Annotated in this window: 52 protein-coding genes and 1 riboswitch (1 of these 53 cut by a window edge); of the genes, 29 read left to right on the top strand and 23 right to left on the bottom strand. The window is 71.1% G+C overall.

Going from position 1 to position 56,386, the window contains the following annotated elements; translation table 11 throughout:
- On the bottom strand, nt 1-595 hold a 595-nt coding region (locus ABT324_RS16005), incomplete at its 3' end, for a dihydroxy-acid dehydratase domain-containing protein (protein ID WP_351177141.1).
- 178 nt (nt 596-773) lie between these two features.
- On the opposite strand from ABT324_RS16005, the gene ABT324_RS16010 reads away from it, so the two are divergent.
- Together ABT324_RS16010 and ABT324_RS16015 are read left to right on the top strand one after the other, a co-directional pair.
- Nucleotides 774-1,385, top strand: coding sequence for a transporter substrate-binding domain-containing protein (locus ABT324_RS16010; protein ID WP_351177144.1), 612 nt, complete (start codon nt 774-776; stop codon nt 1,383-1,385).
- 163 nt (nt 1,386-1,548) lie between these two features.
- Nucleotides 1,549-3,018 (top strand): MDR family MFS transporter, encoded by a 1,470-nt coding sequence (locus ABT324_RS16015; protein ID WP_351177147.1) that lies wholly within the window; start codon nt 1,549-1,551, stop codon nt 3,016-3,018.
- Between the two features lie 55 nt (nt 3,019-3,073).
- Here the strand turns inward: ABT324_RS16015 and ABT324_RS16020 are convergent, their stop codons facing one another.
- Nucleotides 3,074-3,793, bottom strand: coding sequence for a TetR/AcrR family transcriptional regulator C-terminal domain-containing protein (locus ABT324_RS16020; RefSeq protein ID WP_351177149.1), 720 nt, complete (start codon nt 3,791-3,793; stop codon nt 3,074-3,076).
- Nucleotides 3,794-3,829: 36 nt separating this feature from the next.
- On the opposite strand from ABT324_RS16020, the gene ABT324_RS16025 reads away from it, so the two are divergent.
- The gene (locus ABT324_RS16025; protein ID WP_351177152.1) at nt 3,830-5,305 is read left to right on the top strand and encodes an FAD-dependent oxidoreductase; all 1,476 of its coding nucleotides are present in this window, start codon (nt 3,830-3,832) and stop codon (nt 5,303-5,305) included.
- A 94-nt stretch (nt 5,306-5,399) separates the two neighbouring features.
- Here ABT324_RS16025 and ABT324_RS16030 read toward each other — a convergent pair whose 3' ends face one another.
- The 4 genes from ABT324_RS16030 to ABT324_RS16045 form a co-directional block, all read right to left on the bottom strand.
- On the bottom strand, nt 5,400-6,263 hold the full coding sequence (locus tag ABT324_RS16030; protein ID WP_351177155.1) for an amino acid ABC transporter permease: 864 nt from the start codon (nt 6,261-6,263) through the stop codon (nt 5,400-5,402).
- A complete protein-coding gene (locus ABT324_RS16035) occupies nt 6,260-6,910 on the bottom strand; it encodes an amino acid ABC transporter permease (RefSeq protein WP_351177158.1) in 651 nt (216 codons plus the stop codon). Before ABT324_RS16035 ends, ABT324_RS16030 begins: the two co-directional genes overlap by 4 nt.
- A 63-nt stretch (nt 6,911-6,973) precedes the next feature.
- On the bottom strand, nt 6,974-7,873 hold the full coding sequence (locus tag ABT324_RS16040; RefSeq protein ID WP_351177161.1) for a glutamate ABC transporter substrate-binding protein: 900 nt from the start codon (nt 7,871-7,873) through the stop codon (nt 6,974-6,976).
- Nucleotides 7,874-7,901: 28 nt separating this feature from the next.
- Nucleotides 7,902-8,630, bottom strand: a complete 729-nt coding sequence (locus ABT324_RS16045; RefSeq protein WP_351177424.1) for an amino acid ABC transporter ATP-binding protein — start codon at nt 8,628-8,630, stop codon at nt 7,902-7,904.
- 242 nt (nt 8,631-8,872) lie between these two features.
- Here ABT324_RS16045 and miaB point away from each other — a divergent pair, with 242 nt between their 5' ends.
- From miaB to ABT324_RS16060, 3 genes are read left to right on the top strand one after another with little or no spacing between them, the layout of a single operon-like run.
- Nucleotides 8,873-10,348, top strand: a complete 1,476-nt coding sequence (gene miaB / locus ABT324_RS16050) for a tRNA (N6-isopentenyl adenosine(37)-C2)-methylthiotransferase MiaB (RefSeq protein ID WP_351177164.1) — start codon at nt 8,873-8,875, stop codon at nt 10,346-10,348.
- A gap of 17 nt (nt 10,349-10,365) precedes the next feature.
- On the top strand, nt 10,366-10,809 hold the full coding sequence (locus ABT324_RS16055) for an Rv2732c family membrane protein (protein WP_351177167.1): 444 nt from the start codon (nt 10,366-10,368) through the stop codon (nt 10,807-10,809).
- Between the two features lie 52 nt (nt 10,810-10,861).
- Nucleotides 10,862-11,581, top strand: coding sequence for a tyrosine-protein phosphatase (locus ABT324_RS16060; protein WP_351177170.1), 720 nt, complete (start codon nt 10,862-10,864; stop codon nt 11,579-11,581).
- A 16-nt stretch (nt 11,582-11,597) separates the two neighbouring features.
- Here the strand turns inward: ABT324_RS16060 and ABT324_RS16065 are convergent, their stop codons facing one another.
- A complete protein-coding gene (locus ABT324_RS16065; protein WP_351177173.1) occupies nt 11,598-12,923 on the bottom strand; it encodes a DUF349 domain-containing protein in 1,326 nt (441 codons plus the stop codon).
- A gap of 344 nt (nt 12,924-13,267) precedes the next feature.
- Here ABT324_RS16065 and ABT324_RS16070 point away from each other — a divergent pair, with 344 nt between their 5' ends.
- The 5 genes from ABT324_RS16070 to ABT324_RS16090 all read left to right on the top strand — a co-directional run bounded on the left by ABT324_RS16070 (nt 13,268) and on the right by ABT324_RS16090 (nt 18,546).
- Nucleotides 13,268-13,972: a class III extradiol ring-cleavage dioxygenase family protein gene (locus ABT324_RS16070; RefSeq protein ID WP_351177176.1), complete on the top strand. Its 705-nt coding sequence runs from the start codon at nt 13,268-13,270 to the stop codon at nt 13,970-13,972.
- A 51-nt stretch (nt 13,973-14,023) separates the two neighbouring features.
- Nucleotides 14,024-14,935 carry a tRNA (adenosine(37)-N6)-dimethylallyltransferase MiaA gene (gene miaA, locus ABT324_RS16075; protein WP_351177179.1) on the top strand — a complete coding sequence of 304 codons (912 nt, stop codon included), beginning with the start codon at nt 14,024-14,026 and terminating at the stop codon, nt 14,933-14,935.
- Between the two features lie 9 nt (nt 14,936-14,944).
- Nucleotides 14,945-15,787 (top strand): diaminopimelate epimerase, encoded by an 843-nt coding sequence (gene dapF / locus ABT324_RS16080; RefSeq protein ID WP_351177182.1) that lies wholly within the window; start codon nt 14,945-14,947, stop codon nt 15,785-15,787.
- A 142-nt stretch (nt 15,788-15,929) separates the two neighbouring features.
- Entirely contained in the window at nt 15,930-17,396 is a 1,467-nt protein-coding gene (hflX, locus tag ABT324_RS16085; protein ID WP_351177185.1) for a GTPase HflX, read from the top strand.
- Nucleotides 17,397-17,439: 43 nt separating this feature from the next.
- Complete coding sequence (locus tag ABT324_RS16090) at nt 17,440-18,546, top strand: hypothetical protein (RefSeq protein ID WP_351177187.1); 1,107 nt, start codon at nt 17,440-17,442, stop codon at nt 18,544-18,546.
- Nucleotides 18,547-18,611: 65 nt separating this feature from the next.
- Here the strand turns inward: ABT324_RS16090 and lexA are convergent, their stop codons facing one another.
- Nucleotides 18,612-19,328 carry a transcriptional repressor LexA gene (gene lexA, locus ABT324_RS16095; RefSeq protein WP_351177190.1) on the bottom strand — a complete coding sequence of 239 codons (717 nt, stop codon included), beginning with the start codon at nt 19,326-19,328 and terminating at the stop codon, nt 18,612-18,614.
- A gap of 213 nt (nt 19,329-19,541) precedes the next feature.
- Between lexA and ABT324_RS16100 the strand changes: the two genes are divergently transcribed.
- The 3 genes from ABT324_RS16100 (at nt 19,542) to ABT324_RS16110 (ending at nt 23,735) form a co-directional block, all read left to right on the top strand.
- The gene (locus ABT324_RS16100; protein WP_351177193.1) at nt 19,542-19,991 is read left to right on the top strand and encodes a LysM peptidoglycan-binding domain-containing protein; all 450 of its coding nucleotides are present in this window, start codon (nt 19,542-19,544) and stop codon (nt 19,989-19,991) included.
- Between the two features lie 275 nt (nt 19,992-20,266).
- Nucleotides 20,267-20,749 (top strand): transcriptional regulator NrdR, encoded by a 483-nt coding sequence (nrdR, locus tag ABT324_RS16105; protein ID WP_351177196.1) that lies wholly within the window; start codon nt 20,267-20,269, stop codon nt 20,747-20,749.
- Nucleotides 20,750-20,912: 163 nt separating this feature from the next.
- Nucleotides 20,913-23,735: a vitamin B12-dependent ribonucleotide reductase gene (locus ABT324_RS16110; protein ID WP_351177199.1), complete on the top strand. Its 2,823-nt coding sequence runs from the start codon at nt 20,913-20,915 to the stop codon at nt 23,733-23,735.
- 141 nt (nt 23,736-23,876) lie between these two features.
- Here ABT324_RS16110 and ABT324_RS16115 read toward each other — a convergent pair whose 3' ends face one another.
- A complete protein-coding gene (locus ABT324_RS16115; RefSeq protein ID WP_351177202.1) occupies nt 23,877-24,860 on the bottom strand; it encodes a GlxA family transcriptional regulator in 984 nt (327 codons plus the stop codon).
- 51 nt (nt 24,861-24,911) lie between these two features.
- On the opposite strand from ABT324_RS16115, the gene ABT324_RS16120 reads away from it, so the two are divergent.
- Both ABT324_RS16120 and ABT324_RS16125 read left to right on the top strand, forming a co-directional pair.
- Nucleotides 24,912-25,313, top strand: coding sequence for a cupin domain-containing protein (locus ABT324_RS16120; RefSeq protein ID WP_351177205.1), 402 nt, complete (start codon nt 24,912-24,914; stop codon nt 25,311-25,313).
- 131 nt (nt 25,314-25,444) lie between these two features.
- A riboswitch (ZMP/ZTP riboswitch) is annotated at nt 25,445-25,537 on the top strand.
- Nucleotides 25,538-25,562: 25 nt separating this feature from the next.
- On the top strand, nt 25,563-26,417 hold the full coding sequence (locus ABT324_RS16125) for a bifunctional 5,10-methylenetetrahydrofolate dehydrogenase/5,10-methenyltetrahydrofolate cyclohydrolase (RefSeq protein ID WP_351177208.1): 855 nt from the start codon (nt 25,563-25,565) through the stop codon (nt 26,415-26,417).
- A gap of 78 nt (nt 26,418-26,495) precedes the next feature.
- On the opposite strand, the gene ABT324_RS16130 is transcribed toward ABT324_RS16125, so the two are convergent.
- The 4 genes from ABT324_RS16130 to ABT324_RS16145 all read right to left on the bottom strand — a co-directional run bounded on the left by ABT324_RS16130 (nt 26,496) and on the right by ABT324_RS16145 (nt 29,979).
- On the bottom strand, nt 26,496-27,776 hold the full coding sequence (locus ABT324_RS16130; protein ID WP_351177211.1) for an aspartate aminotransferase type Ic: 1,281 nt from the start codon (nt 27,774-27,776) through the stop codon (nt 26,496-26,498).
- Between the two features lie 337 nt (nt 27,777-28,113).
- Entirely contained in the window at nt 28,114-28,527 is a 414-nt protein-coding gene (locus tag ABT324_RS16135) for a hypothetical protein (protein WP_351177213.1), read from the bottom strand.
- A gap of 121 nt (nt 28,528-28,648) precedes the next feature.
- Nucleotides 28,649-29,572: an NAD-dependent epimerase/dehydratase family protein gene (locus ABT324_RS16140; RefSeq protein WP_351177216.1), complete on the bottom strand. Its 924-nt coding sequence runs from the start codon at nt 29,570-29,572 to the stop codon at nt 28,649-28,651.
- Nucleotides 29,569-29,979, bottom strand: coding sequence for a hypothetical protein (locus ABT324_RS16145; RefSeq protein WP_351177219.1), 411 nt, complete (start codon nt 29,977-29,979; stop codon nt 29,569-29,571). The genes ABT324_RS16140 and ABT324_RS16145 overlap by 4 nt, the downstream gene beginning before the upstream one ends.
- Nucleotides 29,980-30,084: 105 nt before the next feature.
- Between ABT324_RS16145 and ABT324_RS16150 the strand changes: the two genes are divergently transcribed.
- From ABT324_RS16150 to ABT324_RS16165, 4 genes are all read left to right on the top strand, one after another.
- Nucleotides 30,085-30,681, top strand: a complete 597-nt coding sequence (locus tag ABT324_RS16150) for a TetR/AcrR family transcriptional regulator (RefSeq protein ID WP_351177222.1) — start codon at nt 30,085-30,087, stop codon at nt 30,679-30,681.
- A gap of 71 nt (nt 30,682-30,752) precedes the next feature.
- Nucleotides 30,753-31,940, top strand: coding sequence for an MFS transporter (locus ABT324_RS16155; RefSeq protein WP_351177225.1), 1,188 nt, complete (start codon nt 30,753-30,755; stop codon nt 31,938-31,940).
- A gap of 220 nt (nt 31,941-32,160) precedes the next feature.
- Nucleotides 32,161-33,276 carry a methyltransferase gene (locus ABT324_RS16160; RefSeq protein WP_351177228.1) on the top strand — a complete coding sequence of 372 codons (1,116 nt, stop codon included), beginning with the start codon at nt 32,161-32,163 and terminating at the stop codon, nt 33,274-33,276.
- Between the two features lie 66 nt (nt 33,277-33,342).
- On the top strand, nt 33,343-34,104 hold the full coding sequence (locus ABT324_RS16165; RefSeq protein ID WP_351177231.1) for an SDR family oxidoreductase: 762 nt from the start codon (nt 33,343-33,345) through the stop codon (nt 34,102-34,104).
- Nucleotides 34,105-34,177: 73 nt separating this feature from the next.
- Here ABT324_RS16165 and ABT324_RS16170 read toward each other — a convergent pair whose 3' ends face one another.
- The gene (locus ABT324_RS16170) at nt 34,178-34,477 is read right to left on the bottom strand and encodes a hypothetical protein (protein WP_351177234.1); all 300 of its coding nucleotides are present in this window, start codon (nt 34,475-34,477) and stop codon (nt 34,178-34,180) included.
- A gap of 161 nt (nt 34,478-34,638) precedes the next feature.
- On the opposite strand from ABT324_RS16170, the gene ABT324_RS16175 reads away from it, so the two are divergent.
- Together ABT324_RS16175 and ABT324_RS16180 are read left to right on the top strand one after the other, a co-directional pair.
- The gene (locus tag ABT324_RS16175) at nt 34,639-36,414 is read left to right on the top strand and encodes a Xaa-Pro dipeptidyl-peptidase (protein WP_351177237.1); all 1,776 of its coding nucleotides are present in this window, start codon (nt 34,639-34,641) and stop codon (nt 36,412-36,414) included.
- A gap of 244 nt (nt 36,415-36,658) precedes the next feature.
- Nucleotides 36,659-37,768, top strand: coding sequence for a DUF4192 domain-containing protein (locus ABT324_RS16180; RefSeq protein WP_351177240.1), 1,110 nt, complete (start codon nt 36,659-36,661; stop codon nt 37,766-37,768).
- 41 nt (nt 37,769-37,809) lie between these two features.
- Here the strand turns inward: ABT324_RS16180 and galE are convergent, their stop codons facing one another.
- The 3 genes from galE to ABT324_RS16195 form a co-directional block, all read right to left on the bottom strand.
- Nucleotides 37,810-38,772 carry a UDP-glucose 4-epimerase GalE gene (gene galE / locus ABT324_RS16185; RefSeq protein WP_351177243.1) on the bottom strand — a complete coding sequence of 321 codons (963 nt, stop codon included), beginning with the start codon at nt 38,770-38,772 and terminating at the stop codon, nt 37,810-37,812.
- 72 nt (nt 38,773-38,844) lie between these two features.
- Nucleotides 38,845-40,023 (bottom strand): galactokinase, encoded by a 1,179-nt coding sequence (gene galK, locus ABT324_RS16190; RefSeq protein WP_351177246.1) that lies wholly within the window; start codon nt 40,021-40,023, stop codon nt 38,845-38,847.
- A complete protein-coding gene (locus ABT324_RS16195; RefSeq protein ID WP_351177249.1) occupies nt 40,020-40,715 on the bottom strand; it encodes an iron-dependent transcriptional repressor DtxR in 696 nt (231 codons plus the stop codon). The genes galK and ABT324_RS16195 overlap by 4 nt, the downstream gene beginning before the upstream one ends.
- A gap of 124 nt (nt 40,716-40,839) precedes the next feature.
- Here ABT324_RS16195 and ABT324_RS16200 point away from each other — a divergent pair, with 124 nt between their 5' ends.
- From ABT324_RS16200 to ABT324_RS16215, 4 genes are all read left to right on the top strand, one after another.
- On the top strand, nt 40,840-41,691 hold the full coding sequence (locus ABT324_RS16200) for a sulfurtransferase (RefSeq protein ID WP_351177252.1): 852 nt from the start codon (nt 40,840-40,842) through the stop codon (nt 41,689-41,691).
- Between the two features lie 72 nt (nt 41,692-41,763).
- Nucleotides 41,764-42,939: an acetoin utilization protein AcuC gene (locus ABT324_RS16205; protein ID WP_351177255.1), complete on the top strand. Its 1,176-nt coding sequence runs from the start codon at nt 41,764-41,766 to the stop codon at nt 42,937-42,939.
- Nucleotides 42,940-42,949: 10 nt separating this feature from the next.
- The gene (locus ABT324_RS16210; protein ID WP_351177258.1) at nt 42,950-45,622 is read left to right on the top strand and encodes a bifunctional acetate--CoA ligase family protein/GNAT family N-acetyltransferase; all 2,673 of its coding nucleotides are present in this window, start codon (nt 42,950-42,952) and stop codon (nt 45,620-45,622) included.
- A 41-nt stretch (nt 45,623-45,663) separates the two neighbouring features.
- A complete protein-coding gene (locus tag ABT324_RS16215) occupies nt 45,664-46,575 on the top strand; it encodes an alpha/beta hydrolase family protein (RefSeq protein WP_351177261.1) in 912 nt (303 codons plus the stop codon).
- Nucleotides 46,576-46,620: 45 nt separating this feature from the next.
- Here ABT324_RS16215 and ABT324_RS16220 read toward each other — a convergent pair whose 3' ends face one another.
- Complete coding sequence (locus ABT324_RS16220; protein WP_351177264.1) at nt 46,621-47,868, bottom strand: YeeE/YedE family protein; 1,248 nt, start codon at nt 47,866-47,868, stop codon at nt 46,621-46,623.
- A 151-nt stretch (nt 47,869-48,019) separates the two neighbouring features.
- Between ABT324_RS16220 and ABT324_RS16225 the strand changes: the two genes are divergently transcribed.
- On the top strand, nt 48,020-48,475 hold the full coding sequence (locus ABT324_RS16225) for a hypothetical protein (RefSeq protein WP_351177267.1): 456 nt from the start codon (nt 48,020-48,022) through the stop codon (nt 48,473-48,475).
- 475 nt (nt 48,476-48,950) lie between these two features.
- On the opposite strand, the gene ABT324_RS16230 is transcribed toward ABT324_RS16225, so the two are convergent.
- Complete coding sequence (locus ABT324_RS16230; protein WP_351177270.1) at nt 48,951-50,606, bottom strand: fumarate hydratase; 1,656 nt, start codon at nt 50,604-50,606, stop codon at nt 48,951-48,953.
- Between the two features lie 199 nt (nt 50,607-50,805).
- On the opposite strand from ABT324_RS16230, the gene ABT324_RS16235 reads away from it, so the two are divergent.
- Complete coding sequence (locus ABT324_RS16235; RefSeq protein ID WP_351177273.1) at nt 50,806-51,534, top strand: tyrosine-protein phosphatase; 729 nt, start codon at nt 50,806-50,808, stop codon at nt 51,532-51,534.
- A 624-nt stretch (nt 51,535-52,158) separates the two neighbouring features.
- Here ABT324_RS16235 and ABT324_RS16240 read toward each other — a convergent pair.
- The 3 genes from ABT324_RS16240 to ABT324_RS16250 form a co-directional block, all read right to left on the bottom strand.
- Entirely contained in the window at nt 52,159-53,130 is a 972-nt protein-coding gene (locus tag ABT324_RS16240; RefSeq protein ID WP_351177276.1) for a sigma-70 family RNA polymerase sigma factor, read from the bottom strand.
- 289 nt (nt 53,131-53,419) lie between these two features.
- Nucleotides 53,420-53,845, bottom strand: coding sequence for a D-aminoacyl-tRNA deacylase (gene dtd, locus ABT324_RS16245; protein ID WP_351177279.1), 426 nt, complete (start codon nt 53,843-53,845; stop codon nt 53,420-53,422).
- Nucleotides 53,842-55,359: a DUF7782 domain-containing protein gene (locus tag ABT324_RS16250; RefSeq protein ID WP_351177282.1), complete on the bottom strand. Its 1,518-nt coding sequence runs from the start codon at nt 55,357-55,359 to the stop codon at nt 53,842-53,844. The genes dtd and ABT324_RS16250 overlap by 4 nt, the downstream gene beginning before the upstream one ends.
- A 163-nt stretch (nt 55,360-55,522) precedes the next feature.
- Here ABT324_RS16250 and ABT324_RS16255 point away from each other — a divergent pair, with 163 nt between their 5' ends.
- A complete protein-coding gene (locus ABT324_RS16255) occupies nt 55,523-56,083 on the top strand; it encodes a GNAT family N-acetyltransferase (protein ID WP_351177285.1) in 561 nt (186 codons plus the stop codon).
- Nucleotides 56,084-56,088: 5 nt separating this feature from the next.
- Here the strand turns inward: ABT324_RS16255 and ABT324_RS16260 are convergent, their stop codons facing one another.
- On the bottom strand, nt 56,089-56,386 hold the end of the coding sequence (locus ABT324_RS16260) for an aminoglycoside phosphotransferase family protein (protein ID WP_351177427.1). It continues 593 nt past the right edge of the window; only the last 298 of its 891 coding nucleotides appear in the window; its start codon lies beyond the right edge, outside the window; its stop codon occupies nt 56,089-56,091.

The following is a 56,386-nucleotide window of genomic DNA, read 5'->3' on the forward strand; positions in this document are numbered from 1 at the left end:
GCCGGATGCGGCTCTTCTCCCGGTTCGGCAGGCCGGAGGGCATCGGCCCGGCGGGCACCAGCAGGGTGGGCAGGTGGCCGAAGGCCAGCGCGCCGATGAGCAGCCCCGGCACGATCTTGTCGCACACGCCGAGCAGCAGCGCCCCGTCGAACATCTCGTGGGACAGCGCGACGCCGGTGGCCATCGCGATGACGTCGCGGGAGAACAGCGACAGCTCCATGCCGGTGCGGCCCTGGGTGATCCCGTCGCACATCGCGGGCACCCCGCCGGCGAACTGCGCGACCCCACCGGCGTCCCGGACCGCGTCCTTGATCCACGCCGGGAACTCGGCGTAGGGCTGGTGCGCGGAGAGCATGTCGTTGTAGGCCGACACGATCGCGACGCCGGGCTTCACCGCGCCTCGCACGGCGAGCCGGTCGGGACCGCTGCACGCGGCGAAGCCGTGCGCGAGGTTGCTGCACGGCAGTTCGGTGCGCGCCGGGCCGACGGCGGCTGCCGCGCGGATGCGCTCCAGGTACGCGGAGCGGGTGGGGGCGCTGCGTTCGGCGATGCGCTCGGTGACCTGCTGGACGACGTGCTGCACTGACCGCGCCATGGATCGCCTCCGGATGAGATCTCGAAACCGGGCGACAACACTGGCGCCACATGACCGCAATCACACTAACGGGTGTGCGCTGGATTTCACAATCGATCCAGCTCTTCAGGATTCCGCCCCCGCGCTGTCGGACCGGTGCGCGATCATGGGTGCCAACGGGTGAGCGGGAGGAGTGGAGATGCGGATGCGCGCGCTGGCGCTGGTGTCGTTGACCGCCGTGCTGGCGGGCTGCGGTCAGGACGCGGAGATCACGCAGAACGTGGTGCCTCCGCAGCCGCCCGCCCCCGCCACGTCCGCCGCGCCCCCGGCGCCGTCGGCGGGCACCTCGGTGGAGCTCTCCACCTCGCCGACCCTGGTGCAGGTCCAGCAGCGCCGCCGGTTGCTGGTCGGGGTGCGCAACGACGCTCCGTCGGCCTTCCTCAGCCGCGACCCGGCAGGCGGCTACCAGGGCTTCGACGCGGAGATCGCGCGCGATCTCGCCCAGCGGATCGGCCTGCCGCCCGGAGCGGTGCAGTTCCGGCGCCTGCCGCCGACGCAGTTGCGCGACGCGGTGCTGTCCGGTGACGTCGACCTGCTGCTCGGCAGCACGGCCGAGGTCCCGCAGCTGGCCGAGGTCGGGCCGTACGTGGTCGCCGACTCCGCGCGGAACCTGGTGGTCAAGGCGGATGACCAGCTGCTGGCCGAGGAGCTGCGGCGGATGCTCGACGCCGCCGTCGCCGACGGGTCCTGGCAGCGCGCCTACGACTCGACGCTCGGCGCAGCCGGGATCGAGGCACGACCCGGTTCCTGATCCCGCGCCGACGACGTGAGCTTGCCTGCTCTCGGCGAAAAGCACGTGCCGACTGCGCGGTGGATCAGGAGACTCGAAACCGACGTCGCGTACGACGACGGTGCGGTCCCGCTCGGGCTGCGCCGGTCGGACCGATCGATGACTTGCGAGGAGCAACCTGACCATGACCGATTCCGCGACAGCGGATGTCGCCCGCGGCACCACACCACCGCGGGCGCCAGTGCTGATAGGTGTGCTGGTCGTCTCGGCGTTCGTGATGATCCTCAACGAGACGATCCTGAGCGTCGCGCTGCGCGACCTCTCCATCGACCTCGAGGTCAGCACCACGACCGTGCAGTGGCTGACCAGCGGTTTCCTGCTGACCATGGCCGTGGTCATCCCGACCACGGGGTTCCTGCTGGAGCGCTTCACCCCGCGCCAGGTCTTCCTGGCCGCCCAGACGATGTTCAGCGCGGGCACCCTGCTCAGCGCGCTGGCACCGGGTTTCGAGGTGCTGCTGGTGGGCCGCGTCGTGCAGGCGTTCGGGACGGCGGTGATGGTGCCGCTGCTGATGACCTCGGTGATGCGCCTGGTCCCGGCCGACAAGCGCGGCGCGACGATGGGCACGATCGCCATCGTGATCGCGGTGGCCCCGGCGATCGGCCCGACGATCGGCGGCGCGGTGCTGGGATCGCTGGGCTGGCGCTGGATGTTCTGGATCGTGCTGCCGCTGGCGCTGCTCGCGCTGGCCATCGGCGCGGTTTGGATGCGCCTGGACAGCGAGACGCGGGCGGTGCCGCTGGACCTGTTCTCGGTGCTGCTGTCGGCGCTGGGCTTCGGCGGGCTGCTCTACGGCCTGTCGTCGATCGGTGAGTCCGGCGGGGAGCACCAGGTCGCGCCGTGGATCCCGATCGTGGTCGGCGTGGTCTCGCTGGCTGGTTTCGCGGCGCGGCAGGTGCGCTTGCAGCGCCAGGACCGGGCCTTGCTGGACCTGCGCCCGCTGGCCAACCGGTCCTTCAGTGTCGCGCTGCTGCTGAGCGCCCTGCTGTTCATGTGCTTGCTGGGGGCGGGTGCGATCCTGCTGCCGCTGTACCTGCAGACGGTCCTGCACGAGTCGACGTTCGTCAGCGGGCTGGCGGTACTGCCGGGTGGTCTGGTGCTGGGTCTGCTGGGCCGCCCGGTGGGCCGGTTGTTCGACCGGTTCGGCGCGCGCCCGCTGGTGATCCCGGGTGCGGCGGCCATGGCGGTGTCGCTGTGCCTGTTCGCCGTCCTGGGGCCGGATTCGCCGCTGGCCGCGGTCATCGCGATCCACATCGTGCTCATGGGTGGCCTGGGCCTGATGATGACTCCGCTGATGACTGCGTCCCTGAGCGCGCTGCCCGACCAGCTCTACTCGCACGGCAGCGCGATCCTGGCGACGCTCCAGCAGGTCGCGGGCGCGTTCGGCACGGCGGTGTTCGTCACCGTCTCCGCCCTGGCCAGCAGCGGCGCCTCCGGTGCTCCGGACGTGTCCGGGCTGCGCACGGCGTTCATCGTGGCCGGTGGCATCGGTGTGCTCGCGTTCGTCACGTCCCTGTTCGTCCGGACGCCGGACCTGGCGCCGTCGGGCGAGGCGGCGGAGGAGCCGGACCGGGAGCCGACCCCGGTCCACTGATCACCGCTCCGGCGGACGGCCCGCTCACCTGCTGGGTGAGCGGGCCGCTGCCGCTTCAGCGGGCTTCGGCGAGCCGCTGCAGGCCGTCGAGCTGCCACTCGAGCTGCTGCTCGAAGGTCACCACCTCGGCCATCGGGTTCGGCTCGTTCAACCAGCGGATGTAGTGCGGGTACTCGCCGCCCGCCGCGATCCGCTCCAGGTAGGGCTGCACGGCTTCGGCCAGCGCGGCATCGGAGGCGAGCCCAGTCCGGTTGCGCATGGCGAGCTCCTCCAGCAGCGCGAGCCCGGAGCCGAAGACCTGCCCGAGCACCGTGTTGACGAAGCCGACGCGGGTGGCGGCGGGCAGACCGAGCTCGTCGACCGCGGCGAGGGCGGAGTCGTAGAGGCGCAGCGCGTTCGGGCCCAGTGGCGGGCGGCTGAACGCCAGCCGCGCGAACCACGGGTGCCGCCGCACCGCGGCCCACGCGGAGAGCCCCATCTCGCGCAGGCAGGTCCGCCAGTCACCGGGCGGCGGCACGGTGATCTCGCCGTAGACCTCGTCGACCATCAGGTCGGTCAGCCCGTCCTTGCTGCCGACGTAGCGGTACAGCGCCATCGGGCTGCGCGTGCCGAGCCGGTTCGCGATCGCCCGCATGGTGATCTCGCCCGACGGGCTCTCGTCGGCCAGTGCGACCGCGGCGGCGACGACCCGTTCGCGGCTGAGCTGTTCGGTGGCAGGTGGGGGCGGCGGCTCGTCGAACCAGACCAGGCCGCCCGGTGGTTTCGCAGCGTTCATTTGCCTCGGATGGTAGCCGCGTGTACAACGTACATCGTGAATGTACTACGTACACCAGCTTGTCCGGTCCTGGTGGTGGGCGGCGGTCTGGTCGGCCTGACCACCGCTCTCGTCCTGCGCCACCACGGTGTCGACGTGACCCTCGTGGAAAAGCGCGAGACGACCTCACCGCAACCCAAAGCGCGCCGGTTCCACGTGCGCAGCATGGAGGTCTTCCGCGAGCTCGGACTCGCCGACGCGGTCCGCGAGGCCGCGCGCGACCTCGCCGGGCACGACCACATGGCCGTCGGTCGGACCCTCGTCGAAGCCCGGCAGCTGCCGTTGCAGCTCCCCATCGGCTCGACCGGCGAGCCGGTCGAGATCAGCCCGGAACTGCCCTGCCTGGTGGCCCAGGACGTGCTGGAACCGGTCCTGCGGCAGGCGGCCGAGGACGCCGGGGCGGACGTCCGGTTCCGTACCGAGCTGACCTCGTTCGCCCAGGACGCCGACGGGGTCCGGGTCGAGCTGCACGACCACCGGACGGGGCGGGACAGCCAGCTCCGGGCGGACTTCGTGGTCGCGGCTGATGGCGCGCGCAGCCCGGTCCGCGCCGCGCTGGGCATTAACCGCTCGGGGCGCGGCGCCATCGGTGGGCCCAGCGTCACCGTCTACTTCCACGCCGACCTCTCCGAGGTGGTCCGAGGCAGGGAGTTCAACCTCTGCCAGCTGGAGCACCCGGCCGCACCGGGCGGGCTGGCCTCGGTGGACGGGCGGTGGCGCTGGGTGTTCATGGCAGGTGGTGGCGAGGTCGAGCGGGACTGGCCCGAGTTGCTGCGCACCGCGCTCGGCGTGCCCGTGCCGGACCTCGAAGTCCGCAGCGTCCTGCCCTGGCAACCGGAAGTGCTGGTCGCCGACCGCTACTCGGACGGGCGGGTGCACCTGGTGGGCGACGCCGCCCACGTGATGCCGCCGTTCGCCGCGCTCGGCGCGAACACCGGCATCGCCGACGCGCACAACCTCGGTTGGAAGCTCGCCGCGGTGCTCTCCGGCGAGGCTGCGCCCGCGCTGCTGAACAGCTACGACGCCGAGCGGCGCCCGGCCGGGTGGTTCGCCGCGGACCAGTCGAGCCGACGCCAGCCGGGCGTGGCGGCCGAGCCCGACCCGACGCTGGCCGACCCGTTCGTGCTGGGCGCGGGCGGTTACCAGTACCCGGCGGGAGCGTTCGCGGACGGCCCGGTCGATCCCGAACCGGTCACCGAGTTCGCCCCGGCCGGGCGGGTCGCCACCCGCATCCCGCACCGCTGGCTCGAGCCCGGGGTGTCCACCCTGGACATCGCTGGCCCGGGGTGGGCGCTCGCAGTGGCCGACCACCCGCAGCGCTGGGCGGCCAACGGCATCCCGGTGCACCACGTGGACGCCGACTTCCTGGCCCCCGGCGAGGGGCTCCTGCTCCGCCCAGACCACGTGGTCGCCTGGCGCGGCACCGACCCCACCGCCCCGGCAACCGTCCGGGAGGAGCTGCTGGCGGGCTGACCCCCGCGAATCGCCGGTTCAGGTGAGGAGTGAAGGGCCCCTCCCACCGAGGTGCTCGGCGGGAGGGGCTCTGCAGCAGGAGAAGTGGTGGCGCTCAGTCGCCGGCGGTGGTTTCCGCCAGCGGTTTCGCGGCCGGGGCGAGCTGCTTGGTCTTCTTCGTGCGGCGGTTGCGCCGGTCCAGGTAGGTGGCGATCCCGGTCAGCAGCAGGCACATCGAGATGTAGATCGCTGCCACCACCAGGCTCACCGGGATGATCGGCCGGTCCAGCGTCGGGATGCCGCCGAGGTAGCGCGCGTAGTACAGCAGCTCCTGGTAGGTGATCAGGAAGCCCAGCGCGCTGTCCTTGAGCAGCACCACCAGCTGGCTGACGATCGCGGGCAGCATCATGCGCACCGCCTGCGGCAGCACCACGGTTCGCATGACCTGGTTCTTGCGCATGCCGATGGAGTAGGCCGCCTCGGCCTGCCCCTTCGGCAGGGCCGCCACCCCGGCGCGGAACACCTCGGCCAGCACCGAGCCGTTGTACAGCGTCAAGCCGAGCACGACCGACCAGTACTGGCCGAAGTTCACGCCCAGCGTCGGCGCCGCGTAGTACAGGAAGAAGATCAGGATGACCAGCGGGATCGCGCGGAAGAGCTCCACGACCGCCCCGCACGGCACCCGGATCCACGAGTGGTCGGAGAGCCGGCCGAGCGCGAACACCGCGCCGAAGGCAAGCGCCAGCACCGCGCCCATCAGGAAGGCCCGCGCGGTGTTCCACAGCGCGCCGAGCAGCTCCAGCTGGATCTGCTCGTAGAGCAGCCACTCCCACTTGCTCGCGTCGAACTGCCCGGTCTGGTAGAAGCGCACCACCACGTAGCCCAGCAGGCCCAGCACCACGACCGTGCTGACGATGCTGATCAGCCGGTTGCGCGCGCGGGCCCGCGGCCCGGGGGTGTCGAACAGGACGCTGCTCATCGGGACACGCTCCACCGTTTCTCGAAGCTGCGCTGCACCAGGGTCAGCGGGATGACCAGGATCAGGAACCCGACGGCGATCCAGACGAAGGCGTTGGTCGTCGGCTCACCCTGCTCGTTGAGGAACGGGATGACCGAGCCGACCTCGTTCACGCTGAACCCGGCCGCGACCGTGGTGTTCTTCAGCAGCGCGATCAGCACGCTGACCAGCGGCGGAACCGTGGCGCGGAAGGCCTGGGGCAGGATCACGTTGGTCAGCGACTGGCCGAAGCCGAGCCCGATGGAGCGGGCCGCCTCGGCCTGCCCGACCGGGACGGTGTTGATCCCCGAGCGCAGCACCTCGCAGACGAACGCCGAGGTGTAGATCGTCAGCGCGATCACCGCCGCGGTGAAGAACGGGAACTGGACCAGCTCCAGCTTGGGGTAGGCGAAGATGAAGAAGAAGAACACCAGCGTCAGCGGGGTGTTGCGCAGCAGCGTCACGTACCCGGTGCCGACCGCCCGCAGCGCCGGAACCGGGCTGACCCGCAACGTGGCCAGGACCGTGCCCAGCACCAGCGAACCCACCGCGGAGAGCAGGAAGAGCTCGATGGTGCGCAGGAAGCCCCTGGCGAGGACGTCGCCGTACTCCACCAAGATGTCGAACAATGCGTACTCCAGGAGGAACCGGAGGCCCGGGGCGCGGTGCGGCCCCGGACCTCCGATGACGGATCAGTAGCGGTCGACCTTGGGGGGCTCGGCGGTGCTGCCCGACTTGCCGAGGGTCGCGTCGTAGACGCGCTTCCACTCGCCGTCGGCGGCCGCCTGCTCCAGGATGTCGTTGACCTTGGCGCGCAGCGCGTTGTCCTCGCGGGACAGGCCGACGCCGTAGGGCTCCTCGGAGAACGGCTTGCCGACGACCTTCAGCTTGTCCGGGTCCTGGGCCGCGTAGCCCTTCAGGATGGCGTCATCCGTGGTAACCGCGTCCACCTGGCCGTCCAGCAGCTGCTGCACGCACTCGGAGTAGCGCTGGAACTCGACGATGTTCTGCGGCTCGGTAAGCTGCTCGTTCTTGACCTTCTGGATCGGCGTGGACCCGGTCGCCGAGCAGACCTTCTTGCCCTTGATCGACTCCTTGCCGGTGATGTCGGTGTTGTCCGCGCGGACCAGCAGGTCCTGCCCGGCCAGGTAGTACGGCCCGGCGAAGCCGACCTGCTCCTTGCGCTTGTCGTTGATCGTGTAGGTGCCGACGTAGTAGTCCACCTCGCCGGTGCTGATCGCCTGCTCGCGCGCGGTGGACGGGATCGGCTTGTAGTCGATCTGGGTGTTCGGGTCGAAGCCGAGCTGCGCGGCGATCAGCCGGGCGACCTCGATGTCGAAGCCGGAGTACTGGTTGGTCACCGGGTCCTTGTAGCCCAGCCCCGGCTGGTCCTCCTTGACGCCGACGACGACCCGGTTCCGCTGCTTCATCCGGTCGAACGTCGGCGACCCCTCGACCTGCACGTTCTGCGCGACGTCCTGCTGGACCTGCTGGTCACCGCCGCCCGGGCCGCCCTCGCGGCCGCAGCCGGACAGGGCCAGCGCCAGCGAGGCGGCCAGCACGGTCACCAACCGCATCTTCTTGGCTCGCATTACCTCTGCCTTTCTCCGCAGTGGTCACTCAGTGGGTGAGGATCTTGCCGAGGAAGTCCTTGGCCCGGTCGCTCTTCGGGTGGTCGAAGAACGCGTCCGGCTCGGCGTCCTCGACCACCTCGCCGTCGGACATGAACAGCACCCGGTGCGCGGCTCGGCGCGCGAAGCCCATCTCGTGCGTGACGACCACCATGGTCATGCCCTCGGCGGCCAGGTCGGTCATCACGTCCAGCACCTCGTTGACCATCTCCGGGTCCAGCGCCGAGGTCGGCTCGTCGAACAGCATCACCTTCGGCTTCATCGCCAGCGCCCGCGCGATCGCCACGCGCTGCTGCTGGCCGCCGGAGAGCTGCGCCGGGTACTTGTCGGCCTGGTTGGCGATGCCGACCCGCTCCAGCAGCTGCAGGGCGTTGTCCCGCGCCTCGGCCTTGCCCTGCTTGCGGACCTTGACCGGCCCCAGCGTGACGTTGTCCAGGATCGTCTTGTGCGCGAACAGGTTGAACTGCTGGAACACCATGCCGACGTCGGCGCGCAGCTCGGCCAGCGCCCGGCCCTCGGCGGGCAGCGGGACTCCGTCGATCTCGATGCGACCGGAGTTGATCGGCTCCAGCCGGTTGATCGCCCGGCACAGCGTCGACTTGCCGGAACCGGAGGGGCCGAGGACGACCACGACCTGCCCGCGGGGGACCTCCAGGTCGATCTCCCGCAGCACGTGCAAGGAACCGAAGTACTTGTCGACCGCGGACATCCGGATCATCGGGGTGTCCGTGGGAGCTGCGGTCATGCGAACTCCTGAACGCATCAAAGTGGATTCGTTGGCCGAAACTTAAGCCTCAACCGGGGGATAGTCCAGACGGAACGGACAGTGCGATGTTGCAACTAGGTTACGCTCCGCAGTCGCCCTTCGTGGGTGACCACTGACGCTCGGTAGTCGATCTGTGGTCAGGCTCCGCGCCGGGCGGGTGAATCCGCGATCTGACCAGGCGCTACCGTGGAACGGTGAGCACGAGGACGTACGAGATCCGCACCTTCGGCTGCCAGATGAACGTGCACGATTCGGAGCGGCTCGCGGGCATGCTGGAGGACGCCGGGTACGTGCGCGCCAGTTCGGGCGACGCCGACGTGGTCGTGTTCAACACCTGCGCGGTGCGGGAGAACGCGGACAACCGCCTCTACGGCACGCTCGGCCACATGCGCCCGGCCAAGGACCGCAACCCTGGCATGCAGATCGCGGTGGGCGGCTGCCTGGCGCAGAAGGACCGCGACACCATCGTCAAGCGCGCCCCGTGGGTGGACGTCGTGTTCGGCACCCACAACCTCGGTTCGCTGCCGACACTGCTGGAGCGCGCCCGGCACAACGAGGAGGCCGAGGTCGAGATCCTCGAGGCGCTCGACGTCTTCCCCTCCACGCTGCCGGCCCGCCGCGAGTCGGCCTACTCCGGCTGGGTGTCGGTGTCGGTCGGTTGCAACAACACCTGCACCTTCTGCATCGTGCCCGCGCTGCGCGGCAAGGAGAAGGACCGCCGACCCGGCGAGATCCTCGCCGAGGTGCAGGCCCTGGTGTCGGAGGGCGTGCTTGAGGTGACGCTGCTGGGGCAGAACGTCAACGCCTACGGCGTCGAGTTCGGCGACCGCTTCGCGTTCGGCAAGCTGCTGCGCTCCTGCGGTGAGGTCGAGGGCCTGGAGCGGGTCCGCTTCACCTCGCCGCACCCGCGGGACTTCACCGACGACGTGATCGAGGCGATGGCCGAGACGCCGAACGTCTGCCCGCAGCTGCACATGCCGTTGCAGTCCGGCTCCGACCGGATCCTGAAGGCGATGCGCCGCTCCTACCGCTCCGAGCGGTACCTGAACATCCTGCGCACCGTGCGCGAGGCGATGCCGGACGCGGCCATCACCACCGACATCATCGTCGGCTTCCCCGGCGAGACCGAGGAGGACTTCGAGGCGACGATGGAGGTCGTCCGGCAGGCCCGGTTCTCCAGCGCCTTCACCTTCCAGTACTCCAAGCGGCCCGGCACCCCCGCCGCGGAGCTGCCCGACCAGCTGCCGAAGGAGGTCGTCCAGCAGCGCTACGACCGGCTGGTCGAGCTGCAGAACGAGATCTCCTGGGAAGAGGGCAAGAAGCTGGTCGGCCGCCCGGTGGAGCTGCTGGTCGCCGAGGGCGAGGGCCGCAAGGACGCGGAGACCCACCGGCTGTCCGGTCGGGCCCGCGACGGGCGGCTGGTGCACTTCACCCCGACCGGTGCGGTGGACCGCGAGATCCGCCCCGGCGACGTCGTGCACACCACCATCACCCGTGCCGCCCCGCACCACCTGGTCGCCGACACCGACATCACCGCGCACCGGCGTACCCGGGCGGGCGACCACTGGGAGGAGGGCGTGCGGCCGAAGACCTCGGGCGTGACGCTGGGCCTGCCGTCCTTCGGGGCACCGGCCCCGCAGCCGATCGCGGAACAGGGATGTGCGTGTTGAGCGGAGTGCAGGACGTGATGAGCGAAGCCAGGAGCCAGCGACCGCAGCGGGCTCTGCTGAGCCGCATCGACCCGGGTGCCCGCGCGCTGGTGATCGCCTCGGTGATGCTGGTGCTGGTGCTGTCCTCGCTGCTGCCGTGGGCCGGCGACGCCGCGGGTTGGCAGGTGCTGACTGGTCAGGCGGACCCGGCGCTCAAGATCGGGCTGCTGCCCTGGCTGTTCGCGGTCAACTCCACGGTCATCGGCCTGGGCGTCGGCGCGCTGGCGCTGATCACTCGCCGCTGGGTGTTCGCCTTCGTGGCGGCCATGGCCGGGCTGGTGGTGTCCTTCGAGGGCATGATCGCGATCTGGTCCCGCCAGACCAGCGGCCAGCACGGCCCGGCGCTGGGCCTGATCCTCGCGGCGGCCTGCATGGTCACCCTGGCCGTGCTGTGGATGAAGGTCATCTGGACCCGCGACTGAGTTCCCCCAGCTGGAGGGGCAACGCGCCCGGCACCTCGGGCGTCCTATGAGCATGTCACGAGATCTCCGCTGGGACGGCGGGTACAACGTGCGCGACCTGGGTGGCCTGCCCACCACCGACGGGCGGCAGGTGCGCTGGGGCGCGGTGGTGCGCTCCGCCAGTCCGTCGTTCCTGACCGAGCAGGGCTGGGCCCAGCTCTGGGCGCACGGCGTCCGCACCACCATCGACCTGACCAGCGGGGGCGAGCTGCTCGCCGAACTCGCCCCGCGACCGGCGGGCCTGGTCAACCGCCAGATCCCGCTGGACCCGGTGCACGACACCGAGTTCTGGGGCTACTGGGGCAACGGCCTGCACGGCACCGCGCTCTACGTCCGGCCGTTCCTGGACCGCTTCCCGGAGCACACCGCGGCGGTCGTCAAGGCCATCGCGCACGCCGAACCGGGCGGCGTGCTGGTGCACTGCAGCGCTGGCCGGGACCGGACCGGGATCATCGCACTGGTGCTGCTGGCCTTCGCCGGTGTCGCCGCCGAGGAGGTCGTCGCCGACCACGACCTCAGCCACGCCCGGCTGCGGCCGCTGCTCGCCCGGCTCGGCCGACCGGACCACGAACCGGCGATCGACGAGGTCCTCGCCCGGCACGGCACCACCAAGCGCGAAGCGCTGCACGCGGCGCTCGACGGCTTCGACCCCGAGGCCCACCTCCGCGCAGGCGGCTGCACCGACGCCGACCTCGCGGCCCTGCGGGAGAGGCTGCTCGCGCCGCCAGCGTGACGGCGCGAGCCCACTGCTACCGGCTGGCGATCGCCTGCTCGGCCGCCGCCAGCCACTCCCGCCACTGGTCGGCCTGCTCCTGCGCCTTCTTCGCGCGACGCTCGTCGCCGGCCGCGCGCGCCTTCTCCGCCTGCGCCTCGAACTGCTCGACCCGCTCGCGGAACTGGTCGACGCGGGCCTGCGCTTCCGGGTCGGTGCGCCGCCACTGCTGGTCCGCGGCCGCGCGGACCTTGTCGGCCACCGCCCGCAACCGGCCTTCCAGCTCGCGCATCCGCTCCCGCGGCACCTTGCCGATCTCGTCCCACCGCTCCTGGACGCGGTGCAGGTGCGCCTGGGCGGCCTTGAGGTCGGCGGACGGGTCGATCTGCTCGGCCTCGACGAGCAGCTCCTCCTTGAGCTTGGCGTTCGCGGCGAACTCGGCGTCGCGCTCGGAGAACGCCTCCGAGCGGCGGCTGAAGAACCGGTCCTGCGCGCTGCGGAACCGCTGCCACAGCGCGTCATCGCTGTCCTTGGGCGCGCGCCCGGCCGCCTTCCACTCCGCCATCAGCTGCTTGTAGCGGTTCGCGGTCTCACCCCAGTCGGTCGACTCGGTCAGCGACTCGGCTTCCTCGACGAGCTCCTGCTTGCGGGCCTTGGACGCCGCGCGCTGCCGGTCGAGCTCCGCGAAGTGCGAGCCCCGGCGGCGGCTGAACGCGTCGCGCGCCTTGGAGAACCGTCGCCACAACTGCTCGTCGGTCTTGCGGTCGACCCCGCGGACCTTCTTCCACTCTTCGAGGATCTCCCGCAGCCGGTCGCCCGCGCTCTTCCAGTGCGTGGCCTCGGCGGCGATCTGCTCGGCCTCGGCGACCAGCGCCTCCTTGCGCGCGATCGCGTCCGCGCGGGCCTGCTCCTTCTCGTGCTTGGCGCCTTCGACGGCCCGCTCGGCCCGGGCCAGCAGGTGCTCGATCCGGGCGGTCAGCGCCGCCAGGTCGCCCACCACCGCGGCATCGGCCAGCGACTCGTGCAGGTGCTTGGCGCTGGTCAGGGTGTGCTTCGGGTCGCCGGCTCGGGAGCTCAACCGGGTCTCCAGCAGCTCGACCTCGGTGAGCAGGTCGTCGAACTTCCGGGCGTAGAGGGCCAGGCCCTCGGCGGGCTCACCGGCCTGCCAGGAGCCGATCGCCCGCTCGCCGTCGGCGGTGCGGACGTAGACCGTGCCGTCGGCGTCCACCCGGCCCCACTTGGTGGGATCGGTGGACGCGGTCGGTACCGCGGGCGCGGCCGTGGTTGACCCGGTGGTGCCGGTGGTCGAGTCCTCAGTCGCCTCGTTGGCGACCGGCTCGGGGGTCGTGTCCTGGTGCGTCATGGCCGGCTTCCTCCTTGCGTGCCCGCTCCGATGCCCGTGCCAGGCACGGGCGCCCCGCGTGGACGGGGCCCAGCAAGCGGCGACCCGAACCCCTCGGCGGTCCGGCCTCCGCTGGCGCATTCAAACAGGTCAGGGCGCGAATCGGTACTCCGTGGCGAGAACGACGCGCCGGAGCAGCGGCGAACCTCCGCCCGCAGCACCCGCAGCGATCCTGTGACCTGCACGGCATCATTGTCATCAAGCACCTGTTCGGGTGCAGCGGGCAGGGGTGGCCAAGTCGATCTCGCCGCTGCTGGCGGCTCCCCGCTCCGTGCCATTCGCCAGTGCCTCTACCGTGCACAGATGTGATCACCTGTGTCGCTGTGGTGCCGTACCCGCCGTTGCTGGTCCCCGCGCTGACCGTGCGCGCCGACGCGGAGACCGCGCGGTTGCGGGGCGCCTGTTCGCGCGCCGTGTCCAGTCTGACTGAACAAGCGGCCGAATGGGTGGCCGTTGGCGCAGATCGGTCCGGCCCGGCCGTGCTCGGCCCCGACTCGGCGGGCACCTTCGAGGGATTCGGCGTGGACGTCCGGGTGACGCTGGGCGGCACCGCGCCGACGGACCCGGAGCTCCCGCTCCCGGCCCTGATCACCGGACTGCTGCGCGATCAGGCCGGTGCCCGCTCCGCCTCGGTGCGCCTGCTCGCCCCGGGCACCCCGCCGGAGGAGAGCCGACGGCTCGGCGAGTCGCTGGCGGCGGAGTCCACCGGCCTGCTGGTCCTGGCGGACGGCACCAACTGCTCGGACGAGCGCTCGCCCCACCCGCCCGACGAGCGTGCCGGACAGCTCGACGAGCAGATCCGCACGGCGCTGGCCGACGTCGACACCGGCCGCCTGCAGGGCCTGGACCCCCAGCTGTGCGCCGAACTCGGCGTCGAGGGGCGCGCCGCGCTCCAGGTGCTGCCGGGAGTCGTGGCGGCCAGCGGCGGGACCTGGCGCGGCGAGCTGCTGTACTCGGCGACCCCGTACGGCGTCACCTACCACGTGGCGACCTGGACCCGGCAACCCTGACCGCAGGCGGTGGCATCCGGCAGGTCGCGGGGGAGGAACTAGGGTCGAGGCGTGCAGTGCCTCCCCCACCTCGTGGCGGTCGTCGGACCCACCGCCACCGGCAAGTCGGACCTGGCCGTGGAACTCGCGCAGGAGCTCGGCGGTGAAGTGGTCAACGCCGATGCCATGCAGCTCTACCGGGGGATGGACATCGGCACCGCCAAGCTCACCGAGGCCGAGCGCCAGGGCGTTCCGCACCACCAGCTCGACGTCCTGGACGTCACCGAGACCGCCTCGGTCGCGGCCTACCAGCGGCACGCCCGCGCCGCCGTCGAGGACGTCCTCGCGCGCAACCGCACCCCGATCCTGGTCGGCGGCTCCGGGCTATACGTGCAGGCCGTGATCGACGACCTCACCTTCCCCGGCACCGACCCGGAAGTCCGGCGCAAGTACGAGGCGGAGCTGGTGCAGGTCGGCCCCGCCGAGCTGCACCGGCGGCTGGCGGAGCTGGACCCGGCAGCCGCGGTGGCGATCCTGAGCAGCAACGGGCGGCGCATCGTGCGGGCGCTGGAGGTCATCGAGATCACCGGCAAGCCGTTCTCGGCGAACCTGCCCACCCCCGGGCCGCCGCGTTACGGCGCCGTGCTGCTGGGCCTGGACCGCCCCGTCGAGGCCCTCGACGAGCGCGTCGACCTCCGCGTCACCCGCATGTTCGACGCCGGGCTGGTCGAGGAGGTCCGCCGCCTGGAGTCGGTCGGGCTGCGGGAGGGCCGCACCGCCAGCCGCGCCCTCGGCTACCAGCAGGTCCTGGCCGAGCTCGACGGCGACGAGGACATGGCGGCCGCCGCGGCCGAGACCGCGAAGCTGACCCGCCGCTTCGTCCGGCGGCAGCGCTCCTGGTTCCGCCGCGACGACCGGATCCGCTGGTTCGACGCCGCCGACCCGGCCCTGGTCTCCGACGTCCGGGCCGCGCTCGCTCCGTAGACTCGTGGCGTGCGCACTCCTCAGGGCCCCGAGTTCGTCAAGGGCCACGGCACCCAGAACGACTTCGTCATCCTGCCCGACCCGGACGGTGAGCTGGAGCTGACCGCCGATCGGGTTCGCGCGCTGTGCGACCGCCAACGCGGTCTGGGCGCCGACGGCGTGCTGCGGGTGATCCGAACCGGCGCCCTGCCGGACGCCCCGGCCGACGTCCCGGCGGACGTGTGGTTCATGGACTACCGCAACGCCGACGGTTCGATCGCCGAGATGTGCGGCAACGGGGTGCGGGTGTTCGCGCACTACCTGGTCGACGCTGGCCTGGCCACCGCAGGTGAGCTGCCGGTGGGCACCCGGGCGGGCGTGCGCCCGGTCCGGATCCGCGAGGACGGGCAGGTCACCGTCGACATGGGCATGGCGAAGATCTTCGGTGAGTCGACCACCAGCGCCTCCGGCCGCAGCTTCTCCGGCGTCGCCGTCGACGTCGGCAACCCGCACCTGGCCTGCGTGAGCGACGCCGAGCTGGCCGACCTCGACCTGACCACCCAGCCGCCGCACGACCCGGAGCTGTTCCCGAACGGCGTGAACGTCGAGTTCGTCCGGCCGCTGGACGGCGACCACGTGCAGATGCGGGTGCACGAGCGCGGGGTGGGCGAGACCCGCTCGTGCGGGACCGGGACGGTTGCGGCGGCGGCAGCAGCGCTGCACGCGGCCGGTGCGGAGACCGGGCGCCGTGTGGTGCACATCCCGGGCGGCACCGTCGAGGTGGAGGTCACCTCCTCGACCGCCACGCTCACCGGACCAGCCGTCCTGGTGGCGCGCGGCCACCTCGACCCGACCTGGTGGGCGACCGCGTAGGTCCTGCCCGGCACGCCGTGGACCTCGGGTTGCCCGGCACCCGTGCGGGTGCGGCCGTCAGGGGCCTTGCAGGGGAGCAAACGGGTCTCCGTCGGTCCGAGGCGTGAAAATGGGTCGCGGACCGTGGGACAATGGCCTTGATATGAAAAATTCCCTGACCTGGTCCGCCGAGCTCGACCACGACGTGGTCGAGGCCGACGGGTACGAATCCAATCCGCCTGCCGAGCCGTCCACGGGTGAGCTGGAGCTCGCCGAGCGCGCGTCGCTGCGGCGGATCGCCGGGCTGTCCACCGAGCTCGCGGACATCACCGAGGTCGAATACCGCCAGCTCCGCCTGGAGCGGGTGGTGCTGGTCGGCGTCTGGACCGACGGCGACGCCGAGCACGCCGACGCCTCGCTCGCCGAGCTGGGCCGGTTGGCCGAGACGGCCGGTTCGGAGGTGCTGGAGGGCCTCATCCAGCGCCGCGACCGCCCGGACCCCGGCACCTACATCGGATCCGGCAAGGTGCGCGAGCTGCGCGACATCGTCGTCGCGACCGGCGCCGACACCGTGATCTGCGACGGCGAGCTCTCACCAGGCCAGCTGCGCCAGCTGGAGGAGAAGCTGAAGGTCAAGGTGGTCGACCGGACCGCCCTGATCCTGGACATCTTCGCCCAGCACGCCCGCTCCAAGGAGGGCAAGGCGCAGGTCGAGCTGGCCCAGCTGCAGTACTTCCTGCCGCGCCTGCGCGGTTGGGGCGAGACGATGTCCCGGCAGGCCGGTGGTCGCGCCGGGGCCAACGGCGGTGTCGGCACCCGTGGTCCTGGTGAGACCAAGCTGGAGACCGACCGGCGGCGCATTCACAAGCGGATCAGCAAGCTCCGCAAGGAGCTGGCCGCGATGCGCACGGTGCGCGGCACCAAGCGCGGGCGCCGCGAGGCCAACGAGGTGGCGGGCGTGGCCATCGCCGGCTACACCAACGCGGGCAAGTCCAGCCTGCTCAACGCGCTGACCGGCGCTGGGGTGCTGGTGGAGGACGCGCTGTTCGCCACCCTGGACCCCACCACCCGGCGGTCCACCACCCCGGACGGGCGCGCCTACACGCTCACCGACACCGTCGGTTTCGTGCGCCACCTGCCGCACCAGCTGGTCGAGGCCTTCCGCTCGACGCTGGAGGAGGTCAGCGGGGCGGACCTGCTGGTGCACGTCGTGGACGGCTCCGAGGCTTCGCCGCACGAGCAGGTCGCTGCGGTGCGCGAGGTGCTCAACGAGATCGGCGACGAGCACGAGTCGGGGATGCCGCCGGAGCTGCTGGTGGTGAACAAGATCGACTCGGTGGACGAGACGCGCATCGCCGAGCTGCGCCGGTTGCTGCCGGACGCGATCTTCGTGTCCGCGCACAGCGGTGTCGGGGTGCCGGAGCTGCGGCAGGTCATCGCCGACCGGCTGCCCCGGCCGGACGTCTTCGTCGACGCGCTGGTGCCCTACACCCGCGGCGAGCTGGTCGCGCGCGTGCACGCCGATGGTGAGGTCGTCGACGAGGAGCACACCCCGGACGGCACCCGGCTCCGCGCCAAGGTCCGGCCGGACCTGGCCAGCGCGCTGGAGCCGTTCACCGGGAAGGGGTGAGCGCGGCCGGTGAGCCCCTCGCGTCCTGGTCGGTTGCTGTGGCGTGGCACCTGACGTGCGGCAGCGGTGGGGCTTCCGGGCCCGCGTGAGCAGCTGGCACCGCAGCGGGTCCACTGCCCGCTGCGCAGGCCTCGGTTTGGTCGCGGCAGCCCTGCTGATGGTGTCGGGGACCGCTGCGGCGTCGCCAGCTGGCGCGCAGCTGTCCGAACCGGCCGAGCAGTGCCGGGTCCAGGACGAGCGGTTGGACGAGCTCTCCGGCCTGGCCTCCGACGGCCGCTCCTGGTACGCCGTCAACGACGGCGGTCGGTCGCTGCGGGTGCACGTCCTCGACCCGGTGGACTGCTCGGTCCGCGACGTCCGCACGGCGTCGAACGACCCGTTCGACGTGGAAGACCTCGCACTGGGCCGGGACGGTTCGCTGTGGCTGGCCGACATCGGGGACAACCGCCGCCGCCGGGACACCATCGCCCTGCACGTCATGCCACCAGGCGGCGGTGTCGCGCTGTACCGGTTGTCCTACCCGGACGGCGCGCACGACGCGGAGGCGCTGCTGCTCGACCGGGCGGGTGTGCCCTTCATCGTCACCAAGGAACCGCTGGGGACGGCCGGTGTCTACCGCCCGGCCCAACCGCTGGACACCGAGCGGACCGTGCCGCTGGAACGGGTCGGTTCGGTGTCGCTGCGCGCCACCGACACCCCGGGCGGCCCGCTCTCCCGCGCGTTCAGCACCACCCTGGTCACCGGAGGTTCGGTCAACCACGACGGCACGGCCGTCGCGATCCGCACCTACACCGACGTCTACCTCTTCAGCGCACCGGATGGTGACGTGGCTGCCGCCCTCGGGAGGGAACCACTGCGCCTCGCGCTGCCCAATGAGCGGCAGGGCGAAGCCATCGCCTGGGAGCCCGACGGTTCCCTGCTGTCCGCGTCCGAGGGGAGCGAACCAGTTCGCCGCATCCCGGGCGTGGCGGAGCTCCTGACCGGCACCGCTACCGCACCGCCGGACGGCGACGCCCCGGACCCCCAGCCCGTCGGGCGGGCCGAGCCCACATCCGGGGGCAGCACGACGACCGGCCAGTCGCTGCTGGTCGCCGCGGTGCTGGCCGGGGTGATCGTCTTCCTCGCGGGCCGACTGCGCCGCAACCGCTGACCGGGAGCTCCCGGTACCAGCCGTTGCTCGGCGCCGCGGGAAGACCTGCCTGGTGCAGGCCTGCGTCAGAGTCGGCGCAGGACCGCGACCACCTTGCCGAGGATCGCCGCGTCGTCGCCCAGGATCGGCTCGTACGCGGCGTTGTGCGGCAGCAGCCAGACGTGCTCGTCGGTGCGCTTGAAGGTCTTCACCGTCGCTTCGCCGTCGATCATCGCGGCCACCACGTCGCCGTTCTCGGCGTCCGGCTGCTGGCGGACCGCCACCCAGTCCCCGTCGGTGATGGCGAGGTCCACCATCGAGTCACCGACGACCTTGAGCAGGAACAGCGTCCCGTCGCCGACGATCTCCTTCGGCAGCGGGAAGACGTCCTCGATCGACTCCTCGGCCAGAATCGGGCCACCGGCCGCGATGCGGCCCACCACCGGCACGTAGGCGGGCTTGGTCTGCCCGGCGCCCTCCACCTCCGGCTCGCCGCCGACCAGCACGCCGACCGTGCGCGGCCGGTGCGGGTCGCGGCGCAGGTAGCCCTTCCGCTCCAGCACGCGGAGCTGGTAGGCGACCGAGGAGGTCGAGGTGAGCCCGACGGCGTCACCGATCTCGCGGACGCTGGGCGGGTAGCCGTGCTCGCGCATCCACTTGCGGATCGCCTCCAGGACCCGGAGCTGCCGATCGCTGAGCTCCTCGGTTCCGCTGGCCTGTTCGGGCAGGGAGTGCACGTCGGCCTGGGAGTCCTCGACGTCGTGTACCCGGCCCTTGATCGAGCCGGTCGCATTGCTCGCCACCGCTGCCTCCTGTCCGTCTGTACTGCGGTGCTGATCGCGGGGGCCGTTCGGCCCACCCGCTTTCCACAGTAGACGCGCGAAACCCAGAGATCAAACACCTGTTCGAGTTAATTTCGGCCCCGGGTGTCGCGCCGTGGAGCACTCTTGGTACACAATCGCACGCAGGTTCGATCGAACACCTATTCGATCATGATCAGCGGTGCGGGAGGCGGCATGACCACGTTCATCGGTGCGGCGGGGCGGACGCGCCAGGTCGAGCGGCGGTCGGCCGCCCGGCGGGAGGCGGAGTCGGTCGAGGCCGCCAGTGCCCGGGACGGCGAGCGGCGGGCGCCGGACCAGGGCGTCCTGCGCGCGCCGCAGCCAGCCGCGGTTAGGCGCGAAGGGGCGCGCCGGAGCGGCGAGTGGCTTTGGCTGACCTCGGTGGCGATCTTCACCTTCCTCATTGTCATGCTGGTGGGGTTGTTCGGGTTCCGCGACGCGCCGACGACGAGTGGCACCGCCCTCGTCGAGGTACGAGTGGGTGACACTCTGCGGGGGATCGCCGAACGGGTGGCGCCGGACGACGACCCGCGGGCGGTGGTGGCCCGTATCGCGGAGCTCAACGGGCTCGGCTCGGCGACCGTCGAGGCCGGTCGGGTGCTGGTGGTCCCGGTGTCCGGATGACCCGCCCGGCGGTGCGGTGCGGCTCGCCCTCGCTCGGCGACCTGGGGTTTCCGCGCGCGCCGCGCGAGGGGGTGGGTGGCAACGCTCCGAAGGTCATCCCGAGTTTGCGTCCCGATACTGTGCGGTTTAGAGTCGACCACAACATCTAGTAGTTACGCCCGTGTATTTAGTCCACAGGTTGGGCTTGTAAGGTGTTCGCGCATCCACGGGGGGCAAGTGGTCGCCGACTGCCGCGAAGGTGGGCGGCGGCGATCTGGGGAAGGGGGTGAGTGCCGGTGCGGTGCCCATTCTGTCGCGGGGAGGACTCCCGGGTCGTCGACTCGCGCGAGGTCGAGGAAGGCCAGGCGATCCGGCGCAGGCGATCGTGCTCGACGTGCGGTCGGCGCTTCACGACCATCGAGGAGCTGGTGCTGTCGGTGGTCAAGCGCTCCGGTGTCACCGAACCCTTCAGCCGGGAGAAGGTGGTGCGCGGCGTGCGCCGCGCGTGCCAGGGCCGTCCGGTCGAGGAGGACGCGCTGCAGCAGCTCGCGCACCAGGTGGAGGAGACCGTCCGGTCGCTCGGGGTGGCCGAGCTGCCCAGCCACGAGGTCGGTCTGGCCATCCTCGGCCCGCTGCGCGAGCTGGACGAGGTCGCCTACCTGCGCTTCGCCAGCGTGTACCGGGCGTACTCCTCGGTGGAGGACTTCGAGAAGGAGATCACCGACCTGCGCGCTGCTCGCGCCGCCGCGCAGGCCGGTGTGGAGAGCGACCGTGAGTAAGTCTCGCCGGCGCGCGGTTCGCCGCGGGGCCGGGAACGCAGGACGTCAGCCGTCGCCCCAGCCAGGGGCGCGGCTGGAAGGACAGCCACGACCGAACCGGACGGGGAGCCCGGACGGGGCCGACCAAGCACGACGAGCGAGTGACAAGGAAGAGGGTCAGGTCATGACAGAGACCGTCGGTAGCCCGGCCGGCGCAGCGGGGGAGCCGGAAGCAGGTGCCCGCGAGGGCATCCGGGTGCAGCGCGTCTACACCACGGAGGGGGTGCACCCCTACGACGAGGTCAAGTGGGAGCGCCGCGACGTGGTGATGACCAACTGGCGGGACGGGTCGGTCAACTTCGAACAACGCGGTGTCGAGTTCCCCGACTTCTGGTCGCTCAACGCGGTCAACATCGTCACCAGCAAGTACTTCCGCGGTGCGGTGGGCACCGAGGAGCGGGAGAGCAGCCTCCGGCAGCTCATCGACCGGGTGGTCAAGACCTACGTCGCCGCCGGTGTCGAGCACGGCTACTTCGCCACCGACGCGGACGCGGAGATCTTCGAGCACGAGCTGACCTGGATGCTGCTGCACCAGGTGTTCAGCTTCAACTCGCCGGTGTGGTTCAACGTCGGCACCAACTCGCGCCAGCAGGTCTCGGCCTGCTTCATCCTGTCCGTCGACGACACCATGGAGTCGATCCTCGACTGGTACAAGGAAGAGGGCCTGATCTTCAAGGGCGGTTCCGGGGCCGGGCTGAACCTCTCCCGCATCCGCTCCTCGCGCGAGCTGCTGTCCTCGGGCGGCACCGCGTCCGGGCCGGTGTCGTTCATGCGCGGTGCGGACGCCTCCGCGGGCACCATCAAGTCCGGCGGTGCGACCCGCCGCGCGGCGAAGATGGTCGTGCTGGACGTCGACCACCCGGACATCGAGGAGTTCATCGGGACCAAGGCGCGCGAGGAGCACAAGATCCGCGCGCTGCGCGACGCCGGTTTCGACATGGACCTCGGCGGCGCCGACTCCAACTCGGTGCAGTACCAGAACGCGAACAACTCGGTGCGCGTCTCCGACGAGTTCATGCGCGCGGTGGAGAGCGACGGCAAGTTCGGGCTGCGCGCCCGCACCACCGGTGAGGTGCTGGACTCGGTCCAGGCCCGCGACCTGTTCCACAAGATGGCCAAGGCCGCCTGGGAGTGCGCCGACCCGGGCATCCAGTACGACGACACGATCAACGACTGGCACACCTCGCCGGAGACCGGTCGGATCACCGCGTCCAACCCGTGCTCGGAGTACATGCACCTGGACAACTCCAGCTGCAACCTGGCCTCGCTGAACCTGCTGAAGTTCCTGCGCGACGACCTGACCTTCGACGCGGAGCTGTTCGAGAAGACCGTCGAGTTCGTCATCACCGCGATGGACATCTCGATCTCCTTCGCGGACTTCCCGACCGAGTCGATCGGCGTCACCACCCGCAAGTTCCGCCAGCTGGGCATCGGCTACGCCAACCTGGGCGCGCTGCTGATGGCTACCGGGCACGCCTACGACTCCGACGGCGGCCGGGCGCTGGCGGCGGCGATCACCTCGCTGATGACCGGCACCGCCTACAAGCGGTCCGCGGAGCTGGCCGGTGTGGTCGGCCCGTACGAGGGCTACGCCCGCAACGCCGAGGCACACCAGCGCGTGATGCGCAAGCACGCGGCGGCCAACGACCTGGTCCGCACCTACCACCACAACGACGCCACCGTGCACAAGCTGGCGACCAAGGTGTGGCAGGACGGCCTGGAGATCGGTGCCCGCAACGGCTGGCGCAACGCCCAGGCGTCGGTGCTGGCCCCCACCGGGACCATCGGCCTGATGATGGACTGCGACACCACCGGCATCGAGCCGGACCTGGCGCTGGTCAAGTTCAAGAAGCTGGTCGGCGGCGGCTCCATGCAGATCGTCAACCAGACGGTGCCGCGGGCGCTGCAGGCGCTGGGTTACCAGGACGAGCAGATCGAGGCGGTCGTCGAGTACATCGCCGAGCACGGCCACGTGGTCGACGCGCCGGGCCTGCGCCCGGAGCACTACGAGGTCTTCGACTGCGCGATGGGCGAGCGCTCGATCGCCCCGATGGGCCACGTGCGGATGATGGCCGCGGTGCAGCCGTTCATCTCGGGTGCGATCTCCAAGACGGTCAACATGCCGGAGTCGGCGACCATCGAGGAGGTCGAGCAGCTCTACTTCGAGGGCTGGAAGCTGGGCCTGAAGGCGCTGGCGATCTACCGCGACAACTGCAAGGTGGGTCAGCCGCTGTCGGCGGGTAAGGGCGACAAGGCCGAGAAGGAGAAGGAGGTCGAGAAGCAGATCGAGTACCGCCCGGTCCGCAAGCGGCTTCCGAAGAAGCGGCCGAGCCAGACGGTTTCGTTCACCGTGGGCGGCGCCGAGGGCTACCTGCACGCCGGGTCCTACCCGGACGACGGGCTGGGCGAGATCTTCGTCAAGCTCGGCAAGCAGGGTTCGACCCTGGCGGGTGTCATGGACGCCTTCTCGATGTCGATCTCGGTGGGCCTGCAGTACGGCATCCCGCTGGAGTTCTACGTCTCGAAGTTCCAGAACCTGCGCTTCGAGCCGGCCGGGATGACCGACGACCCGGACGTCCGGATGGCCAGCAGCGTGCTCGACTACCTGTTCCGCCGCCTGGCGCTGGACTACCTGCCCTACGAGAAGCGCGCCCAGCTGGGCATCTTCACCGCCGATGAGCGGGAGGCGCAGGTCAACGGCACCGACGTGGTCCCGTCCGAGCAGCCGAGCGAGGTCCACCTGGACACCTTGCGCTCTACTGTGGACTACTCGAAGGAGGAGAAGTCCGAGGACGCGCCGCGCGCGGGCAGCTCGACCGAGCTGCTGGAGCTGCGCCTGGGCAAGGCGGCGGACGCCCCGCTGTGCATGACCTGCGGCACCAAGATGCGCCCGTCGGGCTCGTGCTACCTCTGCGAGGGCTGCGGCTCCACCTCCGGCTGCAGCTGAGCCGCAACGGCTGAGCGCAACGGGGGAGTGAGCACCTGAAGCAGGAAGGGGAGTCGGCCACCGGCCGGCTCCCCTTTCTGCTGTCGCCTGCTCGTCCTCCGTGGCGTGCGGTTCGGGACCGCTCGGAGCGGGGAGCCCCGATCAGGTCGTCGCAGCGGGCACCGGGGTGGCGGTGAAGCGTCGGCGGTACTCGGTGGGGGTGAGCCCCGTCCTCCGCCGCATCTGGGTGCGCAGGTTGGAGGCTGTGCCGAGTCCGCTCGCGTCGGCCACCCGGTCGAGGCGGAGCTCGCCGCGCTCGATCAGTCGACACGCCAGCGCCACGCGCTCCGCGGTGAGCCACGTAAGCGGTGTGGTGCCCAGCTCCGCCTGGAACCGGCGGTGCAGGGTGGCCGGGCTGACCGCCGCCTGTTCGGCCAGGTCGCCGACGGTGATCGGCTGGTCCAGGTTGCGCTGGGCCCAGGCCAGCACCGGGGCGAGCGAGGCATCGGGGACCGCGGCGACCGGTCGTTCGATGAACTGCTGCTGCCCGCCGTCGCGGTGGGCGGCGAAGACCAGGCGTCGGCTGACCGCGTTGGCGATCTCGGCGCCGTGGTCGCGGCGGATGAGGTGCAGCCCGAGGTCCAGCGCGGCGGCGCTTCCGGCGGCGGTCAGCACGTTGCCCTCGTCGATGTACAGCACGTCCGGTTCCAGCCGCACTGCCGGGTAGCGGGCGGTGAAGGTCTCGGCCCAACGCCAGTGCGTCGTGGCCCGGCGGCCGTCGAGCACTCCCGCCTCGGCCAGGGTGAACGCGCCGGTGCAGAAGCTCACCAGGCGAGCTCCTCGCCGAGCCGCCCGTCGGATCGTCCGAACCACTTCAGGGCTCGGCGCGACTTCTGGATCGGGCCGGTTGGGCACGATGACGGTGTCGGCTGACTCCGCGGCGTCCAGTGCGGCCACCCCGGACATGGTGAACATGCCGCGGTGCATCCGCACAGCGGGTTCGGCGGCGCACAGCACGAAGTCGTACCACGGTCGGCCGAGTTCCGGCCGACGCAGTCCGAACAGCTCGGTGGCGACACCGAGCTCGAACGGGTTCGAGCCGTCATCGACGATCAGGGCGACCCGGTGCGAGGATTCGTGCGACATCCGCTATTCCTAGCACTCCCGTCGGGTGGCGTCGCGCACGACGATGTCATCGTGAGCAACGAACCAATCGATTTGGCAGCCGCACTCCGCACGTTCGAGGACCTCTGGAGCCCGCGGGTCGTCACCCAGGTCAACGACTACGACGTCCGGATCGCCAAGGTGGCTGGCGAGTTCGTCTGGCACAGCCACGAGGACACCGACGAGTTCTTCCTCGTCCTCGACGGAGAACTGGGCATCGGGCTGCGCGACGCCGACGGCGAGCGCGTCGTCACCTTGCAGCCGGGTTCGGTCTTCGTCGTGCCGCGCGGGGTCGAGCACCGGCCCTTCTCCCAGGACGGTGCATCGATCCTGCTCTTCGAACCGACCGGAACATCGAACGTCGGCGACCAGCACGAGCAGGTGCCCGACCACATCACACCCACGACCGGGCACGCACTCGAACCGCGGAGCTGACCGGCGCACCGGGGAGCTGGCCGAAGGGCCCGCTCCCCGCCCACGTCGGTGTGCTGCGGGAGGCGCGACGTGGCGCGTCTCGCACCAGCGGGTGGTCAGCAGCACTCCCGCGCGCAGGGCTGGTTATCGTGTGGGCGGGCCGTGACTGGCGTTCAGGTGGAGCACCACCGGGGAGCGGCCCGGCCGGCCCTGCCGGTCCGGAGCCGCGCGTCTGGGTGATCAGTGACCACGACACCCGAGGAGCAACGCATGTCCGAGGCTCGCCTGATGAACGGCACCGAAGTGGCTCGCGGCATCATGGATCGCGCCGCCGAGCGGGCAGCGCAGTTCGAGGCGCGGACCGGGGCGAAGCCCTGCTTGGCGACCGTGCTGGTCGGCGAGGACCCGGCTTCGGTCACCTACGTGCGGATGAAGCGGAACCGGTGCGCGAAGTACGGCATCGAGTCCCGGCACGTGCCGCTGCCGGGCACGGTCACCACCGACGAACTGGTGGGGGCGATCACCGAGCTGTCGAACGACCCGTCGGTGCACGGCATCCTGCTGCAGCACCCCGTCCCGCACCACATCGACGAGCGCGCGGCGTTCGACGCCATCGCGGCGGCCAAGGACGTCGACGGTGTCACCTCGCAGTCCTTCGCCGCGATGGCGTTCGGGCTGGACGGCTTCGCGTCGTGCACCCCGGCGGGGATCATGCGCCTCCTCGACACCTACGAGGTGGACCCGCGCGGCAAGCACGCGGTGGTGATCGGGCGCAGCGCCATCCTGGGCAAGCCGATGAGCATGCTGCTGCTGGCGCGTGACGCCACGGTGACGGTGTGCCACTCGAGGACTGTGGACCTGCCTTCGATCGTGCGGACCGCGGACATCGTCGTCGCTGCGGTCGGCAAGCCGGAGTTCGTCCGGGGCGAGTGGCTCAAGCCCGGTGCGGTCGTGGTGGACGCCGGTTACAACGAGGGCAACGTCGGCGATGTCGCGTTCGACGAAGCGCGCACCCGCGCTGGCCTGCTCACCCCGGTTCCGGGCGGAGTCGGCCCCACGACCATCGCGGTCCTGCTGGAGCAAACCGTCAACGCGGCCTTCCGGCAGCTGCCGAGCGCCGCTTGAGGTGAGCACGCCCGGTCCTTCCGCGGACCGGGCCTCGGTCGGGGTGGAGGTCACCACGGCGACCCCCACCCCGACCGGTCAGTCCTGGCGGTCGGCGAGGAGCTTCTCCGTGCCGACGAGGCGCACGCAGGTGGCCAGCCCGGCGATGGCGTCTTCGAGCTCCGCCTGGTCCGGGAAGGTCGGGGCGATGCGGATCACGCTGTCGGTCGGGTCCTCACCGTAGGGGTGGGTCGCACCGGCCGGGGTGAGGACGATGCCCGCCTCCCTGGCCTTCGCGACGATCGCGCGGGCGCAGCCCTCGGGGGCCTGCAGGCTGATGAAGTAGCCACCGGCGGGCTTGGTCCACGAGGCGAGACCGGTGCCGCCCAGCTCGTCAGCCAGGATCTTGTCGACAGCGTCGAACTTGGGGCGGATCAGCGCCGCGTGCTGGCGCATGTGCTCGCGCAGGCCGTCGGCGTCGCGGAGGAAGCGGACGTGCCGCAGTTGGTTGATCTTGTCCGGGCCGATGCTGCGCTTGCCGGTGCAGCCCAGCCACCACTCGATGTTGGCGGGGGAGGAGCCGAAGAAGGCGACACCGCCACCGGCGAAGGTGATCTTCGAGGTGGAGCCGAAGACGAACGCCCGGTCCGCGTTGCCGTGCTCGGCGCACAGCGCGAGCAGGTCGGCGATCTCCGCGGGCTCGTCGGTGAGGTGGTGCACCGCGTAGGCGTTGTCCCAGAAGATGCGGAAGTCCGGGGCAGCGGTGGGCATGGCCGCCAGGCGGCGCACCGTCTCGTCGGAGTAGACGGTGCCGTCCGGGTTGCTGTACTTGGGCACGCACCAGATGCCCTTGATCTTCGGGTCGTCGGCGACCAGGGGCTCGACGACGTCCATGTCCGGGCCGTCGGCCGTCATCGGGACCGGGATCATCTTGATGCCGAACCGCTCGCACAGCGCGAAGTGCCGGTCGTAGCCGGGGACCGGGCACAGGAACGCGATCTCGGGCTCGTCCACCCAGCGGCGCTGGCCGCCCGGGAGGGTGCCGAGCTGCGCGAAGACCAGGGCGTCGTGCATCAGCTCGAGGCTGGAGTTCCCCGCGGCCAGCAGCTGCTCGACCGGGACCTGCAGCTCCTCGCTGAAGATCGCGCGCAGCTCGGGCAGGCCCTGCAGTCCGCCGTAGTTGCGCAGGTCGGTGCCGTCGGCGGCGGTCAGCGAGTCCGGAGCCGCAACCAGTCCGTTGGCGAGGTCGAGCTGGCGCGGCGACGGCTTACCCCGGGTGAGGTCCAGCTTCAGGCCGCGCGCGACCAGGGCCGCGTGCTCCTGGCTGGCGCGGTCGCGCTGGGCGGTCAGCTCTTCGATGGTCGATGCTGGAGCGTTCACCGGAGTCCCTTCGCCGTGAATCGTGGAACGGGCCACCCGCACAGCCTAATGACCTGCTCGCGGCACTCTGGACGGCACCGGGTGGCCTCCGGGTGCACCGGCTGGGGCGGGGGTGGGAATCCCTGTGCTGGCAGCCGATCCCGCGAGGAGTGTACGTGCCGTGTTCCTGGCCACATTGGATCAGATCGGTCCCACCTCGTGGACGCGAGCCAAGGCAGGTGTTGCGTGGTTCGTCGCGTGCGGAGGACCAGACCGAGCCATTCCAGGCGGAACGCCCACGGCGAACACCAGTCAGGTGCGGAGCGGACCGGCCAATCCGGACGAACGGATCGGGGGCCTAGCGGGCGCGAAGGCTTGCGTACCGGCGACCGGAGGCGGAGGAGCTGGACGCCCAGGGGATCGGACAGGGGCCGGCGTGCGCTGGATCGGGGCAGATGGTTCGGGACAGTTCCTCGCGAAGGGCGTCCAACCGTGGACGGCTGGTGACCAGGAGGACGCGGATCTCGTGGGCGCGCCGAGCCCCCGGGCAAGCACCAGGGTTCTCGAGTCGCCACTGCTGGGGCAGCTCGTCGTAGAACTCGGCGAGGGGCACCTCCTCGCCCGCTTGAGCTTGGTCCTGCTCCACGGCGGAAACCTCGTGCGGGACAGCGCTCCTGCGCAGGGTCGCGCCGCACTCCTCGACGAGTCTGGCGGCATCGGCCGGGGTCGCGTAGATGCCGATCCGGATCTCGGCGAGGTGTTCGTCCAGCATGGCGCGCTCCGCAGCGGGGTGTGTCGGCGGTGTGCCCACGGTAGTGCGAGGCCGGTTGTTGGCGCGCGCCATTTTTCCCGCAGTTCCGCGGAAGGCGGGTTGGGGCTTGTCGCCCGGCGCTTCAGGTGAGCGCGGAGGGCAGCCCGTCCCGGAATGTCGGGTACCGGGGAGCCCAGTCCAGCTCGCGCTTGGCCTTGCCGTTGTCGAGTCCGATCCTGGTGCCGACCAGCAGGGCGTGCAGGTAGGGGGTGGGGCGGAGCAGCCAACCCGGGATGCGTCGCGGCGCCGGTGCTCCCGCGGTCGCCGCGACCGCGTCGAGGAACTCGGCCATGTCGGCGGGTTGGTCGTCGACGATGTTGTACGCCTCTCCGGCGCGTCCGCGTTCAAGCGCAGCGACCGTGGCGGACGCTGCATCGGCGATGTGGATCGGGTGCAGGGTGGCGGCCGGGCGCGGCACCGGGAGCAGCCTCCTCCGTGCCAGGGCCAACATCTTGCGGGTGAACGGCTCGGGCCCGTAGAACAGGCCGTAGCGCAGTGCGGTGCCATCGAAGTCGGCCGACCCGAGCACTTGCTCCTCATTGGACCGGAGTGATCGCATGTGGTGGTCGAAGGCGCCGTGTCCCAGTTCGGCGTACGGGTGCTCCTCGGTCAGGAGCTGCTGGCCGTGGTCGCACCACCCGTAGCCGAGGAAGAACGACTGCGTGATGAACTTGCGCGCGCCGAGCTGTTTGGCGGCGCGCACCAGGTTCCGGGTACCGACATCGCGTAACGCGTCGGTCGGGTGGAGGTCGCGGTGGCGCGCAGGCGTTCGCGTGATGGCCGTGGCTTGGTGGACCACCGCATCCGCGGTGTGCCCCGCGAGTGCGGCGAGGAGTGCGTCGGCGGACATCACGTCGACGACCACGGGGGTGACTCCTGCCGTGCGGAGCCGCTGGGCACCGGTGGTGGTCCGGGTGAGGCCGACGACTTCGTGACCTGCCGCGAGCAGCTGGGGAACCAGGGCGGAGCTGATCGTCCCGGTGGCTCCGGCTAGCACGATTCTCATCGCTGCACCTCCTGCTCGTCGGCGTGACGGGTCGAGCGCACCCGGACCAGGAGGGCAACGGCTCCCAGCGCGGCGGCGCCGAACAGGATCCACGGATCGGACGGGTGGCCGCCGCCGGTGTCGACCGCGTGGTTCACCCCGTGCAGCGTGTTGACGACCACGAACCCGGTGAGCACGACGGTGAGCGCGTCGCGCTGGACCAGGGCGGTGAGCATCAGCAGCCCGATGCCGACCTGGAAGACCCCCGCGTCGTGCAGGAAGTGCTCGTGGTCCGGCCAGTTCGCCCACGCCGCGAAGCCGGTCGGGTCGAGGCGGCACCAGGCGCCGATCACCAGCATCATGACCGCTCCCGCGATGGTCGCGGTCGAGGTGAAGGCGGCCGGCGGGGTGTGCGCGCGTGTTGTCATCGGTCCTTCCCCTTCGATCTCGGTCACCGGGTGGACGAGCGAGGCGGTCGGGACGTGACAGGGGAGTATTGGATAGACCGTTTCAGAACCTGCTACGGTCGTCGCATGGCGCGACCGAGGCTGTTCGACGAGGACCGTGCGCTGGACGCCGCGATGCGGACCTTCTGGGCGAACGGTTACGAGGCGACGTCGACCCAGGACCTCTGCGAGGCGACCGGCCTCGGTCGCAGCAGCATCTACAACACCTTCAGCAGCAAGCACGACCTGTTCATGCGCGCGCTCGTCCGCTACATCGACGCCACGACGACGAGGCAGCTGGCCATCCTGGACGACGTCGAGCGCTCCGAGCTGGAGCGGATCCGCGTGCTGTTCGCGGTGATCGTCGAGTCCGAGGTGGAGAACCGGCGTGACGGGCGCAGCTTCGGCTGCCTCACGGTCAACTCCGTGGTCGAGCTCGCCGGGCGGGACCCGGAGGCTGCTCAGGTCCTGGACCGGGACGCAGCGCGTCGCCTGGACGCGCTGCGGTTGGTGGTCGAGGCCGGTCAGCGCAGCGGCACCATCACCTCCACGCGCGATGCGGGTGCGCTCGCCGGGTTCGTCAACGCGGTGATCGGCGGGATGCGGATCGCTGGCCAGGCGGGTGCTGACCAAGTCGTGCTGGAGTCCATCGCGGAAACCGCGCTCGATGCCCTGACCTGCTGAACCGGCTCGGGGCGGGAGCGAGCCGAGTGCTGCCCCAGTTCTGTACTGATCCATCTAAAACAAGGAGTGCCATGCCGCGCGCGGTCCACATCCTCGCCCTGGGCATCTTCGCCATGGTGACCAGTGAGTTCGTGGTGGCCGGGCTGATGCCCCAGATGGCCGCCGGACTCGGTGCCACCATCCCGCAGATCGGATACCTGATCACCGCGTTCGCCGCTGCGATGGCCCTCGGCGGACCGGTGCTGACTGTAGTGCTGATGAGGACCCCGCCGAGGACGGCACTGATGTGCCTGTTCGCGATCTTCCTCGGCGGCAACCTGCTGGCGGCCACGGCGACGGGCTACGGGGTGATGGTGGTGGCCCGCATCCTCACCGGGGTGGCCTCGCAGGCGTTCTTCGGGGTCGCGCTGGCCCTGTGCGCCCAGCTGACCCGCCCGCAAGTGCGTGGTCGGGCCATCGCCGTGGTGATGAACGGACTGATGCTGGGCACCCTGCTCGGCATGCCGCTGTCCACACTGGTCGGTGAGCGCTTCGGTTGGCGTGCCGCGTTCTGGGCGATCTCGGCACTGGCCGTCGTCGCGGCGCTGTGCACCCTGGTCGGCGTGCCCAAGCTCGACCGCGCTGCGGAGGAGGGGAACTTCCGGCGGGAGTTGGGTGTCTTCCGCTCGCCGAAGCTGTGGTGGGTGCTGCTCACCAGCACGCTCATCATCGGTGCCACGTTCTCGGCGTTCAGCTACTTCAACCCGATCCTCACCGAGGTGAGCGGTTTCCAGGCCACGACCGTGCCGCTGCTGCTCGTCGCCTACGGTGCCGCGACGGTCGTCGGCAACACCGTGGTCGGTCGGCTGGCCGACCGCAACCCGGTCGCGGTCATGCTCGTCGGCCTGGTGCTCAACGCTGCCTTCCTGACCGGGTTCGCGCTGCTGGCGCACCTAAGTGTCCCCGCAGTGGCGTTCATGCTGGGCATCGGCCTGGTCGGGGTGACGATGAACCCGGCGATGATCACCCGGGTGCACCGCACCGCCAATGCGCGGCCGCTGGTGAACACGGTGCACTCCTCGTTCATCACCTTCGGCGTCATGATCGGGTCGTGGGGCGGGGGAGTGGCCATCGAGCACTTCGGCCTGCGTTCCCCGCTGTGGCTGGGAGCTGGACTGGCGGTGCTCGGAGGTTTGACACTGCTCCCCGACCTCCGCCGCACGGCACCGAAAACCGCCCAGCCGGACGATCGGCAGAACGTCGAACCCGTGACGGCTTAGGAGTTCCGCGACGTGCTGAGGCCCCCGCCCCAGCACGTCGCGGTAATCTCCATGACGTGACAGCTCCTGCTCATGCTGCTGTGGTCGGTTAGCTCCGGACCTCGCCCCACCGGTCGACGCACCTGTGCTCGGCCGGTGAGCTGACGCGTCCACCACCACCTCCGTGCGGCTCAGGCTGTTCACGCCGAGCTGCACTCGACCGCATCAGCAGGAGCGGTTCATGCACCCCTCAGAAAACGACGCTGCGATCCTGCCCGGAATCGGCCTCCGCTGGCTCTCGGCGAACGGCGCGGAACCACCGGTCCGGGTCGTCGACGCCGATGACCGGATGTCCGCGAACCGGGCGCACCGCCTGGCGGCCAAGGGCACGGGCCTGTTGTGGCGGGGAGATTTCCACCAGGCCCGCCGACTGCTCAACGCCCTCGCCCGCCGCTTGCGACGGCCGCCGCAGCGCACCTCGTCGATGACCGAAGTGTTCCTCCACCACCGGCAAGAACAAGCCCGCAAGGCACGGGTGCTTGCGCACGTCCTGGTGCGGGTGGAGCCCGGCCACGTGCTCGCGCTACGCCGCGCACCGGATGTCAGCACTGCCTGCCGAGACGTCTACGGACCGGCCGACGCGCCGTACGCGGTGCCGCTGCGGGAGCTGCTGGGCGTGATCGGTGCCCAGGAGTGGCGAGGGAAGGGAGTTCCGGTACCGGCACTCGGTGCGCGCATCCACCCGCACTACGGAGTGTTCGCACCCACGCGGAGCGAGTACGTCGACCTGGTCGCGAGTGCTCCGCTGCCGCCGATCCGGGCCGCCTTCGACATCGGCACCGGAACCGGCGTGCTGGCGGCAGTTCTCGCCCGTCGAGGTGTGGCGAGCGTGGTGGCCGCCGACAACTCACCCCGGGCGATCCGGTGCGTTGCGGACAACGCACGACGCCTGGGGCTGGCCGAGCGGATCCACCCGCTGCAGACCGACCTCTTCCCGCCGGGACGTGCTCAGCTGGTCGTGTGCAACCCGCCGTGGATTCCCGCCCGCCCGCAGTCGTTGCTGGACCACGCGGTCTACGACCCGGAGAACCGGATGCTGCGGGGTTTCCTCGACGGGCTGGCCGCCCACCTGAACCCGGGCGGTGAAGGCTGGCTGATCCTCTCCGACCTGGCGGAACGGCTCGGACTGCGCACCCGAGCAGACCTGCTCAACGCCGTCGACCGAGCAGGACTCCGTGTCGTCTCCAGGACCAGCACCGGGGCTCGCCACCCGAAGGCCAGCGCCTCCCGAGACCCGCTCCACGCCGCGCGAGCAGCGGAGATCGTCTCCTTGTGGCGGTTGGCGCCGTCCGGCTGAGGACCGCGGGTGTCACGTTCCAGGTCGCGAGCCCGTCCCACCTGTGACAACAGAAAGGGAGGGCAGGTGCGGAATCCGATTTTGGTGACTGGTGGGACGGGCACGCTGGGCCGAGTCGTGGTGCAGCGGCTGCTCGATGCCGGGCGCGACGTGCGAGTGCTCAGCCGACGCCCCCGCTCAGCTGCTGCGGGGCACGAGTGGGCAACCGGGGACCTGCGCACGGGCGATGGCGTCGACGCGGCGACCTCAGGAGTCGACGCCATCGTGCACTGCGCGACGACGCTGAACAAGGAGGACGTGGCGGCCACCCAGCGGCTGGTCGACTCGGCCCGGCGCAGCGGCGACCCGCACCTGGTGTTCATCTCGATCGTCGGCATCGACCGGGTACCGCTCCCCTACTACCGGGCGAAGCTCGAGGTGGAGGAGCGGGTGGTGGGCTCGGAACTGCCCTGGACGATCCTGCGGACCACCCAGTTCCACGACCTGGTCGTCCGCATGATCACGGCGCAGCGCTGGTCGCCGGTGATCGGGGTCCCGGCGGGCGTGGACTACCAGCCGATCGACGTCCGGGAGGTCGCGGAGCGGCTGGTCGAACTCGCCGTCGGCGCTCCGGCGGGCCGCGTCCCGGACATGGGTGGGCCGGAGATCCGCAGCCACCGGGACCTCGCCCGCGCCTACCTGGCCGCGACCGGACGCCGTCGGATCGTGCTCCCGGTCCCGCTTCCGGGCGCGGTTGTCACGGCCTTCCGCCGCGGTGGTCACCTGGCCCCGGAGCAGGCGGTCGGCCGCGTGACCTTCGACGAATTCCTCGCCGAGCAGGGGCGGTGAACGTGCGCGCTCTGCGAGGGATCAGCCGTCGCCCCGTGGCCTGGGTCCGACACTGGCCACCGGTGCTTCGGGGTCAGCCGCGGGGCTTGGCCAGCAGGTGTGCGGCGACGGCGGTCGCACCGGTGACGGAGAAGACCGACGGCCACGCCCCGATCTTCTTGGCCAGCGGGTGCGAGCCGGTCAGCGCTGCCGCGTAGGTGGCACCGAGGGCGAGGGCCGGTGCCACCCCGGCCCGGCGGCGGCAGGCCTCCACCGCGGCGAGCCCGGCGCCCGCCGCGACCACCCCACCCCAGTGCCGGTGCTTGGTGGCGCGGGCGACCGCGAAGCCGCCGATCAATCCGGCCGAGGTCAGCAGGCTGGACGGGATGGACATGCGCGCTCCTTGCAGCTGGCTGCGGACTTGCTGACGCGACTCTACCGGGACGGGGGCGGCCCAGCCGTGGCGCAAACCCGCCCGGAAGGTGCCTCACCGGGCATTTCGCGCTAAGAAGTGTGCTGGTGTCCACATCCCTTCGGTGTTCCGGGAGAACCTGCATGCGACGCGTTCGGATGGGTTTGCTGGCGGCGTTGTGCGTCCTGCCGCTGAGTGGGGTGCCCGCAACGGCGCAACCACCGCGAGAACCGGTCTTCGAGGACGGTGAGGCGCAACCGGTGTTTGACCCGGCGCAAGCGGTGCGCGAAGAGCTGTTCGTGACCGCGCCGGTGGACAGCGACCACGACGGGCAGGACGACCGGGTGCACGTCCAGGTGGTGCGGCCGAAGGAGACCGACCAGGGCCTGCGGGTGCCGGTGGTCTACCAGGCCAGTCCGTACTTCTCCGGCGGCAACGACGTGCCCAACCACAACGTCGACACCGAGCTGCACGTGCCCGAGCAGCCGGGCCACCGGTCGTTGCGCACCGCGACGGAGGACCAGCGGTTGGCAGCCGACATCCAGTGGGCTTACGAGGAGTACCTGCTGGCGAGGGGATATGCCGTGGTGTACGCGGAGTCCCTGGGCACCGGCGGGTCCACCGGGTGCCCGACCACCGGGGCCGAGAACGAGACGATCGGTGCGAAGTCCGTCGTCGACTGGCTGAACTCGCGGGCTCCCGGCCACGACGTCGGCGGTGCGCCCGCGGTGGCCGACTGGGCGACCGGCAAGGTCGGAATGATGGGGGTGTCCTACAACGGCACGCTGCCCAACGCGGTGGCCAGCACCGGGGTCGACGGGCTGGAGGCCATCGTGCCGATCGGGGCGATCTCGAACTGGTACGACTACTACCGGAGTGACGGCGCCGTCGTGGCACCGGGCGGTTTCCAGGGTGAGGACGCCGACGTGCTCGCCAAGTACGTGCACACCCGGCCCGACCGGGAGCCGTGCCGCCAGCCGATCGACCAGTTGACCGCGGAGCAGGACCGGATCACCGGTGACTACAGCCCGTTCTGGGACGAGCGGAACTACCTCAACGACGTGGACAACGTCCGGGCCGCCGTGCTTTCCGTCCACGGCCTCAACGACTGGAACGTCAAGACCCGGCAGGCCGCCCAGTGGTACGAGGCGCTGCGGGAGCGCGACGTGCCGCACAAGATCTGGTGGCACCAGGCGGGGCACACCGACCCGATCCAGCTCCGCGAGGAGGAGTGGTTGCGGGAGCTGAACCGCTGGTTCACCCGCTACCTGTACCAGGTGCCCAACGGTGTCGAGGACGAGCCGCGGGCCACCGTGCAGCGCGAGGACGGCAGCTGGGTCCAGGAGCCGGAGTGGCCCGCTCCGCAGGCCAGGGAAGCGGTCCTGCGGCCCACGCCCGGTGGTTCCGAGCGGGGTGGGCTGACTGCGGAGCGGGTGCCCGGACGCGCAGTGGAGTCGCTGCGCGACGACGCGACCCGCACTGCTGAGGACCTCGCCGCGGCGCCGAGCTCGCCGAACCGGTTGGCCTACTTCAGCGAGCCGGTGACCGAGCAGGTCCGGGTCAGCGGAACGGTGCGCGCGGAGCTCGCCCTGGCTTTCGACCGCCCGGCGGCGAACGTGACCGCGCTGTTGGTGGACCAGGCACCCGACGGCTCGGTGTCGGTGGTGACCAGGGGCTGGACCGACCCGCAGAACCGGCACGCGATCGACCGGACGGCGCCGATCGAGCCGGGTAAGAGCTACCGGATCACCGTCGCGATGCAGCCGGACGACTACGTGTTCGCGCCTGGGCACCGGCTCGGCGTCGTCGTGCTGTCCAGCGATCACGACCACACGCTGCGCCCGAAGCCGGGGGCGGGGCTGTCGCTGGACCTGTCGCGCACCGCGATCACGCTGCCGGTGGTCGGGTCCGTCGGGTAGCCCCTGAGCACGTCAACGGGCAGCCGGGTTCCTTCCCCGGCTGCCCGTTTTTGATGTGCCTTCACGTTGGCGGGTGGGTTGCGGAGCGCATTCCCCGGTCAGGCGAGCTGGTTCACCCCTCCGACTGTCACACCACAGTGGACTTCAGCGGGTACTCGCGCGAATTTGTCCACAGCGGACCAATTTGTCCACAGATTTCGAAAACCCCCTTTCCGCAACGTGATTGGGGGTTGATCGTGGTGGCATGACAACGCGACTGAACGCCACCGTTTCGCTGACCGAACCCGCCGACGTGCTGGCCGCGGTACCGCACATGCTCGGTTTCCACCCGACCGACTCGCTCGTGGTGCTGACGCTGCACGACCTCGCGTTCACGCCGAGGTTCGGCGTCACGCTGCGCACGGACCTGCCGTGCTCGATGCACATGTGCGGGTTCGGCGAGCACCTGCTGTCCGGCCCGCTCGGGCGGCAGCGCGTGGAAGCCGCCGTGTTCGTCGTCGTCGGTGCCGAGCCGAACGCCTGCGACGACAACTGCGCGGGCGCCTGCCGTCGACCACTGCTCAACGGGCCCGACGTGCCCGAGTACGACACAGGTCCGCCGCACGCGGACCTGATCGATATGGTGCGGGACTCGTTCCACCGGGCCGGGATCGTGACGGCGCACGCGTTGTGGGCGCCGGAGATCCGGGCGGGAACGCACTGGCGCTGCTACTCCGACCCGGAGTGCCGCGGCGAGGTCCCCGACCCGAAGTCCTCGCCCGTCGCGGCGGCCATGGCGGCTGCGGGGGTGGTGACCTTCGGCAGCCGGGACGAGCTCCGGTCGCTGGTCGCAGCCGAATCGTCACAGGCCGTCGCCCGCTGGTCGGCCAAGCTCGACGCGCTGGCCGAGGAACGCCTCGAGGACGACGACCCGACCAGGGTGCGGCGTGACGTGCAGCTGGTGCTCGCCGCCATCCAGCGGGCGGCCAGCGGCTCCGCGCTGACCGAGGACGACCGGTTGCGGGTGCTGCTGGCGGTGTCCGACACCAGGGTGCGCGACATCGCACTGGGCACCGCGCTGGGCGACACGGCCAGGGCAGCCGAAGAGCTCTGGCTCGGCCTGGTGCGCAACGCCCCCACCCCGGAACTGCCCGAGGTCGCCGCGCTGCTGGCGTTCTCGGCCTACCTGCGGGGCGAGGGCGCGCTCGCCGGTGTCGCGCTGGAGCGGATCGAGCAGACCCAGCCGGACCACCAGCTGGGCAGCCTGCTGCGGCAGGCCATCGACACCGGCCTGCCGCCCGCAGAACTGGCAGCCATCGCCCGGGACGCCGCCGAGGACGCCCGGATCATGCTCGAAGAGGACGGAGCTTGGTGATGCACGACGACTACAGGACCCAATTGCCCGGACCGGGCGGCTCAGGAGCCCCCGCGCAGCTTGGTGAACTCCCAGGCGTCCCGCACGATGACCTCGAGGTCGGCCCGCTGCGGCTGCCAGCCCAGTTCCTCCCGCGCGCGCTGGCTCGACGCCACCAGCGTCGCCGGGTCACCGGCGCGGCGCGGCGCCACCTCGGCCGGGATCGGGTGGCCGGTCACCTCGCGGCAGGCGTCGATCACCTGCTTGACCGTGAACCCGGTGCCGTTGCCGAGGTTGTAGATCCGGTGCTCCCCGGCGACGGTGTGCTCCAGGGCCAGCAGGTGGGCGTCGGCCAGGTCGGTGACGTGGACGTAGTCGCGGATGCAGGTGCCGTCGGAGGTGGGCCAGTCCTCGCCGAAGATCTGCACCCTCTCCCGCTGGCCGGAGGCGACCTGCAGCACGATCGGGATGAGGTGCGTCTCGACGGTGTGCCGCTCGCCGAAGGCGCCGTGGGCACCCGCCACGTTGAAGTACCGCAGGCTCGCCGCGGCGATGCCGTGCGCGCTGGCGTAGCTGGTGATCGCGTGGTCGATGGCCAGCTTCGTCGCGCCGTAGGTGTTCGTCGGCCGCGTCGAGGCGTCCTCGGTGATCGGCGTGACGTCCGGCTCGCCGTAGGTCGCTGCGGTGGAGGAGAACACCAGGCGGGGGGTGCCGTGCTCGTGCATCGCGTCCAGCAGCCGCAGCGAGGTGACGACGTTGCCGTGCCAGTACTTCTGCGGGTCCTGCATGGATTCGCCGACCAGCGACTTGGCCGCGAAGTGCAGCACGCCGTCGAACGGCTCCGCGAGCAGTTCGCCCGCCGCCGCGGCGATGTCGGCCTCGACGAACTCGCAGCCGTCCGGGACCGCGTCGGCATGCCCGGTGGACAGGTCGTCGACCACGACGACCTCGTGACCGGCCTCCACCAAGCGCGCGGCGCAGACGCTTCCGACGTAACCGGCGCCGCCTGTGACGAGGAGCTTCAACTGGGTACTGCCTTCCGTTCGTGTGCTGGTTCGGCCGCCGCGGACCGGCGAGCGGCGGCGGTCACCGGCTGGTCACCGGTCCCGCCCCGCACCGGCGGAGGGTACCGCTGTGAACAGCCGGGGCGCGGTGAGGTCCGCCCGGGCGAAGGCGTCCAGGACGGCCTGCTCGACGGTCGACCGGCTGTCGGCGGGCACCAGGGCGATCGCCGAGCCGCCGAACCCGCCGCCGATCATCCGGGAGCCCAGCGCGCCGGCCGCCAGCGCGGTGTCGACCGCGAGGTCCAGCTCGGGGCTGGAGATCCGGTAGTCGTCGCGCAGGCTGGCGTGCGAGGCGTTGAGCAGCGGACCGATCTCGGCGTAGCGCCCGGCGCGGAGCTCGTCCACTGTGGCCAGCACCCGGTCGTTCTCGGTGACGACGTGGCGCACCAGTGGCCGGAGTTCCTCCGGAAGATCCGCCAGCACCGCAGGCAGTTCCGTCGCGGTCACGTCGCGCAGCGCCTTGCGCCCGAGCAGTTCGGCGGCGCGTTCGCAGCCACGACGCCGTTCTCCGTAACCGGATTCGCTGTGCGAGTGCTTCACGCGGGTGTCGACCACGAGCACTTCCAGACCGGCGCCGAGCGAGTCGAACGGGATCTGCTCGCCCTGCCCGGTCCGCACATCAAAGAACAGCGCGTGCGCCTCGGTGCAGGCCAGCGAGGCGGTCTGGTCGAGCAGGCCCGTCGGGGCCCCGGCGAAGTCGTTCTCCGCCCGCTGCACCAGACGCGCGATCTCACCGAGGCTCGGCGCGCCCGGCTGGCCCGGCGCGGCGTCCGCGGTGTCGAGCAGTGCCAGCGCCGTCGCGCACTCCAGCGCGTGCGAAGAGGACAGACCGGCGCCGGTCGGCACGTCGCCGACGATCAGCAGGTCCGCACCGCCGAGCCGGAAACCGGCCTCGCGCAGGGCCCAGGCGACGCCGGCCGGGTAGGCGGCCCAGCCGGTGGGGGAGCCGGGGTGCAGGTCGGCGATGGCGATCTCGGGGCTGCGGTGCAGCCGCCGGTCGCTGCCGAAGGTCGCCATGGACAGCAGCCCGTCGCCGCGGAGCCGGACCGCGACCGCGGTCCGGTGCGGCAGGGCGAAGGGGAGCACGTACCCGTCGTTGTAGTCGGTGTGCTCCCCGATCAGGTTCACCCGGCCAGGGGCGGACCAGACCGCGCTCGCAGCGCTGCCGTGCTCCTCGGCGAACAGTGCCGCCGCGCGCTCGGCCGAGGTCACTTGGCGTTCACCATGACCGCGTGCGCGATGCTGGAGGACAGCTCGGTGCTGCCGTTCGCGCCCCGCACCTCGATCGGCTTGTTCGGGCCGACGACCGACATGATCTCCACTTCGTTGCCCGGCAGGACGCCGACTGCCTTCAACTCGGTCATCAGGTCGGGGTCGAGCTGGACGTGCTCGGCGATGCGGCGGATGACCGCGCGACCTCCGCCGTTGCGCGCGATCTCGTCGACCCGCTGCAGGTCGCCGTCGGCCGACGTCTCGGTGTGGTCCACGCCGAGCTCGTCGAGGCCCGGGATCGGGTTGCCGTAGGGGGAGGTGGTGGGGGTGCCGAGCAGCTTCACCAGCTTGCGCTCGACGGCCTCGCTCATCACGTGCTCCCAGCGGCACGCTTCGTTGTGCACGTGCTCCCACTCGAGACCGATCACATCGACGAGGAGCCGCTCGGCGAGGCGGTGCTTGCGCATCACGCTGATCGCGCGTGCGCGGCCGGTCTTGGTGAGCTCGAGGTGCCGGTCCTCGGCGACGGTCAGCAGCCCGTCGCGCTCCATGCGGGCCACCGTCTGGCTCACCGTGGGGCCGCTCTGCTCCAATCGCTCGGCGATGCGGGCACGGAGTGGAACAACGCCCTCTTCTTCGAGGTCGTAGATGGTGCGGAGGTACATCTCAGTGGTATCGATGAGATCGTTCACGTCGGCTCCCCATTCAAGTCCCAACCACGATGCTAGTCGCCCCGGGCGACAGCGGTCAGCGGTCGGGGAGTTGACTGCCAGGATTTTCGACCGACCTCGTCGCCGGGCTACGAAAGGCCGTCCTGTGGATCCTTTGATCAGTACCGATGATCTCACGACCGCGTTGCAGGGGCAGGCACCCCCGACCCTGCTCGACGTCCGCTGGTCCCTGCTCGGCCCGCCCGGGCGGGAGGCCTATGCGGCCGGACACCTGCCGGGCGCGGTGTTCGTCGACCTGGACGCCGAGCTGGCCGCCGAGCCGGGACCGGCGGGCCGTCATCCGCTGCCGGAGCCGACCGATCTCGAAGCCGTCCTGCGGCGGGCCGGGGTGCGCGCCGACCGGCCGGTGGTCGTCTACGACGCCGACAACGGCTCGGCGGCGGCCCGAGCCTGGTGGCTGCTGCGCTGGGCCGGGCACCGGGAGGTGGCGGTGCTCGACGGCGGCTTCGCGGCGTGGGTCGCGGAGGACCGGCCGACCACGGCAGAGCGACCGCGACCGGTCGAGGGCGACTTCCGGGTCCGAGCTGGCTCGATGCCGGTGATCGATGCCGACGGTGCGGCGCGGCTGGCGCGGGAGGGCACGTTGCTCGACGCCCGAGCTCCGGAGCGGTACCGCGGGGACGTCGAGCCGATGGACCCGCGGGCCGGGCACGTCCCGGGCGCGCTCAACGCGCCGTTCGCCGCGCACGTGACCGACTCCGGGCGGTGGCGGTCCGCGCACGAGCTGGCGGAGCACTTCGCCGCGCTCGGCGTCGACGGGGGCGGGCCGATCGGGGCCTACTGCGGTTCCGGGGTGACGGCGTGCTCGGTGCTGCTCGCCCTGGAACACGCTGGCGTGACCGATCCGCAGCGCCCGGCCGCGCTGTACGCGGGCTCGTGGTCGAACTGGTCGGCGGACCCGGACCGCCCGGCCGCGACCGGGGAGGAGGTGGGCTGAGCCGCCGATCAGGGCCGCCGCAGTGGCCTGCAACACTGTGTTGGTCGACACACGGCGGGTAGCGTCCGCGTCATGGGTTCTCAGTGCGCTGTGGTGTGGAACGAGTCGGTGCTCGACTACGACCTCGGTGGGCACCACCCGCTGCATCCGATCCGGTTGGACCTGACCATGAGGTTGGCCCGCTCGCTCGGTGTCCTCGACGGCGTCGAGGTCCTCGAACCGGGTCCGGCGGCGGAGGAGGACCTGCTGCGGGTGCACACCCCCGAGTACCTCGAAGCGGTCCGCGCCGCGCCGATGGTCGGGTGGGAGGTGGGGCACGGCCTCGGCACCGAGGACAACCCGATCTTCGACCGGATGCACGAGGCAGCGGCGTTGATCTCGGGTGCCTCGATCCGGGCTGCGGAGCAGATCGTGACCGGCAGGGCGGACCGGGCGGTCAACCTCGCGGGTGGGCTGCACCACGCGATGGCCGATCGGGCGGCGGGGTTCTGCATCTACAACGATTGCTCGGTGGCCATCGCGTGGATGCTCGAGCAGGGGGTGGAGCGCATCGCCTACCTCGACGTCGACGTGCACCACGGGGACGGGGTGCAGGCGGCATTCTACGACGACCCGCGGGTGATGACCATCTCCCTGCACCAGCACCCGCTCACGCTGTGGCCCGGCACCGGGTTCAGCACGGAGGTGGGCGGCGGGGCGGCCGACGGCACGGCGGTGAACATCCCGCTGCCGCCGGGGACCGGGGACGCCGACTGGCGCCGCGCGTTCCACGCGGTGGTGCCCTCGGTGCTGGCGGCGTTCCAACCGCAGGTGCTGGTGACGCAGTGCGGGGCCGACGCGCACCGCGAGGACCCGCTGGCGGACCTGTCGAAGACCGTGGACGGGCAGCGCGCGACCTACCAGGACCTGCGGGAACTGGCCGACAGCTGCGCGGGCGGCAAGTGGTTGGCGCTGGGCGGCGGTGGATACTCGCTGTTCCGCGTGGTGCCGCGCGCCTGGACCCACCTGCTGGCGACGGTGCTGGACCGCGACCTCGCCCCGGAGACGACCATCCCCGAGGACTGGATGGCGCACGCGGCGCGGGCGGCGCAGAACGTCCCGCTGCCGACGTCGATGACCGACGGGGCTGATCCGTCCTACGAGCGTTGGACGGGGGTGACCGCGTCCTCGGTGGACACCTCGATTCGCGATACCCGGCACGCGGTGTTTCCGTTGCACGGTCTCGACCCGGTCGACAGCCGCGACTGAGGAGTCCGAAGTGGACGTGACTGTTCAGGGGCAGGAGCAGGCGGAGTACCCGCGGCAGTGGGAGGCCGACGTGGTGCTCTCCGACGGCGGCACGGTGCACATCCGGCCGATCGCGGTGGCGGACGCCGAGAAGCTGATCGCCTTCCACGGGCGGCTCAGCGACCGGACCCGCTACTACCGCTACTTCGGCCCGTACCCGCGGATGCCCCAGCGTGACGTGGAGCGGTTCACGCACGTCGACTACGCCAACCGGGTCGCGCTGGTCGCGCTGCTCGGCGACGACATCGTGGCGGTGGGCCGCTACGACCGGCTGGGCGAGCAGAAGTCGGCCGAGGTCGCGTTCGTGGTGGAGGACTCGCACCAGGGGCGCGGTCTGGGCTCGATCCTGCTGGAGCACCTCGCGGCCGCGGCGCGGGAGCGCGGGCTGCAGCGCTTCGTGGCGGAGGTGCTGGCGGAGAACTCGACGATGGTGCGGGTGTTCCGCGACGCCGGGTACCAGGTGAGCCGCGCGATGGAGGAAGGCGTGGTGCACCTGGAGTTCGACATCGACCTCACCGAGGAGTCGGTCGCCGTGGCCCGCGCCCGGGAGCAGGCCGCCGAGGCGCGCAGCGTGCACAACCTGCTGCGCCCCCGGTCGGTGGCGGTGATCGGCGCGTCGACTGACCACCGCAAGATCGGCCACGCGGTGCTGGCGAACCTGCTCACCGCGGACTTCACCGGCCCGGTGTACCCGGTCAACCCGGAGCACCGCTCGGTGCGCGGGGTGCGCGCCTACCCCTCGGTGCTCGACATCCCGGACGAGGTGGACCTCGCCGTGGTGGCGATCCCGGCGGCCGGGGTGACCGAGGTGCTCGACGACTGCCTGGCCAAGGGCGTGAAGACGCTGGTCATCGTCAGCTCCGGGTTCAGCGAGAGCGGTCCGGAGGGGCGGGAGGTCGAGCGCGCGATGGTGCGCGAAGCCCGCGTGCACGGCATGCGGGTGGTCGGCCCGAACGCGCTTGGCGTGGTCAACACCGATCCGGACTTCCGGCTCAACGCCAGCCTGGCCCCGCAGCTGCCGGGCCGCGGGCGCACCGGCTTCTTCTGCCAGTCCGGCGCGCTCGGGGTGGCGATCCTGGCCACCGCCACCGAGCGCGGGCTGGGGCTGTCGACGTTCGTCTCGGCGGGCAACCGGGCCGACGTGTCCGGCAACGACCTGCTGCAGTACTGGCAGACCGACCCGGCCACCGATGTCGTGCTGCTGTACCTGGAGTCGTTCGGCAACCCGCGCAAGTTCGGTCGGCTGGCGCGCCGGTTGGCCCGCAGCAAGCCGGTCGTGGTGGTCAAGTCGGGGCGCAACGCGGTGCGCCCGGGCCTGGCGGCGACCTCGGTGCAGATAGACGAGACCAGCGTGCAGGCGCTGTTCGAGCAGTCCGGCGTCATCCGCGTGGAGTCGGTGGCGCAGATGTTCGACACCGCGCTGCTGCTGGCGCACCAGCCGCTGCCGCAGGGTGATCGCGTTGCGATCGTGGGCAACTCCTCGGCCCTGGGGATGCTCGCGGCGGACGTGGCCCAGGCCCAGGAGCTGGCGCTGGCCGGGGAACCCGTCGACGTGGGCGCGTCGGCGGGGCCGGAGGTGTTCGCCGCAGCGGTCCGCGATGCTGCGCTGCGCCCGGACGTCGATGCGCTGGTGACGGTGTTCGCGCCCCCGGTGGCAGTCCCGGGGACCGCCTACGCCCGCGCCATGCGGGAGGCCCTGCAGGAGGCCGACGTGGCGCGCTCGAAACCGGTGGTGACCACCTTCCTGGCCGCCGAGGGCGTGCCAGACGAGCTGGCGGCTCCCGGGCCGGACGGCATCGCGGGCAGGGGGTCCGTGCCGTCGTACCCGAGCCCGGAGCGCTCGGTGCTGGCACTGGCCAGGGTGACCCGCTACGCGCAGTGGCGGGCCGCTCCGCAGGGGCACTTCGTGCGTCCTCCGGACGTCGACGCCGAGCGGGCGCGGTCGTTGGTCGAGGGCTGGCTGGCGGCCGGTGTCGACAAGCTCGACGACGAGTGCGTGCTGCAGCTGCTCGCCTGCTACGGCATCGACGTGGTGCCGTTCCGGCAGGTGAGCGGGGTGGAGGAAGCGGTGGCCGCCGCCGAGTCGTTGGGCTTCCCGGTCGCGCTGAAGTCGGTCAGCGACCACCTCCGCCACCGCAACGACCTGGTGGGGGTCCGGCTGGACCTGGGCAGTGCCGACGCGGTGCGGGCCGCCTACGCCGACATCCACCGGGTGTCCGGGCTCGCCGAGGTCTACGTGCAGCGGATGGCGGTGCGTGGGACCTCGTGCGTCATCGACCTGATGGACGACCCGTCGTTCGGCACGCTGGTGTCCTTCGGGCTCTCCGGGGTGGCCAGCGAACTGCTCGGCGACAAGGCCTACCGGGCCCTCCCGCTGTCCGACGTGGATGTGTCCGCGCTGGTCAGAGCACCCCGAGCGGCTCCGCTGCTGGCGGGGTACCGGGGCGCCGAACCGGCGGACCTGGCGGCGCTGGAGGACCTGGTGCTGCGGGTCGCGACGCTGGCCGAGGACCTGCCGGAGGTGCGCGACCTGGCGCTGCGACCGGTGCTGGCCTCCCCGGCGGGGGCCGCCGTCACCGGCGCCAAGGTGGCCATCGGCAAGTCCCCGGTGGTGCTGGACACGGGGCCGCGGCGGCTGCGCTGAACCCCTGTTCGAGACTGGGGCGTTCCGTTAATCTGTGCGGCGTGGACACCGACACCACCGCCCGCCGCCCCGAACCTGACGCGCCCACCTCGGTCGTGCTCGGACTGGTCTCGGCCGGGCAGCACCGGATCAAGGTCCGCGCGGCGCAGCAGGACGACCCGACCCGCCCGGTGGTCGTGCTGGTCCCCGCCATGGGGGTGCCCGCGCGGTACTACCGGCCGTTCGTGGCCGACCTGCACCGTCAGGGCCTGACCGTGGTCACCTTCGACCTTCGCGGCCAGGGCGAGAGCAAGCCGATCGCCGCCCGCGGCGTGCGCTACGGCTACCAGAGCTTGGTCGATGACCTCGACGGTGTCCTCGACCTGATCGAATCGGTGTTGCCGCAGGCGCCGCGCTTCCTGCTCGGGCACAGCCTCGGCGGGCAGATCGCCCTGCTGCACACCGCCCGCCACCCGGGACGGGTACAGGGGGTGGCGCTGGTGGCCTCGGGCTCGGTGTGGTTCCGAAGCTTCCCGGGCGTGCACAAGCTGCGCACGTTGGTCGGCACGCAGGTGGTGGCGACCGCCTCGACGCTGCTCGGCTACTGGCCTGGGCACCGCTTCGGCTTCGGCGGTCGGCAAGCGGCGGGCCTGATGCGGGACTGGGCACGCCAAGCTCGCACCAGCAAGTACCGCCTCCACGGCTCGGCCACCGACTACGAAGCTGCGCTGCGCGAGGTGCGGGTGCCGTTGCTGACCGTCAGCGTCGCGGGGGACCGGTTGGCACCGAAGTCCTCAGTGGACCACTTGGCGGGGAAGGCGCACCAGGCGGTGCGCACGTCCAAGCACTACACGAGGTCGGAGTCCGGGGCGGAGGACCTCGGCCACTTCAGCTGGGTGCGCAACGGCGGTGCCCTGTCGAAGTGGGTCAAGGACTGGATCGCGACTGCGCACCAACCGTCTGTCCACTCCTGAGCGACCAAGGACCGGCGGGCTGGGCAGTGCCCGCCCGCCGATCCGTCAGCAGACCGAGTCGCTGGGCTTGGGGACGCCGAGCCCGAACAGCGGGCGCAGCTTCAGCCCGATCCAGGTGCCGACCAGCGCCAGCAGCCCCCAGAGCCAACCGTGCAACGAGAACGAGGCGATCCCGGAGAAGTAGGCGCCGATGTTGCAGCCGTAGGCGAGGCGGGCGCCGTAACCCATCAGCAGGCCGCCGATCACCGCAGCCAGCACCGCCTTCGCTGGCATGCGCTTGGCCAGCACGAACGCGCCCGACGCGGCAGAGGCGACCAGGGCGCCGACGATGATCCCGAAGTCCAGCACCGAGGTCGAGTCGGCCAGCACCGGACCGGCCAGCGACGCGGCCCGCTCACCCTGCCAGTAGGGCCAGCTCGCCACGTCGACACCGACCGCCTGCAGCGCCTTCGAGCCCCACAGGACGAACGCCGAGGTGATGCCCCACGGGGAGCCGCGGGTCAGCAGCACGACCGCGTTGAGCACGGCCAGCAGGATCGCCCCGACCCACAGCGGCCACGCGCCGCGCAGGAATCGCCACAGCCCGTGCGACGTCGGCGGCCGACCGGCCGGGGGAGCGTCGTGCCGACGAGCCCAGCGGATCGCGACGAAGCCGATCGCACCGATCACGGCCAGCTGCACCACCAGCGCGCCGAAGTAGCCCAGGCCGGTGTCCTCGGCCAGCGAGAAGGAGCCGAAGGTGATCGCTTCGGACGTCCACATCGGAAGGTGCAGGGCGCCCAGCACGGAACCGCAGATGAAGAAGAACAGCGTGATGACCAACAGGGTGTTGCCGCCGCCGACGGCGAACAGGGTGCCCGAAGCGCACGCGCCGCCCAGCTGCATGCCGATGCCGAACAGCACCGCACCGACGACCAGTCCGAGGCCGACGGGGGAGACGTTGCCCTCCGCCTCCCCGCCGAAGAAGGTCACCCCACCGGCCAGGATCGGGGCGAACAGGATCGAGGCGGCGCCGAGCATGAGCAGGTGCGCGCGGATCCCCTCGGTCTGTCCGACGGAGACCAGCTGCCGCCAGGCGGAGGTGAACCCGAAGCGGGAGTGGAACAGGGTCAGCCCGAGCGCGAGTCCGAGCCCGGCCAGCACGGCGGACTTCACACCGACTGCGGCGGCCGCGGCGACCACCAGCGCCACGGCGGCGAGCGCGCCGATGGTCAGCGGAACCCACTGCGGCTTGCCCTGCGGTTCTCGCGGGGGAGCTGTTCTCTGCGGGGCGGATGTGGCTGTGGTCGACATTCTCGGCACTCCAAGGCTGGAAGTGGACAGCACCGACGAAACCACGCCGCGGGGACCGATCACCAGCAGTTCCGAATTGTGGGAAAGGTGGGGATCGAAACCGATGTGATTCCCACGCAACCCCACGCGCCACCCCCTCCGTCTGTAGGGCATGAGACGCCTACACACCGCAATGGGTGCGGGGGCTCTGCTCCTTGCGCTGGCCGCCTGCGCCCAACAGCCGACCGACGATGTGGGTTTCGGCGGCCAGCCGCCGGCACCGCCCGGACCGGTGCAGCCGAAACCGGAGAACGAACGGACCCCCGTCGCCGAGACCTCACTCGACGCCACGGCGTTGCCGGAGGGCTACCCGGCGAAGGTCTGGACCCAGGACGGCGGCGCCGCCCTGGTGGCCACCGGCCAGGAAGGCGGCTGCAGCAATGTGCACGCCGAGGTGGCCGAGCAAACCGCTGACCACGTCAAGCTCGTCCTGGTCGAGGAAACCCCGGACCCGCCGGGGATCTGCACGATGGACCTGCGCTACCCGCCGGTGGCGGTCCAGCTGGACGCGCCGCTCGACGACCGCAAGGTCGTCCTGGAACAGCGCGACGTGAAGGTCCCACGCTGACAACAGGCGCGCAGGAAAGTCCTGCCCGCGTAGCAAGAACCTGAGAAACCTGGCCGCTCTGGGACGACCTGGGAATCCTGCCACTCAGGAACGTCCTGACGAACCACACAGGAACGATCGGAACGGACACAACCAGAACACCGCGTTTCCCGCAGGAGGTGGGGCTCCTGCGGGATACGTGGCGTTCTGCCCCCGTGCAAACCCGTTCGAGTGGTGGAATCGTGTCCAGTTGACACGTGCACGACCTGGCGGAAAGCGTGCGGCACGGCTGCCGCCGAAGCGGAGATGTCACATGCGCCGCAGGCGCACCACCCACCCCAGCAACTCGCTCTGCCGCGGGTTCTCAGACCTCGCCTGGCGAGGAGAACCCGTTCGTCGCGCATCTGGACATGCATGAGAACGGGATCCCGGAGCCAGGCGGCGTCTGAGGCTCCGCTACCCGCACCGCCGCGCAAAGCGTGGTCAGAACAGGAAACTACCGGCCGAAGGAGATCTGGAGGGTGGGCTTGGTGGCTTCTGCGAAGAAGTCCTCGCCCTTGTCGTCCACCACGATGAAGGCCGGGAAGTCCTCGACCTCGATGCGCCAGACGGCTTCCATGCCGAGCTCGGGGTACTCCAGCACCTCGACCTTGCGGATGCAGTCCTGCGCCAGCCGGGCCGCGGGGCCGCCGATGGAGCCGAGGTAGAAGCCGCCGTGGGTGCGGCAGGACTCGGTGACCTTCTTCGACCGGTTGCCCTTGGCCAGCATGACCAGCGAGCCGCCTGCGGCCTGGAACTGCTCCACGTAGGCGTCCATGCGCCCCGCGGTGGTGGGGCCGAAGGAGCCGGAGGCGTAGCCGTCCGGTGTCTTGGCCGGGCCCGCGTAGTACACCGGGTGGTCGCGCAGGTACTGGGGCATCGGTTCACCGGCGTCGAGCCGTTCGGCGATCTTGGCGTGCGCGATGTCGCGGGCCACCACCAGCGGACCGGTCAGCGACACCCTGGTCTTGACCGGCAACTTCGACAGCTCGGCGCGGATCTCGCTCATCGGCCGGTTCAGGTCGATCTTGACGACGTCGTCGGACAGCTGCTCGTCGACCACGTCCGGCAGGTAGCGGGCCGGGTCGCGCTCCAGCTGCTCCAGGAACACGCCCTCCGGGGTGATCTTGGCCTTGGCCTGCCGGTCCGCGGAGCAGGACACCGCCACGCCGACCGGCAACGACGCGCCGTGCCGGGGCAGCCGGATCACGCGCACGTCGTGGCAGAAGTACTTGCCGCCGAACTGCGCGCCGATGCCGAACTGCCGGGTCATCTCCAGCACCTGCTGCTCCATCTCGACGTCGCGCAGCGCGTGCCCGGAGGCGGAGCCCTCGCGCGGCAGTTCGTCGAGGTAGCGGGCGGAGGCCAGCTTGGCGACCTTGAGGTTGAACTCGGCGGACATGCCGCCGACCACGATCGCCAGGTGGTAGGGCGGGCAGGCCGCGGTGCCCAGCGAGCGCAGCTTCTCCTCCAGGAACCGGCCGAGCCGCGTCGGGTTCAGCAGCGCCTTGGTCTCCTGGTACAGGAAGGTCTTGTTGGCGCTGCCGCCGCCCTTGGCCATGAACAGGAAGTCGTACTGCGGGTCGGTGCCGCCCTTGGAGTAGAGCTCGATCTGCGCGGGCAGGTTGCTTCCGGTGTTGCGCTCGTCCCAGAAGTTCAGCGGCGCCATCTGCGAGTAGCGCAGGTTCAGGTCCTGGTAGGCGTCGAAGATGCCGCGGGCCAGCGCTTCCTCGTCCTGGCCGCCGGTCAGCACTGATTCGGTGCGCTTGCCGATCACGATCGCGGTGCCGGTGTCCTGGCACATCGGCAGCACCCCACCCGCCGAGACGCACGCGTTGCGCAGCAGGTCGGTGGCCACGAACCGGTCGTTCGGGCTGGCCTCGGGGTCGTCGATGATCGCACGCAGCTGGGCCAGGTGCGACGGGCGGAGCAGGTGCTGGATGTCCTTGATCGCCTCGGTGGCCAGGGCGGTGAGCGTGCTCGGCTCGACTTCGAGGAAGCGCCGCCCCGCCGCCTCGACCACGCGAATGCCCTCGGTGGTGACCAGGCGGTATTCGGTGTCGTCGGGGCCGAGCGGCAGTACTTCGGTGAAATCGAACTTCGTGGTGGTCACGTCGCGGCTCCTTTGCGCGCGTTCGGGTTACGCGATGCCCCATGTAACCGCGTGGTGGATCAGCGCGTCCACGGGGGTGGCCCAGGTGTGACGGATCGCTGATCCGGCCGGTGCGGGCGGGCGGTGGTCGGCCTGCGACGCTGGCAGCGGGACTCGTCGCCGCACTTCGGGAGCGGTGCCTGTAGCTACGGAGGTCATCTTGTCGACGACAGATCCACTCGACCGGCTGGTCAACCTTTGGGACCTGGGTGGCCAGCCCGTCGGCGACGGCGTGCTGACCCGTGCGGGCGTGGTGCTGCGCAGTGACGCTCCGCACAGTGGGGACCGCCCGCCGTCGGACGTGCCGAGCTGGCCGCCGGGGGTGGTGGTGGACCTGCGCGATTCGTGGGAGGTGGAGCGCGAGGCGCACCCGCTGGCGGAGGTGGCCGAGGTGCGCCACGTTCCGCTGCTGGAGAACCTGCAGGACTTCGAGGTGGTGGTCGACGACGCGGCGCACGACCTGACCAAGCTCTACCAGGCGATCGTGCAGGGTGCCGCGAAGAAGCTGGTCGAGGTGTTCCGCATCGTGCTGGAGGCGGACGGCCCGGCGCTGATCCACTGCGCGGCGGGCAAGGACCGCACGGGTGTGTCGGCGGCGCTGCTGCTGGGCGCGGTGGGGGTGCGCGACGACGCGATCGTGGCGGACTACGCGCGCACCGACCAGAACATGTTCCGGGTGCTCCAGCGGCTCGACCAGGCCCCGGTACTCCCGCCCGGGGTGGACGAGGAGGTGGTCCGGGAGCTGATGTCCACGCCGACGGAGGCGATCGAAAGCGTCCTCGAAACCTTCGGCAGGTTCGAGGACCGAGCGGCGGGCTGGCTTCGAAGCCACGGCGTGACCGAGGACGAGCTGACCCGCTGGCACCAGAAGTTCACCGACCGCGTCTGATCAGCGAACAGCGGTCCGCCCACCCCCCACCCCGAGGTGGGCGGACCGCCACGTGGGGTCGGGAGGTCGGACCCGTCCGAACGACGACCCCGGCCTCCCGGAGAAAGCGGTGGGAACCACCGCGAGGCCCCTCCCCAGGAACAAAAAGGCTGACCCCCCACCCCAGGAAAGTCAACGAGCCAACCGGGTGGAACCCACCCAGAACAACGAGCCCGAAGATCCCACCAGCCCCACGAGCCCAAACCAACCCCACGAACCACATCGAAGCCCGCTCGTGACCAGGCCAGCAACGTCAGGAAGACGAGAAGCCGTCCTAAAGCCACCGCCGCGCCGAAGCCGAAGGATTTGCGGGGGCTCGGCCCCGCAGTGGACGCGGGTTGAGAGCTCGGTCTGTGGAGGTGAAGGGCGACGAAGTCAGCGGAAGGTGTCCTTCGTCGAAGCACGTCCGCAGGCAGGTGGTGGTTGGTTCTTAACCCAGGCCGGGAACGTCGGGAAGGCGAGGAGCCTTCCTGGACGTCACCGCCGCACCGTGGGGGTCTGCGGGGGCTCGGCCCCCGCAACATCATCCTGACCGCGCCGTGGTCCGCGCCCTCCGCGGACACACCTCACCCCAAACCCGCGCGGTCAGCTCGCGTAGGCGCGCAGGCGGTCGGCGCGGTCGCCCTGCCGGAGCTTGGACATGACCTCGCGCTCGATCTGCCGGACCCGCTCGCGGGACAGGCCGAACGACTTGCCGATCTGGTCCAGGGTGCGCGGCTGGCCGTCGTCGAGGCCGTAGCGCATCCGGATGACCGCCTGCTCCCGCTCCTCCAGGGTGGCCAGCACCCGGCGCAGGTCGTCCTGCAGGAAGCCGGAGATCACCGCGTTCTCCGCGTCGGCGGACTCGGCGTCCTCGATGAAGTCGCCGAGCGGTGCGTCCTCCTCGGCGCCGACCGGCATGTCCAGGCTCACCGGGTCGCGGGAGTGGTCCATCAGGTCGAGGATCTTCTCCACCGGGATGCCGGCCTCTTCGGACAGCTCCTCGTCGGTGGCCTCCCGGCCGAGCTTCTGGTGCAGGTCGCGCTTGATGCGGGCCAGCTTGTTGACCTGCTCGACCAGGTGGACGGGCAGCCGGATGGTGCGGCTCTGGTCGGCCATGCCGCGGGTGATGGCCTGCCGGATCCACCAGGTGGCGTAGGTGGAGAACTTGAAGCCCTTGGTGTAGTCGAACTTCTCCACCGCGCGGATCAGACCAAGGTTGCCCTCCTGGATGAGGTCCAGCAGCGGCATGCCGCGGCCGGTGTAGCGCTTGGCGAGGCTGACCACCAGACGGAGGTTGGCCTCCATCAGGTGGTTCTTGGCTCGGCGACCGTCCCGGACCACGGCGTTGAGGTCGGAGCGCCGCTCGGGGGAGAGGTTGCCGCTGGTCTCCAGCAGGTGCTTGGCGAACACCCCGGCCTCGATGCGCTTGGCGAGGTCGACCTCTTCCTGTGCGGTGAGCAGCGCGGTGCGCCCGATGCCGTTGAGGTAGACGCGCACCAGGTCGGCCGATGGGCCCTGGGTGTCCAGTTCCTCGGCGACTGCGACGTCTGGCTTGGTGGTCTGCGGGACGGTCATGAGCTCCCTCCCTGACGGGCTGGCTTGGCGGGCGCAATTCACACCTGCGCGCCGTTGCGCGGTGCGTTGGACGCGTACGCTCGTGGGTACGGGCTTGCGCGTCGACGTCTCCTCCGGGCGTTGTCGATCGGTGCCCCCGGCACCTCTCGGCATGGCCGTCGAAGCTTCGTTACCTGGAAAACGACCGGCGTGCCGAATTCGTTCCCGAAGTTCTCGATGGGGAGACGTCATGGCGGTCACATCCGTTGCGCCACCAAGCCTGAGGATTTCCTGAGAACTCCCGTTACATTTACACCTCAACCAAAAGGGTGAATGGCCCGTCGTTGACGCTCTCCACCGACATCATCGCCCCGAACATCCCGGTGGACACCCGCGCGCCCCGCTCGCGCAGCTCCGCCACGACCGCCTCGACCAGCGGTTCGGCGTGCTCCGGGCGGGCCGCCTCGGTCCACGACGGGCGGCGGCCCTTGCGGGTCGACCCGTAGAGCGTGAACTGGCTGACGACGAGCAGCGGTGCCCCGGACGTGGCGCAGGACTCCTCGTCGCGCAGCGCGCGAATCTCGTGGAGTTTCCGAGCCATTTTGACGGCTTCCGCATGCCCGTCGGAATGCGTCACACCCAATAGCACTAACAGCCCGGGCTCTTCGATCTTGCCCACGACGACGCCGTCGACCGTTACCGAGGCGCGAGTGACCCGAGTGGCGATTGCTCTCACCGCGCGCCTCCCGCCCATTCCGCCGGAACGAGCATTCCGTGCCGGACGAGCTCGCGGACCACGGGGACCGCGGCGCGGGTCAGCTCCTCGGCGTCCTCACCGAACCCCAACGCGAGCAGCTCGAGGAGCTCGCCCAGCGGCAGTGCGCCACGGCACCCGGCCAGCAGCCGGACGCCGAGCTCGTCGACCTCGTGCTGCCACCCCGGGCCGTCCGTGCGGTGCAGGCGGTGCACCAGCGGGCTCCAGCCCTCGTCGCCGGGTTCGGACACCTGCTCGAGCACCGTGCTGCTGGCGGTGACCAGGCGGGCCGCCAGCAGGCCTTCGGCCGAGCCGTTCGCGCGCAGCCAGTCGACGCGGCGCAGCCACTCGTCGGACTCCGGGCCGAGCGGGTCGTCGAAGGCGTGCCGCAGGTCCTCGCACACGACCTCACCGCGCTCGGCGCCGGTGCGGCGCAGGGTGACGAACCCGAAGCCGATGCCGACCACGCCGTTGTCCTCGAACCAGTCCAGCCACTCACCGGCCTTCCGCACGCCCTGCGGGGAGCGCAGGTCGTAGCCCGCGTCGCGCAGCCAGGTCCCGACGTACAGCGCCGGGTCGGCGACGTCGCGCTGGACGAACCAGGCGTCGACCCCGGCGCCCGGGGGCAGCCACCGGGACACCCGGTCCTCCCAGTCCTCGCCCTCGCGGTGCACCCAGGAGGCCAGCAGCTGCCCGGTGCCGCCCTCGTTGAGGAACGCGGGCAGCTGGCGCACCACCAGCGCGCTCGCGTCGTCCCCGGCCAGGCCCGAGTCGCGGTAGGTGAAGTCGGTGCGCGGCGGCCCCACCACGAACGGCGGGTTGCACACGACCATGTCGAAGCGGCGGCCGCGGACCGGGTCGAACCACTCGCCCTCACCCAGTTCCACGTCGATCTCGTTGAGCCGGAACGTCGCCTCGGCCAGTGCGAGCGCCCGCTTGGAGACGTCGGTCGCGGTGATGCGCTGGGCGTGCGTGCTCGCGTGCAGCGCCTGCACACCGCAGCCGGTGCCCAGGTCCAGCACCGAACCGACCGGCCGCCGCGAGGTGGCCCGCACCAGGCTCAGCGAGGCGTGCCCGACGCCGAGCACGTGGTCGGGCTCGACCGGGCGGCCACCACGCAGGTCGGAGTCGAGGTCGGAGACGACCCACCACGAGTCGTCACCGACGCCGTGCGGGCGGACGTCCAGCCCGGCACGCAGCCGGTCGCCGTCGGCGACGACGATCCCGGCGGCCTGCGCGTCGGTCAGCGGCAGCGGCGCGAGCGCGGGCTCGACGGCGGCCTGCGGCTCGGGCTGCCCGAGCAGGAACAAGCGGACGAGCGTGCCGAGCGGTCCGGCGTCGGCGGTGGCGCGCAGCGCGGGCACCGGCTCGCCGCGCCCCAGCGCGACGTGCGCCTCCGGGCCGAGCAGCTCCACGACGCCGTCGGCGTCGTACCCGGCGTCGTGGAACGCGTCGCGGAGTCGGTCGATGCGGTCATGGGACAGGTCTGGAATCACGTCCCAAATCCTCACACGCCCGCCGGATGCCGCATCCGCCCGCCGAACTCCGGGTGCGCACCCAGGCCGCCGCGAGCCGGCTCGTCGAAAATGAGTTCGCCGCTCAGGGGCCGGTGTGGGAGCCTGCGAGTCGTCCCTACCGGTCTGATCTTGGGAGGTTGCGGTGTTCTCGGTTTCCCTGGGGGACGACAACGCGGAGCTGCGCCCGCTCGAACCGTGGCGCGCGGAGGAGTTCCTGGCACACATGGACCGGGGGCGCGAGCACATCGGTCAGCACATCGGGTTGGCCGATGCGGTCACCGACCTGGAGTCCAGCCGCGCGTTCCTCCGCCAGTACGCGGAGAAGGCGGCGTCCGACACCGGGCGGATCTTCGGGATCTGGGTGGACGACCAGCTCGTGGGCGGTGTGCTCTTCCGGACCATGGACGTGCCGCGCGGCAACGCCGAGGCGGGCTGCTGGCTGGAACCGGCGGCGGTGGGCCGGGGCCTGGTCACCAGGGCGGCGCGGGTGATCATCGACTGGGCGGTCGAGGAGCGCGGGATCCACCGGGTGGAGTGGCAGGTCGCGTCGGCGAACCAGGCCAGCATCGCGGTGGCCAAGCGGTTGGGGATGGTCAAGGACGGTGTGCTGCGGGCGAGCGGCTTGCACCGGGGCCAGCGGCAGGACGTCGAGATCTGGTCCGTGCTGGCACCGGAGTGGCGGGCGGCCAAGCGGTCGAACTGACGGGCTCAAGCCTCGGCCGTGAGGCGCTCCAGCGTCCGCCGCCCCAGCTGGCTCATGCCCGGGTTGCTCTCGACGTAGTACCAGACGAGCCCCATGGCCTGCTGGAACGCCCACGCCCTGCCGCGCTCCCACTCCAACGGGTCGCACCCGAGGGCGTCGCGGAGCGCCTGCCGCGGTCCGGCTTCGAGCAGGTGCCAGGCGACCACCAGGTCCAGCGCGGGGTCGGCTGGGCCGAAGCCGCCGACGTCGATGACCCCGGCCAGCCGCCCGTCGGAGACGAGCAGGTTGTCCGGGACCAGGTCG

The organism is Saccharopolyspora sp. NPDC000359 (assembly GCF_040300525.1).
Taxonomy (GTDB): domain Bacteria; phylum Actinomycetota; class Actinomycetes; order Mycobacteriales; family Pseudonocardiaceae; genus Saccharopolyspora.

What these genes read in the sequence shown, in the direction of transcription:
- ABT324_RS16010 (WP_351177144.1), top strand. Translation starts at nt 774, where the DNA reads ATGCGGATGCGCGCGCTGGCGCTGGTGTCGTTGACCGCCGTGCTGGCG.
- ABT324_RS16015 (WP_351177147.1), top strand. Translation starts at nt 1,549, where the DNA reads ATGACCGATTCCGCGACAGCGGATGTCGCCCGCGGCACCACACCACCG.
- ABT324_RS16020 (WP_351177149.1), bottom strand. Translation starts at nt 3,793, where the DNA reads ATGAACGCTGCGAAACCACCGGGCGGCCTGGTCTGGTTCGACGAGCCG.
- ABT324_RS16030 (WP_351177155.1), bottom strand. Translation starts at nt 6,263, where the DNA reads ATGAGCAGCGTCCTGTTCGACACCCCCGGGCCGCGGGCCCGCGCGCGC.
- ABT324_RS16040 (WP_351177161.1), bottom strand. Translation starts at nt 7,873, where the DNA reads ATGCGAGCCAAGAAGATGCGGTTGGTGACCGTGCTGGCCGCCTCGCTG.
- ABT324_RS16045 (WP_351177424.1), bottom strand. Translation starts at nt 8,630, where the DNA reads ATGATCCGGATGTCCGCGGTCGACAAGTACTTCGGTTCCTTGCACGTG.
- ABT324_RS16055 (WP_351177167.1), top strand. Translation starts at nt 10,366, where the DNA reads ATGAGCGAAGCCAGGAGCCAGCGACCGCAGCGGGCTCTGCTGAGCCGC.
- ABT324_RS16060 (WP_351177170.1), top strand. Translation starts at nt 10,862, where the DNA reads ATGTCACGAGATCTCCGCTGGGACGGCGGGTACAACGTGCGCGACCTG.
- ABT324_RS16065 (WP_351177173.1), bottom strand. Translation starts at nt 12,923, where the DNA reads ATGACGCACCAGGACACGACCCCCGAGCCGGTCGCCAACGAGGCGACT.
- hflX (WP_351177185.1), top strand. Translation starts at nt 15,930, where the DNA reads ATGAAAAATTCCCTGACCTGGTCCGCCGAGCTCGACCACGACGTGGTC.
- ABT324_RS16100 (WP_351177193.1), top strand. Translation starts at nt 19,542, where the DNA reads ATGACCACGTTCATCGGTGCGGCGGGGCGGACGCGCCAGGTCGAGCGG.
- ABT324_RS16110 (WP_351177199.1), top strand. Translation starts at nt 20,913, where the DNA reads ATGACAGAGACCGTCGGTAGCCCGGCCGGCGCAGCGGGGGAGCCGGAA.
- ABT324_RS16115 (WP_351177202.1), bottom strand. Translation starts at nt 24,860, where the DNA reads ATGTCGCACGAATCCTCGCACCGGGTCGCCCTGATCGTCGATGACGGC.
- ABT324_RS16125 (WP_351177208.1), top strand. Translation starts at nt 25,563, where the DNA reads ATGTCCGAGGCTCGCCTGATGAACGGCACCGAAGTGGCTCGCGGCATC.
- ABT324_RS16135 (WP_351177213.1), bottom strand. Translation starts at nt 28,527, where the DNA reads ATGCTGGACGAACACCTCGCCGAGATCCGGATCGGCATCTACGCGACC.
- ABT324_RS16140 (WP_351177216.1), bottom strand. Translation starts at nt 29,572, where the DNA reads ATGAGAATCGTGCTAGCCGGAGCCACCGGGACGATCAGCTCCGCCCTG.
- ABT324_RS16145 (WP_351177219.1), bottom strand. Translation starts at nt 29,979, where the DNA reads ATGACAACACGCGCGCACACCCCGCCGGCCGCCTTCACCTCGACCGCG.
- ABT324_RS16150 (WP_351177222.1), top strand. Translation starts at nt 30,085, where the DNA reads ATGGCGCGACCGAGGCTGTTCGACGAGGACCGTGCGCTGGACGCCGCG.
- ABT324_RS16155 (WP_351177225.1), top strand. Translation starts at nt 30,753, where the DNA reads ATGCCGCGCGCGGTCCACATCCTCGCCCTGGGCATCTTCGCCATGGTG.
- ABT324_RS16160 (WP_351177228.1), top strand. Translation starts at nt 32,161, where the DNA reads ATGCACCCCTCAGAAAACGACGCTGCGATCCTGCCCGGAATCGGCCTC.
- ABT324_RS16170 (WP_351177234.1), bottom strand. Translation starts at nt 34,477, where the DNA reads ATGTCCATCCCGTCCAGCCTGCTGACCTCGGCCGGATTGATCGGCGGC.
- ABT324_RS16175 (WP_351177237.1), top strand. Translation starts at nt 34,639, where the DNA reads ATGCGACGCGTTCGGATGGGTTTGCTGGCGGCGTTGTGCGTCCTGCCG.
- ABT324_RS16180 (WP_351177240.1), top strand. Translation starts at nt 36,659, where the DNA reads ATGACAACGCGACTGAACGCCACCGTTTCGCTGACCGAACCCGCCGAC.
- ABT324_RS16205 (WP_351177255.1), top strand. Translation starts at nt 41,764, where the DNA reads ATGGGTTCTCAGTGCGCTGTGGTGTGGAACGAGTCGGTGCTCGACTAC.
- ABT324_RS16220 (WP_351177264.1), bottom strand. Translation starts at nt 47,868, where the DNA reads ATGTCGACCACAGCCACATCCGCCCCGCAGAGAACAGCTCCCCCGCGA.
- ABT324_RS16225 (WP_351177267.1), top strand. Translation starts at nt 48,020, where the DNA reads ATGAGACGCCTACACACCGCAATGGGTGCGGGGGCTCTGCTCCTTGCG.
- ABT324_RS16240 (WP_351177276.1), bottom strand. Translation starts at nt 53,130, where the DNA reads ATGACCGTCCCGCAGACCACCAAGCCAGACGTCGCAGTCGCCGAGGAA.